This is a genomic window from Actinacidiphila rubida, from assembly GCF_900110255.1.
Classification (GTDB): domain Bacteria; phylum Actinomycetota; class Actinomycetes; order Streptomycetales; family Streptomycetaceae; genus Actinacidiphila; species Actinacidiphila rubida.
In genome coordinates this window covers 171,598-219,256 of sequence record NZ_FODD01000011.1, presented here as the reverse complement: position 1 = coordinate 219,256, position 47,659 = coordinate 171,598, and the positions used below count along the sequence as shown (strand labels likewise).

Genomic DNA, 47,659 nt, shown 5'->3' with positions numbered 1-47,659 from the left:
CGCTGCTGTCCCGCTCGCTGCTGCTCACCCTGGAACCGCTCACCGACGACGACCTGCGCGGGGTGCTGCACCGCGCGCTGGCCGACGAGCGGGGGCTGGCCGGATCGGTCACGCTGCCCGGGGACGCCGAGGCGCACCTGCTGCGGATCGCCGGCGGCGACGCCCGCCGGGCGCTGACCGCGCTGGAGGCGGGCGCCGGCGCGGCCCTCGCCCAGAGCGAGGACACCATCACGCTGGCCACGCTCGAACAGGCCGTCGACCGCGCCGCGGTGAGCTACGACCGGGACGGGGACCAGCACTACGACGTGGCGAGCGCGCTCATCAAGTCCATCCGCGGCTCGGACGTGGACGCGGCGCTGCACTACCTCGCCCGGATGATCGTCGCGGGCGAGGACCCGCGGTTCATCGCGCGCCGCCTGATGATCTCCGCCAGCGAGGACATCGGCCTGGCCGATCCGACCGCGCTGCCGACGGCGGTGGCCGCCGCGCAGGCGGTGGCGATGATCGGCTTCCCCGAGGCGTCGCTGATCCTCAGCCACGCCACGATCGCCCTGGCGCTCGCCCCCAAGTCCAACGCGGCGACGACCGCGATCGGCGCCGCCCTGGAGGACGTGCGCGGGGGCAAGGCGGGCCCGGTGCCGGCGCACCTGCGCGACGGCCACTACAAGGGCGCCGCCAAGCTCGGCCACGCCCAGGGCTACGTCTACCCGCACGACGTCCCCGGTGCGATCGCCGCCCAGCAGTACGCGCCGGACGAGCTGCGCGGCCGCCGCTACTACGAGCCCACCCGCTACGGCGCGGAGGCCCGCTACGCCGACGTCGTGGAGCGGGTCAGGCAGCGGCTCTCCGGCGGCGCCGAGGCGCCCGCGCGCCCTGCCGCCGGGCCCGCGCGCCCCGTTGCCGAGCCCGCGCCGCAGGCGGATCCGACCCCGTAGGGAGCGCGGGGGAAGGGTGCCGCGCGGGCGGGGACGGAAGCTCCCGGAATGACTATGGCGCCGTCCGGGTTACCCTCGACAGATGTGCGCGCACCAGGCGGCCTCCGGCCGCCTGGTCGCATGTTCCACGCCGGGACGCGGCTGACCATCCCTGATCGCTCAGGTGTGGGGTTCCCGAGTCGGACCGTGCGCACCTTCAGAAATCCATCGGGTAAGGTAAGCCTTACCTAAGTCCACGGAGGTCGACGTACGTGAATCAGTCGCGTCCCAAGGTCAAGAAGTCCCGGGCACTGGGCATCGCGCTCACCCCGAAGGCGGTCAAGTACTTCGAGGCCCGTCCCTACCCGCCGGGTGAGCACGGCCGCGGTCGCAAGCAGAACAGCGACTACAAGACCCGCCTGCTGGAGAAGCAGCGGCTGCGCGCGCAGTACGACGTGAGCGAGCGCCAGATGCAGCGCGCCTACGACCGCGCGAAGAAGGTCTCGGGCAAGACCGGCGAGGCGCTCATCATCGAGCTGGAGCGCCGGCTGGACGCGCTGGTGCTGCGCTCCGGCCTGGCCCGCACCATCTACCAGGCCCGCCAGATGGTCGTGCACGGCCACATCGAGGTCAACGGCCGCAAGGTCGACAAGCCGTCGTACCGGCTGCGCCCCGAGGACGTCGTCCAGGTCCGCGAGCGGTCCCGCGAGAAGACCCCGTTCGTGGTGGCCCGCGAGGGCGGCTGGTCCGGCGACGGCGAGACCCCGCGCTACCTCCAGGTCAACCTGCAGGCGCTGGCGTTCCGTCTGGACCGCGACCCCAACCGCGGCGAGATCCCGGTGATCTGCGACGAGCAGCTCGTCGTCGAGTACTACGCCCGCTGACCCGGCGGCCGGCCCGGCCGGGCCGGCCCCGCGCGGTCACCGCGCACCCCGCGCCCGCCGTTGCGGCGGACCCGCTCAGCCCGTCGCCTCCCCGGAGGCGGCGGGCCGTTGCGTTCGCGCCGCCGGACCGCCCTCGCCCGACCCGCCGCGCGTCCGGCCGCGGGCCCGGGGCCGGTTCAGCGCCCGCCCCACGGCCTCGTCGAAGCCCAGCCGCCCGCCCTCCAGCAGCGCGGCCGCGTACGGGCCGTCGCCCAGGGTCGCCCGCACCCGCTTCTCGCACACCGTGTGCGGCGCGTTGAAGTGCCGCGAGCCGAACAGCCGCAGGCCCACCGACTCCCACAGCCGGGCCGCCGCGCCCTGCAGCACCGCCGCCTCGTGCGGCGCGCCCTCCGCCTCGGTGACCAGGGCCAGCAGTTCCAGCGCGAGCACCGAGCCCACCAGGTCGTGGAAGGCGTGGTCGATCGCCAGCGACTCCTCCGCGAGCCGCCGGGCCCGCTCCGGCTCGCCCGCCAGCCAGGCCGCGTACGCCAGCACGTACAGCGCGTAGGCCAGCGCCCACCGCTCCCCGTGGTCGCGGCAGATCTCCCGCACGTCCTCGGCCAGCCGCACCGCGTGGTCCAGGTTCCCCTGGAAGGCCACCGCCATCGCCAGCTCGACCTGGCCCATCAGCACGTTGCTGTTCAGCTCGCCGATGCCGCGGTAGCGCAGCAGCGCGTCGCCGATGAACCGCTCGGCGCGTGCCATGTCGTCGGAGACCAGCGCCAGGCAGCCCAGCCGGTGCACCGCGTACGCCTCGGCGGTCGCGTTCCCGGTGGCCTGCGCCTCCTGGCGGCACTCCTGGAGCACTTCGAACGCCGCCGAGGAGTCGCCCTGCAGCAGCGCCACGTACCCGTACACCCACATCGCCTTGGCCCGGGCCTCGCTCGCGGTCTCGCAGGCGTCCAGCGCGCGCTCCAGCCAGTGCCGCCCCTCGGCGAGGCGGCCGCAGCCCACCCAGCAGAACCACAGCGTGGCGGCCAGGTACTGGCCGACCGCCGGATCGTCGGGCGGCTCGCCCTCCGTGCCGTCCAGGCTGAAGTCCAGGGCCAGCCGCAGGTTCGGCAGGTCGGCGGCCACCCGCGCGGCCACCTCCGCCTGCCGCGGACTGAACCAGTCCAGCTCGCACCACGTCGCCAGACCCAGGTACCAGTCCCGGTGGCGGCGCCTGACCCGCAACTCGTCGCCGATCGCCGCCAGCCACACCGCGCCGTACTCCCGGACGCTCTCCAGCATCCGGTAGCGGACCTGCCCGTCCGCACCCCGCTCACGGATCAGCACCGACTGGGCCACCAGGGCCTCGACGGTCTCCACGACCCCCTCCTCGGCCAGGTCCGCGCCGGTGCACACGTACTCCACCGCGTCCAGGTCGAAGGGGCCGGCGAAGACCGAGAGCCGGGCCCACAGCAGGCGCTCGGGCGGGGTGCACAGCTCGTGGCTCCAGCCGATCGCGGTCCGCAGCGTCCGGTGCCGCTCGGGCGCGGTGGGATCGCCGCCGGTCAGCAGCCGGAAGCGGTCGTCCAGCCGCTCCAGCACCTGTTCCACCGACAGCGCCCGCAGCCGCACCGCCGCCAGCTCCAGGGCCAACGGCAGGCCGTCCAGCCGCGCACACAGCTCGCTGACCAGGCCCTCCTCGTCCGCCGCGACCGCGAAGCCGGGCAGCACCCCGGCCGCCCGGTCGGTGAACAGCCGTACCGCGTCCGCCGACGGCAGGGGCGACAGCGGCAGCAGCCGCTCGCCGGTGATGCCCAGCGGCCGGCGGCCCGCCGCCAGCACCCGCAGCCCCGGCGCCCGCCGCAGCAGTTCGCCGACCAGCTCCGCGCATGCCTCGTGCAGGCGGTCGAAGCCGTCCAGGACCAGCAGCATCTCCCGGTCGGCGAGATGCCCGGCCAGCGCACGCCGCTGGTCGCGGGTGGTGTGGTCGGGCAGCCGCAGCGCGTCCGCGACCGTCTGGTCCAGCAACTCCGCGTCACGCAGGCCCGACAGCTCGACCGACCACACTCCGTGGGCGAAACGGTCCTGCACGCGCCCCGCGGCACGCAGCGCCAACCGGCTCTTGCCCACACCGCCGGGCCCGGTCACCGTGGCCAGCCGGGAGTGCGCCAACAGGCGGGAGAGTTCGATCAGTTCGTCCCCCCGGCCGACGAAGCCGGTCAGGTCGGACGGAAGATTGCCCGCGGTACCCATGATGTACGGAGCGTACTGGGGGATGTGCGGACCGTACAATCCGACCGCGCCCGGGCCGGGAGCCCCGCAGCGTTCCCACCCTGCGGCGGGCGCACGTCTGATAGGTGTGCGCCCGCGCGCGTCGCGGCGCCGCAGCCCCGCCGCACGCCGCAGCCCCGCCGCACTCCGCTGCACCCCTCCGAACACCGCCGCACCCCCGCCGAACACCGTCGTGGCACGCGGTAATGCGGTACGGAGGTGTCGGTCCGGCGCGATAAGGTCGGAGTTCACGATCGACGGTTCACGACCGGGCCCCCTGCGTCCGGCGTGCGGGTGGCGAGGGGAGTGCGCGGCGTGTCCGGAGGAGAGGTGGCCGGCCTGATCGTGGCGGTGTTCTGGGCGATCCTGGTGTCGTTCCTCGCCGTCGCGCTCGTCCGTCTCGCCCAGACGCTCCGGAAGACCACCGAACTGGTGGCCGGCATCACCGAGCAGGCCGTTCCGCTGCTCGGCGAGGCGTCCGACGCGTTGCGCACCGCCCACACCCAGCTCGACCGGGTCGACTCCATCACCACCGACGTCGCCGAGGTCACCGCCAACGCCTCGGCGCTGTCCTCCACCGTGGCCACCGCGTTCGGCGGGCCGCTGGTGAAGGTCGCGGCGTTCGGCTACGGAGTGCGGCGCGCGGTCGGACTGCAGACCGGTGAAGCGGGCCGGACCCGCGCCAGGACCCTCACGGGCAAGGTGCTGCCGCCCGCCAGGCGCGGCGGCCGTCGCAACCGATCCAAGGACTGAGGCCACCCAATGTTCCGCCGCATGTTCTGGTTCCTGACCGGCGCCGCGACCGGCGTCTGGGCCACCGTCAAGGTCAACCGGGCGGTGCGCAGGCTCAGCCCCGAGAGTCTCGCCGCGAAATCGGCCGACCGGGCGCTGGAGACCGGCGCGCGGCTGCGGCTGTTCGCGCGGGACGTGCGGGCCGGCATGGCCCAGCGCGAGGGCGAACTGCAGGACGCACTGGGCCTGACCGGCCGCGACCAGCCCAAGGTGCTGCCCGCCGGCGGCGACCGGACCACCGCGCTGCCCGCGGGCGACGACACCGCGGGCCGTCCGGGCCGCACCTCAGACCTCCCGGCGGCACGCCGGGGCATCACGTACAACGCGCACGACCGGAAGGACGATCACTGATGGAGTCGGCAGAAATCCGCCGCCGCTGGCTGCGCTTCTTCGAGGAGCGCGGGCACACCGTCGTGCCGTCGGCGTCCCTCATCGCCGACGACCCGACCCTGCTGCTCGTGCCCGCGGGCATGGTCCCTTTCAAGCCGTACTTCCTCGGCGAGGTCAAGCCGCCCTTCGCCCGCGCCACCAGCGTGCAGAAGTGCGTGCGCACCCCGGACATCGAAGAGGTCGGCAAGACCACCCGGCACGGCACGTTCTTCCAGATGTGCGGCAACTTCTCCTTCGGCGACTACTTCAAGGAAGGAGCCATCACGTACGCCTGGGAGCTGCTCACCTCGCCCCAGGACCAGGGTGGCTTCGGCCTGGAGCCGGAGAAGCTCTGGATCACCGTCTACGAGCAGGACGACGAGGCCGAGGCCATCTGGCGGGACGTGATCGGCGTGCCCGCCGAGCGCATCCAGCGCCTGGGCATGGGCCCCAACTTCTGGTCCATGGGCGTCCCCGGACCCTGCGGCCCCTGCTCCGAGATCAACTACGACCGCGGCCCGGAGTTCGGCCCCGAGGGCGGCCCGGCGGTCAACGACGAGCGCTACGTGGAGATCTGGAACCTGGTCTTCATGCAGTACGAGCGCGGCGCCGGCGAGGGCAAGGAGGACTTCCCGATCCTCGGCGACCTGCCCGCCAAGAACATCGACACCGGCCTCGGCCTGGAACGCCTCGCGATGATCCTGCAGGGCGTGCAGAACATGTACGAGACGGACACCCTGCGCGCCGTCATCGAGACCGGCACCGCCCTGACCGGCGTGCACTACGGCGCCGACCACGAGTCCGACGTCTCGCTGCGTGTCGTCGCCGACCACATGCGCACCGCCGTCATGCTCATCGGTGACGGCGTCACCCCGGGCAACGAGGGCCGCGGCTACGTGCTGCGCCGGATCATGCGCCGCGCGATCCGCAACATGCGGATGCTGGGCGCCGACCGCCCGGTGGTCTCCGAGCTGGTCGACGTCGTCATCGGCATGATGGGCCAGCAGTACCCCGAGCTGATCAACGACCGCAAGCGCATCGAGTCCGTCGCGCTCGCCGAGGAGTCCCGCTTCCTCAAGACCCTCTCGGCCGGCACCAACATCCTCGACTCCGCGGTCACCGACACCAAGGCCAAGGGCGGCCGCGTGCTGGCCGGCGAGCAGGCCTTCCTGCTCCACGACACGTGGGGCTTCCCGATCGACCTCACCCTGGAGATGGCCGCCGAGCAGGGGCTGTCGGTCGACGAGGACGGTTTCCGCCGCCTCATGAAGGAGCAGCGCGACCGCGCCAAGGCCGACGCCCGTGCCAAGAAGACCGGGCACGCCGATCTGTCCGCGTACCGCGAGGTCGCCGACCGCTCCGGCGCCACCGTCTTCAGCGGCTACACCCAGGACAGCAACGAGGCCACCGTCGTCGGCCTGCTGGTCGACGGCGTGCCGTCGCCGGCCGCCAGCGAGGGCGACGAGGTCGAGGTGGTCCTCGACCGCACGCCGTTCTACGCCGAGGGCGGCGGCCAGCTCGCCGACTCCGGCCGGATCAAGGTCGAGGGCGGCGCGATCATCGAGATCCGCGACGTCCAGCAGCCGGTGCCCGGCGTCAGCGTGCACAAGGGCGTCGTCCAGGTCGGCGAGGTCACCCTCGGCGCCGCGGTGGAGGCCCGGATCGACGTGGTGCGCCGCCGCGCCATCGCCCGCGCCCACAGCGCCACCCACCTCACCCACCAGGCGCTGCGCGACGCCCTCGGCCCGACCGCCGCCCAGGCCGGCTCGGAGAACTCCCCCGGCCGCTTCCGCTTCGACTTCGGTGCGCCGGCCGCCGTCCCCGGCACCGTGCTCACCGACGTCGAGCAGAAGATCAACGAGGTGCTGGCCCGCGAACTCGACGTCACCGCCGAGGTGATGCCGATCGGCGAGGCCAAGCGGCAGGGCGCCATCGCCGAGTTCGGCGAGAAGTACGGCGAGCACGTCCGCGTCGTGACCATCGGCGACTTCTCCAAGGAACTGTGCGGCGGCACCCACGTGGGCAACACCGCCCAGCTCGGCCTGGTCAAGCTGCTCGGCGAGTCCTCGATCGGTTCCGGCGTGCGCCGCGTCGAGGCCCTGGTCGGCGTGGACGCCTACCACTTCCTGGCCCGCGAGCACACGGTCGTCGCCCAGCTCACCGACCTGGTGAAGGGCCGTCCCGAGGAGCTGCCCGACAAGGTCGCCGGCATGCTCGCCAAGCTCAAGGACGCCGAGAAGGAGATCGAGAAGTTCCGCGCCGAGAAGGTGCTGCAGGCGGCCGCGGGCCTCGCCGAGGGCGCCGAGGACGTCAAGGGCGTCGCCCTGGTCACCGGCGCGGTGCCGGACGGCACCGGCGCCGACGACCTGCGCCGCCTGGTGCTGGACGTCCGCCAGCGGATCTCCGGCGGCCGCCCCGCCGTCGTCGCGCTGTTCACCGTCTCCGGCGGCCGCCCGCTGACCGTGGTGGCCACCAACGACGCGGCCCGCGACCGCGGCATCAAGGCGGGCGAGCTGGTCCGCACCGCCGCCAAGACCCTCGGCGGCGGAGGCGGCGGCAAGGACGACGTCGCCCAGGGCGGTGGCCAGAACCCGGCCGCGGTGCCCGAGGCCGTCGAGGCCGTCCGCCGTCTCGTCGCCGAGAAGGCCTGAGGACGCCATGAGAAGGGGCCGGCGGATCGCCCTCGACGTGGGGGAGGCCCGGATCGGGGTCGCGTCGTGCGACCCCGACGGGATCCTCGCCACTCCCGTGGAGACCGTGCCGGGGCGTGACGTCCCGGCCGCCCTGCGGCGCATCGCGGCGATCGTGGCCGAGTACGAGCCGATCGAGGTCGTCGTCGGGCTGCCCAGGTCCCTGAAGGGGACCGAGGGCCCGGCGGCGGCCAAGGCCCGCGGCTTCGCGCAGAGTGTGGCGAAAGTCATCGCCCCGGTCGGCGTCCGGCTGGTGGACGAGCGGATGACGACGGTCACCGCGGCCCAGGGACTCCGTGCGTCGGGAGTCAACGCGAAAAAGGGACGCTCCGTAGTCGATCAGGCAGCGGCCGTCATCATTCTGCAGAGCGCCCTGGAGACCGAACGGGTGTCGGGAAAAGCGCCCGGAGAGAGCGTCGAAACAGTCATCTGATCGCGGTACGGTAACGTTCCGCGCGGTACGGCGGCGCCTCCTTGGCGCCGCCCGTTTCGCAAGGTCGGCAGGCCCGTTGCCGGCCGCGTACCAAGGGGACCGATGACTGACTATGGCCGGGGCTCCGGCTCGGAAGCGTGGCATCCCGAGGACCCGCTCTTCGGCGATGTGTACGACCAGGGCCAGGGGTACCAGCAACAGCAGCACCACCCTCAGCAGGGCGGCTGGCAGGATCCCTATGCCACGGGGCAGCAGCAGGTGCAGTACCCCCAGCAGGGCTACCCCCAGGATCAGTACTCCCAGGACCAGTACTCCCAGCAGCAGCAGTACTCCCAGGACCAGTACTCCCAGCAGCAGTACCAGCAGCGGCCCGCGGCACCGCAGCAACCCCAGCAACCCCAGCAGTCGTACGGCCAGTCCGGCTACGACCCGTACGACACCGGGTCCTACTCCACCGGCGCGTACGGGCACCAGGATCCCTACGGCGGGCAGCAGTCACAGGACCCGTACGGCGGTGGCCGGCAGCAGCCCGACTTCTACGGTCAGAACGGCTACCCGCCGCCGCAGCAGCCGCAGTTCCGCGGCCAGCCCCAGCAGGGCATGCCCGGCATGGCTCCGGGTCAGCCGGGCCAGCCTGGCCAGGGCGGCATGCCCGGGGCGATGGGCCAGCCCGGCCAGGGCGGGCAGCCCGGTCAGGGCGGCGCCGGCCCGCAGGGCCTGCGGCAGCCCGGCGGCCCCGCGGAGCCCGGCACCCGTCCGCTGCGCACCGCGCCGGAGAAGACCGGCGAGTGGGGCGACGACGACGCCGACCCGCGCGAGCACGCGTTCTTCGCCGGCCGCGACGACGACGATGACGAGGACGACGACCTGCTGCCCTCGTCCGGCCGCAGGTCCGGGAAGACGGGCGGCAAGGAGGGCAGGAAGCGCCGCAGCGGCTGCGCCTGCCTGGTCGTGGCGACCCTGCTGGTCGGCGGCGTCGGCGGCGCGGGCTACTTCGGCTACAACTTCTACCAGTCGCACTTCGGGCCCGCCCCGGACTACTCCGGCCAGGGCACCGGGGACGTCCAGGTGACGATTCCCAACGGGTCGAGCCTGACCGCGATGGGCAACCTCCTCAAGGACGCCGGCGTGGTCAAGAGCGTCGGCGCGTTCACCGCCGCCGCCAACAAGAACCCCAAGGGCCGCACCATCCAGGCCGGCACCTACCTGCTGCACAAGCAGATGTCGGCGTCCTCCGCGGTCACGATGATGCTGGACCCCAAGGCGCAGAGCCTGATGATCGTCCCCGAGGGCATGCGCGACAAGCAGGTCTACGCGCTCATCGACCAGAAGCTCGGGCTGCCGGCCGGCAGCACCCAGAAGGCCGCCGCCGCCAAGTGGAAGACCCTCGGCCTGCCGTCGTGGGCGAACTCCGCGGCGCACATCAAGGACCCGCTGGAGGGCTTCCTCTTCCCGTCCCGCTACAGCGCGGCCAAGGGCATGCAGCCGGAGGCGGTGCTGCGGCAGATGGTCGGCCAGGCCAACACGCAGTACTCCAAGATCGACATGGTCGCCGAGGCGAAGAAGCAGGGACTGAAGAGCCCGCTGCAGCTGCTCACCGTCGCCAGCCTGGTGCAGGCCGAGGGCAAGACGGAGGACGACTTCCGCAAGATGGCCAGGGTCGTCTACAACCGGAAGGTGCTGGGGAACGCGGAGACCGCGGGCCTCCTGCAGTTCGACTCGACGTACAACTACATCAAGAACACCAGCGCCACGGACATCAGCACCAGCAAGGTCAACTCCCTCGACGACCCGTACAACACGTACAAGTACAAGGGCCTGCCGCCGGGACCGATCGGCAACCCGGGACTCGTCGCCCTCCAGGCGGCCATGAACCCGGACGACGGCAAGTGGTGGTACTTCATCTCGCTGGACAACAAGACGACCAAGTTCACCGAGACGAAGGCCGAGTTCGACAAGCTCTACGCCCAGTACAACAGGAACAAGAAGCAGTAGGAGCGGGACACCTCTCGTGAGCACTCCGGAAGGAGACCCGGGCACGCGCCGTGCCGCCGTGCTCGGGTCGCCCATCGCCCACTCGCTGTCGCCGGTGCTGCACCGCGCCGCCTACGCCGAGCTCGGTCTCGTGGACTGGCGCTACGACCGGTACGAGGTGGACGAGGCCGCGCTGCCGGGATTCGTGGACGGGCTGGACCCGGCGCGCTGGGCGGGACTGTCGCTGACCATGCCGCTCAAGCGGGCGATCCTGCCGCTGCTCGACGAGATCACGCCCACCGCCGCGTCGGTCGAGGCGGTCAACACCGTGGTGTTCACCACCGACGGGCGCCGGCACGGCGACAACACCGACATCCCCGGCATGCTCGCCGCGCTGCGCGAGCGCGGCGTCGAGGAGGTGCCGACGGCCGCCGTGCTCGGCGCCGGCGCGACCGCGTCCTCCGCGCTGGCCGCCCTCGCCCGGATCTGCCCCGGCGAGGTCACCGCGTACGTGCGCAGCCGGGAGCGGGGCGTCGAGATGCGGCAGTGGGGCGAGCGCCTGGGCGTGGCCGTGCGCATCGCCGACTGGGCGGACGCGGCCAAGGCGCTCGACGAGCCGCTGGTCGTCGCCACCACGCCGGCCGGCGCCGCCGACCACCTCGCCGATGCCGTCCCGGCCGCGCCGGGCGTGCTCTTCGACGTGCTCTACGACCCGTGGCCCACACCGCTCGCCGCGGCCTGGTCGGCCCGCCTCGGCGCCGTCGTCAGCGGCCTCGACCTGCTCGTCCACCAGGCCGTCCTCCAGGTCGAACAGCACACCGGCCGCACCCCGGCCCCCCTCGCGGCGATGCGCGCCGCCGGCGAGGCCGCGCTCGCCGGGCACTGACGGCAGCGGACGACGGCGCCCCGGTCCCACGGCACCGCCCGCGCCGCGTCCCGCCCGGTGCCGGCGCGTTCGCACGCCCGTACCGCCCTCGCTCACCCGTCCGCGTCCGGCACCGTCCGCACCGCGGACCGGGTCGGGTGCGCGGGGCGGATCGTGGGAGGATCGGAGGCGCAGCGCCGGGTCGCCACACGGGTCGCACCACCGGGCGCCGAATCGAGGGAGCACGCAGGTGAGCAGGTTGCGCTGGCTGACGGCGGGGGAGTCGCACGGCCCCGCACTCGTGGCGACGCTGGAGGGCCTGCCCTCCGGAGTGCCGGTGACCACCGAGATGGTCGCCGACGCCCTCGCACGCCGGCGCCTCGGCTACGGGCGCGGCGCCCGCATGAAGTTCGAGCGCGACGAGGTCACCTTCCTCGGCGGCGTGCGGCACGGCCTCAGCATGGGCAGCCCGGTGGCGGTCATGGTCGGCAACACCGAGTGGCCCAAGTGGGAGCAGGTGATGGCCGCCGACCCGGTCGACCCCGAGATCCTCGAGGGGCTGGCCCGCAACGCGCCGCTGACCCGCCCGCGCCCCGGCCACGCCGACCTCGCCGGCATGCAGAAGTACGGCCTGGACGAGGCCCGGCCGGTGCTGGAGCGGGCCAGCGCCCGCGAGACCGCCGCCCGGGTCGCGCTCGGCGCCGTCGCCCGCTCCTACCTCAAGGAGACCGCCGGCATCGAGATCGTCTCGCACGTCGTCGAACTCGCCGGCGCCAAGGCCCCGTACGGCGTCGTCCCGGTCCCCGGTGACGAGGCCCGGCTGGACGCCGACCCGGTGCGCTGCCTGGACGCCGACGCGAGCAAGGCGATGGTCGCCGAGATCGACCAGGCCCACAAGGACGGCGATACGCTCGGCGGCGTCGTCGAGGTGCTCGCCTACGGGGTGCCCGTCGGCCTCGGCTCGCACGTCCACTGGGACCGCCGGCTCGACGCCCGGCTCGCCGGCGCGCTGATGGGCATCCAGGCCATCAAGGGCGTCGAGGTCGGCGACGGCTTCGACCTCGCGCGGGTGCCCGGCTCGCAGGCGCACGACGAGATCGTGCCCACCGCCGAGGGCGTGCGCCGCAGGACCGGCCGCTCCGGAGGCACCGAGGGCGGCATGAGCACCGGCGAACTGCTGCGGGTGCGGGCCGCGATGAAGCCCATCGCGACCGTGCCGCGCGCGCTGGCCACCATCGACGTCACCACCGGCGAGGTCGCCCAGGCCCACCACCAGCGCTCCGACGTGTGCGCGGTGCCGGCCGCCGGCATCGTCGCCGAGGCCATGGTCGCCCTGGTGCTCGCGGACGCCGTGGCCGAGAAGTTCGGCGGCGACTCGGTCACCGAGACCCGGCGCAACGTGCGCGGCTTCCTCGACAACCTGGCCGTCCGGTGACCGGCACCGGGCCCGCCGGGCCCCCGCTCGTCGTCCTCGTCGGCCCGCCCGGCGCGGGCAAGACCACCGTCGGCCGCCTGCTGGCCGACCGCCTCGGCGTGGCCTACCGGGACACCGACGGCGACATCGAGACCACGGCGGGCAAGCCCATCCCGGAGATCTTCTTCGACGAGGGCGAGCCGCACTTCCGGGAGCTCGAGCGGGCCGCCGTGCGGGACGCGCTGGCCGGGCACCGCGGCGTGCTCGCGCTCGGCGGCGGCGCCGTGATGGACGACGGCACCCGCGCGCTGCTCGGCGGGCTGCCGGTGGTCTTCCTGGAGGTCGGCCTGCACGACGCGGTGCGCCGGGTCGGGCTCGACGCCCCCCGCCCGCTGCTGGCCGTCAACCCGCGGCAGAGCTGGCGCCAGCTGATGGACGCCCGCCGCCCGCTGTACACGGAGGTCGCGCGCGCGGTGGTGTCCACCGACGACCGCACTCCGGAGGACGTGGCCGACGCCGTCCTCGACGCACTCCAACTGAAGGACGCCTGAAGGACGATGAGCGACAACGCGCCCGCCGCGGGCCACCCGCAGGCCGCTGCCCCCCTCCGCATCCAGATCGCCGGCTCGGCGGGCACCGACCCGTACGAGGTGCTCGTCGGCCGCCAACTCCTGGGCGAACTGCCCGGGTTGATCGGCACGAAGGCCGTACGGGTCGCCGTGCTGCACCCCGAGGCGCTGGCCGGCACCGGCGAGGCGATCCGCGAGGACCTGGCGGAGCAGGGCTACCAGGCGATCGCCGTGCAGCTGCCGAACGCCGAGGAGGCCAAGACCGCCGAGGTCGCCGCCTACTGCTGGAAGGCGCTCGGCCAGACCGGCTTCACCCGCACCGACGTCATCGTCGGCGTGGGCGGCGGCGCCACCACCGACCTCGCCGGGTTCGTCGCGGCGACCTGGCTGCGCGGCGTGCGCTGGGTCGCGGTGCCCACCACCGTGCTGGGCATGGTCGACGCGGCGGTCGGCGGCAAGACCGGCATCAACACCGCCGAGGGCAAGAACCTGGTCGGCGCCTTCCACCCGCCGGCCGGCGTGCTGTGCGACCTGGCCGCGCTGGAGTCGCTGCCGCCGAACGACTACGTCAGCGGCCTCGCCGAGGTCATCAAGGCCGGCTTCATCGCCGACCCGGCCATCCTCGACCTGATCGAGTCCGACCCCGCCGCCGCGCGCACCCCGCAGGGCCCGCACACGGCCGAGCTGATCGAGCGCGCCATCCGGGTCAAGGCCGAGGTGGTCTCCAGCGACCTCAAGGAGTCCGGCCTGCGGGAGATCCTCAACTACGGCCACACGCTGGGCCATGCGATCGAGAAGAACGAGCGCTACAACTGGCGGCACGGCGCGGCGGTCTCCGTCGGCATGGTCTTCGCCGCCGAACTCGGCCGGCTGGCCGGGCGGCTGGACGACGCGACGGCCGACCGGCACCGCGCGGTGCTGGAGTCGGTGGGACTGCCGCTGACCTACCGCGGCGACCAGTGGCCGCGGCTGCTGGAGACGATGAAGGTCGACAAGAAGTCCCGCGGGAACGTGCTGCGGTTCATCGTCCTCGACGGCCTCGCCAAGCCCACCGTGCTGGAGGGCCCCGACCCGGCGGTGCTGCTCGCCGCGTACGGGGAGGTGTCCGCGTGACCCGCCGCGTCCTGGTCCTCAACGGCCCGAACCTGGGCCGTCTCGGCTCCCGCGAGCCCGACGTGTACGGCTCCACGTCGTACACCGGACTGGTCGAGGAGTGCACCAGGCTCGGCGCCGAACTCGGCTTCGACGTCGAGGTGCGGGAGACCAACGACGAGGGTGAGATGATCCGCTGGCTGCACGAGGCGGCCGACGGGCGGATCCCGGTGGTGCTCAACCCCGGGGCGTTCACGCACTACTCGTACGGCATGCGGGACGCCGCCGCCCAGCGCACGGCCCCGCTGATCGAGGTGCACATCTCCAACCCGTACGCGCGCGAGGAGTTCCGGCACACCTCCGTGATCGCCGCCGTCGCCAGCGGGACCGTGGCGGGCTTCGGCATCGGCTCCTACCGGCTGGCACTGCGCGCTCTCGCGGAGGACAGCGCGGGCTGATCGCGGGCCGGGCACGGACGGGAGGGTCGCCGGCCGACCGGAACGACGTCCCACGGGCACCAGCTGTACACCCCGGTCGTTCACACAACGGCCGTCCGGGACGGTACCGTTCGGTGTCGAACGGCACGCCCGGCCGGTCACGTCAGCAGCCGAGGGTTCCGGTACGGATGGAGTGGGCCGAGATGCAGCACGCTGTCGGGGCGCCGCAGCCCGGTCGGCCGACCGCCCCGCCCGGACACGGCAGCACCACCGGCCACTTCCCGCTGCCCGCGCCCACCCCCGTCCAGCCGCCCGTGCCGCAGGGCCCGATAGCCGTGCTGCTGATCGGCGCGGCGGGCGCCGGCAAGACGACGATCGCCCGCCACTGGGCGGAGCTCCGATCCGCGCCGACCGCGCACATCAGCCTGGACGACGTGCGGGAGTGGGTGCGCAGCGGCTTCGCCGACCCGCAGGCCGGGTGGAACGAGCACTCGGAGGCCCAGTACCGCCTGGCGCGCCGGACCTGCGGCTTCGCCGCCCGCAACTTCCTGGCCAACGGGGTGTCCTGCATCATCGACGACGCGGTGTTCCCCGACCGGCCCGCGGTCGGGCTCGGCGGCTGGAAGCGGCACGTCGGCCCCGGCCTGCTGCCGGTGGTGCTGCTGCCCGGCCTGGACGTCGTCCTGACCCGCAACGCCGAGCGCACCGGCAACCGCCGCCTGTCCGACGAGGAAGTGGCGCGCATCCACGGCAGGATGGCCGGCTGGTACGGCTCCGGGCTGCCGATCATCGACAACTCCCAGCTCGACGTCGCCTCGGCGGTGGCCGCACTCGACCGGGTCGTCACCCGCAGCCTGCAGGGCCCGCCGACCTGGTAGCGGCCGGCCCCCGGCGGTGCGCGGCGGCGCGCCCGCGACAGGGGTCCCGGACGCGGGCACAAAACGGGCGGGGCGGACAGCGCCGACCTAAACTCGCCGCATGGCGGAGGTGCATGGGACCCGCAGGAACAGGCTGCGCGAGAGATGTGCGGCGACGGGTGTCGACGCTGCCCTGGTGACGCGCCCCGCGAACGTCCGGTACCTGACCGGTGCGGCGCCGCCCGGTGCCGCGCTGCTCATCGGCCCCGGCCCCGAGGACACCCTGGTCCACCTGCGGCCGCCGCCGGACGACCCCGGCGACCCGGGTGACCGCGGTGACCGCGGCGCCGAGCGCCCCCCTGAGGACCTGCGCGCCACCTCGCTGCCGACGGCGGACGGCGACGCCGCCGTCGCGGCCGCCGACCTGGCCAGGGAGCAGCGCGCCGAGCGCCTCGCGGTCGAGGAGCACCATCTGACGGTCGCCCGCCACCGCGCGGTCCGCTCGGTCGCCCAGGACCTGCCGATCGCCGACCTCGGGAACGCGGTCGAGCAGCTGCGCCTGGTCAAGGACGAGCAGGAGATCGCGGCGCTGCGGATCGCCGCGGAGATCGCCGACCAGGCGCTCGGCGAGCTGCTGGAGTCGATCCTGGTCGGCCGCACCGAACGGCACCTGGCACTGGAGCTGGAGCGGCGGCTGGTCGACCACGGCGCCGACGGCCCGGCCTTCCCCACGTCGGTGGGCACCGGACCGCACTCGGGCACCGCCCGCCACGTGCCGACCGACCGGCGCGTCGAGGAGGGCGACTTCCTCACCGTCCGCCTCGGCGCCTGCTACCGCGGCTACCGCTGCGAGGTGGGCCGCACCTTCGTGATCGGCACGGCTCCCGCGGCCTGGCAGGTCGAGCTGTACGACCTGGTCTTCGACGCCCAGCGGGCCGGCCGCGAGGCCCTCGTACCGGGTGTGGCCTGCCGCGATGTGGACCGTGCGACACGCCGCCCGCTCACCGCGGCGGGCCATGCGGACGGCCTCGCTCCCTGGTCCGGCCACGGTGTGGGCCTGGAAATCGACGAGGACCCTCAGTTGTCGCCTGCGGCCATGGGTAAACTGGACGCTTGCGTGCCGGTCACCGTCGAGCCGGGGGTCCATCTACCGGGCCGCGGCGGGGTCCGGATCGACGACACCCTCGTCGTGCGCCCTGCGGCGGACGGCGGACCGGAGCTACTCACCATCACGACCAAGGAACTGCTCGCCCTCTGAGGGGCGCCGCGGATTTCCTGGTCCCGACGCTGCATTCTCAGGAGATTCCGCAACCGTGGCCACCACGAACGACCTCAAGAACGGCCTCGTGCTCAAGCTCGACGGCGACCAGCTCTGGACCGTCGTCGAGTTCCAGCACGTCAAGCCCGGCAAGGGCCCCGCCTTCGTGCGCACCAAGCTGAAGCACGTGCTCTCCGGGAAGGTCGTCGACAAGACCTTCAACGCCGGCGTGAAGGTCGAGACGGCCAACGTCGACAAGCGCGGCATGCAGTTCTCCTACAAGGACGGCACCGACTTCGTGTTCATGGACACGGAGACGTACGACCAGATCACCATCACCCCCGAGGTCGTCGGCGACGCCGCCAACTTCCTGCTGGAGGGCTTCGAGGCCGTCGTCGCGATGTACGAGGGCGCGCCCCTGTACATCGAGCTGCCCGCCTCCGTCGAGCTGGTCATCGAGTACACCGAGCCGGGTGTGCAGGGCGACCGCTCCACCGGTGGCTCCAAGCCGGCCCGCCTGGAGACCGGCCACGAGATCGGTGTGCCGCTGTTCATCACCACGGGTGAAAAGGTGAAGGTCGACACCCGCACGGGCGACTACCTCGGCCGGGTGAACAGCTAACCGTGGCTGCCCGCAACAAGGCCCGCAAGCGTGCCTTCCAGATCCTCTTCGAGGCGGAGCAGCGGGGCGCGTCCCCGACCACCGTCATGGCGGACTGGATCCGGCTCGCCCGGACCGACGAACGGCAGCCGCCGGTCACCGACTACACCCGCCAGCTGGTGGAGGGTTACACGGGGCACGCCGCCCGCATCGACGAGCTGCTGTCCGGCTACTCGGTCGGCTGGACGCTCGACCGGATGCCGGTCGTCGACCGCAACGTGCTGCGCCTGGGCACCTACGAACTCCTGTGGGAGGACGACGTCCCGGACGCGGTGGTGCTCGACGAGGCGGTGCAGCTGGCCAAGGAGTTCTCGACCGACGAGTCGCCGTCGTTCGTCAACGGCCTGCTGGGCCGGCTGATGGAGCTCAAGCCCACGCTCGAGCGCTAGGACTCCGGCCCGAGCGCCGGGCACCGGCCCGCACGGCGCACCGCGCAGCGGCGGTGACCACCCCTGTGACCAGGCCCGACAGCAGAAGGTGAACAATATTCTGCTTCGGGCCTGGTGTGTGTCCGTGTACCTGCCCTAGATTCCGCCGCATGGACCGCGACGCCCCGACCACCCTCGCCCGCGGCGCGGCCGACCCCAGCACGGGGCCCGGCGCCGACGACCTCCTCGCCGCGCTGGCCGCCCTGCGCGCCACCGACCTGCCGGTGCACGGCGGGCGCACGATGGCCTACGTGTACGACGCCGGGCTCGGCGGGCTGGACGAGCTGGCCGCCCGGGCCCAGGAGACCGTCGCCGGCGTCAACGGCCTGGACATGACGGCGTTCCCGAGCGTGGTCACGCTGGAGAACGCGGTCGTGGCCCGGGCCGCGGCCCTGCTCGGCGGCACACCGCGGACGGCCGGCACCTTCACCAGCGGCGGCACCGAGAGCTGCCTGCTGGCCGTCCTCACCGCACGCGAGCACGCCCGGCGCACCCGCGGGGTGACCGCCCCCGAGATCGTTCTGCCGGACACCGCGCACGCCGCCTTCCACAAGGCCGCCCACCTGTTCGGGCTGCGGGTCGTCAGCGTCCCCGCCGGCGCGGACTTCCGGGTGCGCGCCGCCGACATGGCCGCCGCGCTCACCCCGGACACCGCCCTGGTGGTGGCCTCGGCGCCGTCGTACGCCCACGGAGTGGTCGACCCGGTCGCCGGGATCGCCGCCGCGGCCGCCGCGCGTGGCGTGCTCTGCCACGTCGACGCGTGCATCGGCGGCTGGTACCTGGGACACCTGCGGCTGGCCGAGGACGTGCCGGCCCCGCCGCCCTTCGACCTGTCGGTGCCCGGCGTCACCTCACTCTCCGTCGATCTGCACAAGTACGGCTACACCCCCAAGGGCGCCTCCGTGCTGCTCTTCCGCGACGCGGAGCTGCGTCGCCACGGCTGGTTCGCGCACGCCTCCTGGCCCGGCTACCCGGTCGTCAACGCGACGCTCCAGGGCACCAAGCCGGCCGGCCCGCTGGCCGGGGCGTGGGCGGTGCTGGAGCGGATCGGCACCGGCGGCTACCTGGAGCTGTCCCGGCGGGTGCACCTGGCGGTCCGTCAACTCACCGACGGCATCGGCCGGATCGACGGCCTGGCGGTGCTGGGCGAGCCGGACGCCGCGCTCGTCGCGGTGGCCGGCGACGATCCGCGGGTCGACCCGTTCGTGGTCGCCGACGAGATGCGGCTGCGCGGCTGGTACCTGCAGCCGCAGCCCGCGCACGCCGGTTCCCCGGCGAACGTCCACCTGACCGTGACCGCGGCCGTCGCCGATCCGGCCCGGATCGCCGAGCTGCTGGAGGAACTGGCGGCCGCCACCGACCGCGCCCGCGAGCTGGGCCCGCCCACCGTGGACCCGGGGCTGCTGGAACTGGCCGCCGCGCTCGACCCGGACGCGCTCACCCCGGACGAGGCGGCCCTGGCCCTCCAGGCGGCCGGCGTCGGGCCGGACGGGGCGCTGCCGGCCCGCATGGCGCCCGTGCTGGCGGTGCTCCAGGCACTGCCCGCACCGCTCACCGAGCGCCTGCTGCCCGAGGTCGTCTCGCGCCTCTACTCCCGCTGACCGCACGGCGGTCGGGCCAGGCCCGGGAGAGCCCTCCGGCAACGACGGCCCGCCCGGAGGGCCGTGTCCGCCCGGGGCGCGAAACCGGCGGGCGGGCCGCGCGGCGCGGGCGGAAATCCCCGTGCGAGCGTCGCGGCGCCGCACCTACACTCCCGTCGTGACCGCGCGCCCGGCCGTCCCGGCGGCGCGCTACGACGAGACGACGGCGGAGAGGGAGGGCCCGGCCATGCGCGACCGCACCCCGGCTGCCGTCCCCTCGTCCCTGCACCGGGTGATCCTGGTGTCCCGGTCCGTCCGGCGCCGGCTGCGCGGCCGGCCCCGGACCCGCTGACGAGCAACAGCCTCCGCGGCGCACGCCCTTGAGCCCACCGGGCCGGTCCTCGCACCGACCGCAAGGCTCGAGCGCGGCCGTCCCGCGCCGGGCCGCGGGCCGCCGACGGCCCGCTCTCGTCCGGGAATCGCGCTGCCCGCAGTCCCGAGGATCCGCCGTGATCCGCACCGAAAGGCCACGGCCGTGCGCAGCACCCCGAACCGCCGTCCCGTCACCCCGATCGCCGACGTCCGCAACCTGGGCATCCTCGCCCACGTCGACGCCGGCAAGACCACCCTGACCGAGCGCGTGCTCTTCCTGTCCGGCGCGACCCACAAGCGCGGCGAGGTCCACGACGGCACGACCGTCACCGACTTCGACCCGCAGGAGCGCGACCGCGGCATCACCATCTTCGCCGCGGCCGTCAGCTGCGCGTGGGACGGCCACCGGATCAACCTGATCGACACGCCCGGCCACGTCGACTTCGCCGACGAGGTCGAGCGCTCGCTGCGCGTGCTGGACGGCGCGGTCGTGGTCTTCGACGCCGTCGCCGGGGTGGAGCCGCAGAGCGAGTCGGTGTGGCGGCAGGCCGACCGGCACGGCGTGCCGCGGATCGCGTTCGTCAACAAGCTCGACCGCGCGGGCGCGGACCTCGACGCGGCGGTGCACTCGATCCGCACCCGGCTGGGCGCTGTGCCGCTCGCGGTGCAGCTGCCCATCGGACGCGAGCACGCCTTCACCGGCGTCGTCGACCTGGTCCGGATGCGGGCGCTGGTGTGGGACGGCACGGCGCCGTCCGCCGGCGCGGCGCCCGTCGAGGGCCCGGTGCCCGAGGGCCTGCGCGAGGAGGCGGCGCGGCGCCGCCGGGCGCTGGAGGAGGCCGTCGCCGAGCTGCATCCCGCGGCGCTGGAGCAGTACTGCGCCGAGGGCGCGCTGTCCGCCTCCGCGCTGGGGGCGGCGCTGCGGGACCTGACCCGCGGCGGCGCGGCCGTCGTGGTGCTGTGCGGCTCCGCCTACCGCAACCGCGGGGTCGAGCCGCTGCTCGACGCGGTGGTGGCGTACCTGCCGTCGCCGCTGGACGTGCCCCCGGTACGGGGCACGGACGGCACGGCGGGTGCCCGTGTGCAGGAGCGGGCCGCCGACCCGGCGGCGCCGTTCGCCGGGCTGGTGTTCAAGGTCGCCACGACCGGCACCGGGCGGCTGACGTACGTGCGGGTGTACTCGGGGACGATCGGGAAGGGGGACACGGTGCTGGACGCCGGCACGGGCCGCGGCGAGCGCGTCGCGCGGATCCTCGAGGTCCAGGCCGACCGCCACTTCGAGCGCGAGCGCGCGGTGGCCGGGGACATCGTGGCGCTGGTCGGGCCCAAGGCGGCCCGCGCGGGTGCGACGCTGTGCGCGCCCGGGGCCCCGCTGGTCCTGGAACCGCCGGCCGTGGCCGCCCCCGTGGTGTCCGTCGCGGTCGAGGCCCGCGGGAACGGCGACGCGGAACGCCTCGTGCCGGCGCTGGCGCGCCTGGCCGAGGAGGATCCGTCGCTGACCGTCGGCACCGACGCCGAGACCGGCCAGACCGTCCTCGCGGGGATGGGCGAGCTGCACCTGGAGGTGGCGGTGGAGAAGATCCGCCGGGCGCAGGGCCTGGAGGTCGCCGTCGGACGGCCGCGGGTCGCCTACCGGGAGACGGTGCTCAGCGGCGTGACGGGGCTGGTGTACCGGCACGTCAAGCAGGACGGCGGCGCCGGGCAGTTCGCGCAGGTGGTGCTGGACGTGGCGCCGCTTCCTGCCGCGTCCGGTGAGGCGGGGCAGGGGTTCGGCGCGGGCGGCGGCACGGACCTGGTGTTCCGGTCGGCGGTCACCGGCGGGCGGGTGCCGCGCGAGTACGTCAGGGCGGTCGAGGACGGCTGCCGCGACGCGCTCGCCGAGGGTCCGCTCGGCGGCCACCCGGTGACCGGCGTGCTGGTGACGCTGACCGACGGCGCCGTGCACAGCCACGACTCCTCGGAGCCGGCGTTCCGCACGGCCGGCCGGCTCGCCCTGCGGCAGGCGCTGCGCGCCGCGCGCATGCAGCTGCTGGAGCCGGTCGCCGAGGTCGAGGTGACGGTGCCGGAGGAGGCCGTGGGCCTGGTGCTCGGCGACCTCGCGGCCCGGCGCGGCCGGGTGCACGGCTCCGCCGCCAGGGCAGGCTCCACCGTGGTGAGCGCCACGGTGCCGCTGGCGGAGCTGTTCGGCTACGCGACGCGGCTGCGGAACCGGACCCAGGGCCGGGGCACGTTCACCAGCCGGCCCGCCGGCTACGCCCCGGCGCCGGCCGGTGACCCCGCCCGGGCCCGGGCCCGGTAGGCGTCACCGCCGGAGACGGGACCGCCCGGGACGCCCCTGCGGGGGCGTCCCGGGCGGGACGTTTCTGCACAAGGGGGACGACGTGTGTCAGCCCTCTTCGTGCTGCACCGCGCGGCGCGCGTCGGCGTCGAGCACGCCCCAGGCGATGAGCTGCTCGGTCAGCACCGAGGGGGACTGGTCGTAGATGACGGCGAGGGTGCGCAGGTCGTCCTGGCGGATCGACAGCACCTTGCCGTTGTAGTCGCCGCGCTGGCTCTGGATCGTCGCGGCGTAGCGCTGCAGCGGACCGGCCTTCTCCGGCGGGACCTGGGACAGGCGCTCGAGGTCGAGGACCAGCTTCGGCGGCGGCTCGGCCGCGCCGCCGGGGGTCGTACCCGGCAGCAGCTCCTGCACCGGCACGCCGTAGAAGTCGGCGAGCTCGGCAAGGCGCTGCACGGTCACGGCACGGTCGCCGCGCTCGTACGAGCCCACGACCACTGCCTTCCAGCGGCCCTGGGACTTCTCCTCGACGCCGTGCAGGGACAGCCCCTGCTGCGTGCGGATGGCCCGGAGTTTGGCTCCGAGCTGCTTGGCGTAATCGCTGGACATATGGCTCCCCGGACGGAAACTCGGTGACTCACTGTGAGGTTACGCAGCGTAATCCGGCGTCGTCAAGCCGAAGAGGGCCGACCGGTCGGTGACCTGGGCCGTCCAGGGCCCTGACCTGGGCCGTCCGGAGACCCCGAGTGCCACCTGATATCGTCGAACCGTACCCCTGACGTCCTTTAATGCCCGTCCCGTGAGGCGGGGAAGGAGGTCCGACGACCCATGGTCGACGACCGCTCCACCACCGCGCAGACGGCACCCGCCCCGCCGGCGCCGTCCGCCCGTCCGGTGCTCGAAGCCCCGGACATCGCGCGGGTCCTCACCCGCATCGCCCACGAGATCGTCGAACGCGCCAAGGGCGCCGACGACGTGGTGCTCCTCGGCATCCCCACCCGCGGGGTCTTCCTGGCCCGCCGGCTGGCCGACAAGCTCGCCGAGATCACCGGCCGCGGCACCGCGGTCGGCTCGCTCGACATCACCATGTACCGCGACGACCTGCGCCTGCACCCGCCGCGTGCCCTCGCCCGCACCGAGATCCCCGGTGACGGCATCGACGGCCGCCTGGTGATCCTCGTCGACGACGTGCTCTTCTCCGGCCGCACCATCCGGGCCGCCCTCGACGCGCTGAACGACATCGGCCGCCCCCGCGCGGTCCAGCTCGCGGTGCTGGTCGACCGCGGCCACCGGGAGCTGCCCATCCGGGCGGACTACGTCGGCAAGAACCTGCCCACCTCGCTGCGCGAGACCGTCAAGGTGCTGCTCACCGAGGAGGACGGCCGCGACAGCGTGCTGCTCGGCCAGCGGCTCAAAGAGCGCTCGGAGGGTGCCGGCTCCGGCGCCGGCCCCGACGGTCCCGAGGGCCCCTCCGGCGCGGACACCGCGCCGGCCGCGGACCGCTAGCGCCGCCATGCCCGGACCCGGCACACGGGTCCGGTGCTCCCGCGCGCCCTCCTGCCCATCACCGCACCGCGCCGGCCCTCCACCCGGCCCGGCCAGCACCACGGAGTGACCTGTGAAGCGCCATCTGATCTCGGCCGCCGACCTCACCCGCGACGACGCCCTCCTCGTGCTCGACACCGCAGAGGAGATGGCGCGCGTCGCCGACCGGCCCATCAAGAAGCTGCCCACCCTGCGCGGCCGCACCGTCGTCAACCTGTTCTTCGAGGACTCGACGCGCACCCGCATCTCGTTCGAGGCGGCCGCCAAGCGGCTGTCCGCCGACGTCATCAACTTCTCCGCCAAGGGCTCCTCGGTCTCCAAGGGCGAGTCCCTCAAGGACACCGCCCTGACCCTGGAGGCGATGGGTGCCGACGCGGTCGTCGTGCGCCACCACTCGTCCGGCGCGCCGCAGCGCCTGGCCACGTCCGGCTGGATCAACTCCTCGGTGGTCAACGCCGGCGACGGCACCCACGAGCACCCCACGCAGGCCCTGCTGGACGCCTTCACGATGCGCCGCCACCTCTCGGGCGTCGGCCGCGACCTGGCCGGCCGCCGGATCACGATCGTCGGCGACGTCCTGCACAGCCGGGTGGCCCGCTCCAACGTCCTGCTGCTCACCACACTCGGCGCCGAGGTCACCCTGGTCGCGCCGCCCACCCTGCTGCCGATCGGCGTCGAGCAGTGGTCCTGCCAGGTCAGCTACGACCTGGACGCGGTGCTCGCCAAGTCCGACGCGGTGATGATGCTGCGCGTCCAGCGCGAGCGGATGAACGCCGCGTTCTTCCCCACCGAGCGCGAGTACTCCCGCCGCTACGGCCTCGACGGCCTCCGGATGGCCGCGCTGCCCGAGCACGCCATCGTGATGCACCCCGGCCCGATGAACCGGGGCATGGAGATCACCGCCGAGGTCGCCGACTCGCCGCGCTGCACGGCCGTCGAGCAGGTCGCCAACGGCGTCAGCACCCGGATGGCCGTCCTGTACCTGCTGCTCGGCGGCTCCGAACCGGCCATCGCCACCGCACGAACCGAAGACGCCCGCACCGAGGAGAGCAAGTAACCATGAGCACGATCCTGATCCGCGGCGCGAAGGTCCTCGGCGGCGAGCCCCGCGACGTGCTGGTCGACGGGGAGACCGTCGCCGCCGTCGGCGCCTCCCTGCCGGCGGACGGCGCGCAGGTCGTCGAGGCCGACGGCCTGATCCTGCTGCCCGGCCTGGTCGACCTGCACACCCATCTGCGCGAGCCCGGCCGCGAGGACTCCGAGACCGTGCTGACCGGCACCCGCGCCGCCGCCGCGGGCGGCTACACCGCCGTGCACGCCATGGCCAACACCTTCCCCGTCGCGGACACCGCCGGCGTCGTCGAGCAGGTGTGGCGGCTGGGCCGCGGGTACGGCTACTGCGACGTGCAGCCGGTCGGCGCGGTCACCGTCGGTCTGGAGGGCAGGAAGCTCGCCGAGCTGGGCGCCATGGCCGACTCCGCCGCGCAGGTCCGGGTCTTCTCCGACGACGGCAAGTGCGTGGACGACGCGGTGATCATGCGCCGCGCCCTGGAGTACGTGAAGGCGTTCGACGGTGTCGTCGCCCAGCACGCGCAGGAGCCGCGGCTCACCGAGGGCGCGCAGATGAACGAGGGCACGGTCTCCGGCGAGCTGGGCCTGACCGGCTGGCCGGCCGTCGCCGAGGAGTCGATCATCGCCCGGGACGTGCTGCTCGCCGCGCACGTCGGCTCCCGCGTGCACATCTGCCACCTGTCGACCGCCGGCTCGGTGGAGATCGTGCGCTGGGCCAAGTCCAAGGGCTGGGACGTCACCGCCGAGGTCACCCCGCACCACCTGCTGCTCACCGACGAGCTGGTCCGCTCCTACGACCCGGTCTACAAGGTCAACCCGCCGCTGCGCACCGAGGCGGACGTGCTCGCGCTGCGCGAGGCCCTCGCGGACGGCACCATCGACTGTGTGGCCACCGATCACGCGCCGCACCCGCACGAGGACAAGGACTGCGAGTGGGCAGCGGCCGCCATGGGCATGGTAGGCCTGGAGACGGCGCTGTCCGTCGTGCAGCACACCATGGTCGACACCGGCCTGCTCGACTGGGCCGGCGTCGCCGACCGGATGTCCGCCCGCCCCGCCGTCATCGGACGGCTCGCCGGGCACGGCCGGCCGATCGCCGAGGGCGAGCCGGCGAACCTGGTGCTGCTCGATCCCGCATACCGTGGTGTCGTCAATCCCGCGGGCTTCGCCTCCCGCAGCCGCAACACCCCGTACGAGGGGCGCGAGCTGCCGGGCCGGGTGATGGCGACCTTCCTGCGGGGCCACGCCACGGTCATGGACGGGAAGCTCACGTGACGACTCCTCTCAACCTGCTCGCGGTCGTGACCGCGCAGGGCGACCAGCACTCCGCCAAGGTCACCGACTGGACCGACCGGCTCGGCTGGGTCGTCGGCCTCGCGCTGTTCGTCGGGCTGGTCTACTGGCTGATGCGCCAGGGCTGGCAGTGGCGGCGCACCCTGCAGGGCGGGCTGCCCGCGCTCCCGCAGGCACCCGAGGCCACCGGTGAGCCGCTGCTGGAGGCCGAGGGCCGCTATCACGGCAGCACCACCGCCGGGCAGTGGCTGGACCGCATCGTCGCCCACGGCCTCGGTGTACGCAGCAGGGCCCGGCTGACCCTCACCGAGCAGGGCCTGGACGTCGACCGCACCGGAGCCCCCGGCTTCTTCGTGCCGGCCGCTGCCCTGCGCGGCGCCCGGCTCGACCAGGCCATCGCCGGCAAGGTGCTCCCCGAGGGCGGCCTGCTGGTCGTCACCTGGGAGCACGGCGGCACCCTCATCGACACCGGGTTCCGCTCCGAGCACGCCGCCGACCACCCGGAATGGGTGCGGCGGATCAACGACCTCAGCGGCGAGCGGGCCGACGCCACCGGGCCCCTCCCGGAGATGCGACAGCCCGCCGCCGTACCGCACGACCAGAAAGGCGCACAATGACGACCTCGACCCGGGCGGCCAAGGCGCCCGCCCTCCTCGTCCTGGAGGACGGCCGCATCTTCCGCGGCCGTGCCTACGGCGCGGTGGGGGAGACCTTCGGCGAGGCCGTCTTCTCCACCGGCATGACCGGCTACCAGGAGACGCTGACCGACCCCTCCTACCACCGCCAGGTGGTCGTCATGACCGCCCCGCACGTCGGCAACACCGGCGTCAACGACGACGACCCGGAGTCGGCCCGCATCTGGGTGTCCGGCTACGTCGTGCGCGACCCCGCCCGCGTCCCGTCCAGCTGGCGCTCGCAGCGCTCGCTGGACGACGAGCTGACCGCGCAGGGCGTCGTCGGCATCAGCGGCATCGACACCCGGGCGCTGACCCGGCACCTGCGGGAGCGGGGCGCGATGCGCGTCGGCATCTTCTCCGGCAACGCGCTCGCCGACGAGGGCGTCCTGCTGGCCCGGGTCCGCCAGGCCCCGGAGATGACCGGCGCCGACCTGTCCGCCGAGGTCGCCACCGAGCAGCCGTACGTGGTGCCGGCACTGGGCACCCGCCGCTTCACCGTGGCCGCCCTGGACCTGGGCATCAAGGGCATGACCCCGCACCGCATGGCCGAGCGCGGCATCGAGGTGCACGTGCTGCCGGCCAGCGCGACCGCCGAGGACGTGTACGCGGTGAACCCGGACGGCGTGTTCCTGTCCAACGGCCCCGGCGACCCGGCCACCGCCGACCTGAGCGTCATCCAGGCGGTGCTGGAGCGCGGCACCCCGCTGTTCGGGATCTGCTTCGGCAACCAGCTGCTCGGCCGGGCCCTGGGCTTCGGCACCTACAAGCTCAAGTACGGCCACCGCGGCATCAACCAGCCCGTGCAGGACCGCGCCACCGGCAAGGTCGAGGTGACCGCCCACAACCACGGCTTCGCCGTCGACGCACCGCTCGACGCGGTCAGCGAGACGCCCTACGGGCGCGCCGAGGTCAGCCACGTGTGCCTGAACGACAACGTGGTGGAGGGCCTGCGGCTGCTGGACCGCCCGGCCTTCAGCGTCCAGTACCACCCCGAGGCGGCCGCCGGCCCGCACGACGCCGCGTACCTCTTCGACCGCTTCGTCCAGCTCATGGCAGAACAGGGAGCCCAGCGTGCCTAAGCGCACCGATATCCAGTCCGTCCTGGTCATCGGCTCCGGCCCGATCGTCATCGGCCAGGCGGCCGAGTTCGACTACTCCGGAACCCAGGCCTGCCGGGTGCTCAAGGCCGAGGGCCTGCGGGTGATCCTGGTCAACTCCAACCCGGCCACGATCATGACCGACCCGGAGATCGCCGACGCCACCTACGTCGAGCCGATCACCCCCGAGTTCGTCGAGAAGATCATCGCCAAGGAGCGCCCCGACGCGCTGCTGCCGACGCTCGGCGGCCAGACCGCGCTCAACACCGCGATCGCCCTGCACGACAACGGCGTGCTCACCGAGTACGGCGTGGAGCTGATCGGCGCCAACGTCGCCGCCATCCACAAGGGCGAGGACCGCGAGCAGTTCAAGCAGGTCGTGGAGGCGGTGCGCCGCAGCATCGGCCACGGCGAGTCCGCGCGCTCGGTCATCTGCCACACGATGGACGACGTGCTGGCCGGCGTCACGACGCTCGGCGGCTACCCCGTGGTCGTCCGCCCCTCCTTCACCATGGGCGGCGCCGGCTCCGGCTTCGCCCACGACGAGGAGGAGCTGCGCCGCATCGCCGGCCAGGGCCTGACCCTCTCGCCGACCACCGAGGTGCTCCTGGAGGAGTCCATCCTCGGCTGGAAGGAGTACGAGCTGGAGCTGATGCGCGACAAGCACGACAACGTCGTGGTCGTCTGCTCCATCGAGAACTTCGACCCCATGGGCGTGCACACCGGTGACTCGATCACCGTCGCGCCGGCCATGACCCTCACCGACCGCGAGTACCAGATCCTGCGGGACATCGGCATCGCCGTGATCCGCGAGGTCGGCGTCGACACCGGCGGCTGCAACATCCAGTTCGCGGTGAACCCCGAGGACGGCCGGGTCATCGTCATCGAGATGAACCCCCGGGTGTCCCGGTCCTCCGCGCTGGCGTCCAAGGCCACCGGCTTCCCGATCGCCAAGATCGCCGCCCGCCTGGCCGTCGGCTACACCCTGGACGAGATCCCCAACGACATCACCGAGCAGACCCCGGCGTCCTTCGAGCCCACGCTCGACTACGTCGTCGTCAAGGTGCCGCGGTTCGCGTTCGAGAAGTTCCCGGCCGCCGACGCCACGCTGACCACCACCATGAAGTCGGTCGGCGAGGCGATGGCGATCGGCCGCAACTTCACCGAGGCGCTGAACAAGGCGCTGCGGTCGCTGGAGAAGAAGGGCTCGCAGTTCGACTTCGTCAGCGCGCCCGAGGCGTCCGGCACCAAGGACGAGCTGCTGGTCCGGGCCGCGGTGCCCACCGACGGCCGGATCAACACCGTGATGCTGGCCATCCGCGCCGGTGCCACGCCCGAGGAGGTCTTCCGGTTCACGCGGATCGACCCCTGGTTCGTCGACCAGCTGTTCCTCATCAAGGAGATCGCCGACGAACTGGCCGCGGCCGACAACCTGACGCCCGACCTGCTGGCCGAGGCCAAGCGGCACGGCTTCTCCGACGCGCAGATCGCCGGCATCCGCGGCCTGCGCGAGGAGGTCGTCCGCGAGGTCCGGCACGCCCTGGGCGTCCGGCCGGTCTACAAGACCGTCGACACCTGCGCGGCGGAGTTCGCGGCCCGCACGCCCTACTTCTACTCCTCCTACGACGAGGAGACCGAGGTCGCCCCGCGCACCAGGCCCGCGGTGATCATCCTGGGCTCCGGCCCCAACCGCATCGGCCAGGGCATCGAGTTCGACTACTCCTGCGTCCACGCGTCCTTCGCGCTGCACGACGCCGGGTACGAGACCGTGATGGTCAACTGCAACCCGGAGACCGTCTCCACCGACTACGACACCTCCGACCGGCTGTACTTCGAGCCGCTCACGCTGGAGGACGTGCTGGAGATCGTGCACGCCGAGACCCAGGCCGGTCCGGTCGCCGGTGTCATCGTGCAGCTCGGCGGCCAGACCCCGCTGGGCCTGGCGCAGGCGCTCAAGGACAACGGCGTGCCCGTCGTCGGCACCTCGCCCGAGTCCATCCACCTCGCCGAGGACCGCGGCGCCTTCGGCCGGGTGCTCGCCGAGGCCGGGCTGCCCGCGCCCAAGCACGGCACCGCGACGTCGTTCCCCGGCGCCAAGGCCATCGCCGACGAGATCGGCTACCCGGTCCTGGTCCGGCCGTCCTACGTGCTCGGCGGCCGCGGCATGGAGATCGTGTACGACGAGACCCGCCTCGCCTCGTACATCGCCGAGTCCACCGAGATCAGCCCGGACCGGCCGGTGCTCGTGGACCGCTTCCTCGACGACGCCATCGAGATCGACGTGGACGCCCTCTACGACGGCCACGAGCTGTACCTCGGCGGCGTCATGGAGCACATCGAGGAGGCCGGCATCCACTCCGGCGACTCGGCGTGCGCGCTGCCCCCGATCACCCTCGGCGGCCACGACATCAAGCGGCTGCGCGCCTCCACCGAGGCGATCGCCGCCGGCGTTGGGGTGCGCGGCCTGATCAACATCCAGTTCGCGCTGGCCGGGGACATCCTCTACGTGCTGGAGGCCAACCCGCGCGCCTCCCGGACCGTGCCGTTCACCTCCAAGGCCACGGCGGTGCCGCTGGCCAAGGCCGCCGCGCGGATCTCGCTCGGCGCGACCGTCGCCGAGCTGCGCGCCGAGGGCCTGCTGCCGGCGTCCGGGGACGGCGGCGAGCTGCCGCTGGACGCACCGATCTCCGTCAAGGAGGCCGTGCTGCCGTGGAGCCGGTTCCGCGACCCGCAGGGCCGCGGGGTGGACACCATCCTCGGCCCGGAGATGCGCTCCACCGGCGAGGTCATGGGCATCGACGCGGTGTTCGGCACCGCGTACGCCAAGTCGCAGGCCGGCGCGTACGGCGCGCTGCCCACCAAGGGCCGGGCGTTCGTCTCGGTCGCCAACCGGGACAAGCGCGCGCTGATCTTCCCGGCCCGCGCCCTGATCGAGCACGGCTTCGAACTGCTCGCCACCTCCGGCACCGCCGAGGTCCTCAAGCGCAACGGCATCGAGGCCCGCGTGGTGCGCAAGCAGAGCGAGGGCGTCGGCCCGAACGGCGAGCCGACCGTGGTCACCCTCATCCACGAGGGCGAGGTCGACCTGATCGTCAACACCCCGTTCGGCACCGGCGGCCGGCTCGACGGCTACGACATCCGGACCGCGGCGGTCGCCCGTGCCGTGCCGTGCCTGACCACCGTCCAGGCGCTGGCCGCCGCCGTCCAGGGCATCGACGCCCTGGTCCGCGGTGACATCGCGGTCCGCTCGCTGCAGGAGCACGCCGAGCACCTGACGGCGGCGCGGAAGGGCTGACACATCGTGTACGCACTCTTCTTCCGGCTGCTGTTCCGGCGGATGGACCCGGAGCGGGCGCACCACCTGGCGTTCGGCTGGATCCGGCTGGCCGCCGCCGTCCCCGGCGTGCGCGCCCTGGTCGCCGCGGTGCTCGCGCCGCGGCGGCCCGCCCTGCACACCGAGGCCTTCGGGCTGACGATGCCGGGGCCGTTCGGCCTGGCCGCCGGCTTCGACAAGAACGCCGTCGCGATCGACGGCCTGGCCATGCTCGGCTTCGACCACGTCGAGGTCGGCACGGTCACCGCGCAGGCCCAGCCGGGCAACCCGCGCAAGCGGCTGTTCCGGCTGGTCGCCGACCGCGCGCTGATCAACCGGATGGGCTTCAACAACGACGGCTCGGCCGCCGTCGCCGCCCGGCTGGCCGCGCGCGAGGCGGTGTTCCGCACCACCGTCGGCGTCAACATCGGCAAGACCAAGGTCGTCCCGGAGGACGAGGCGGTCGCCGACTACGTCCGCTCCGCCGAGCGGCTGGCCGTCCACGCCGACTACCTCGTCGTCAACGTGTCCTCGCCGAACACCCCCGGCCTGCGCAACCTGCAGGCGACCGCCGCGCTGCGCCCGCTGCTGAGCGCGGTCCGCGAGGCCGCCGACCGCACGGTCCCCGGCCGCCGGGTGCCGCTGCTGGTGAAGATCGCCCCCGACCTGGCCGACGAGGACGTCGACGCGGTCGCCGACCTCGCGGTCGAGCTGGGCCTGGACGGCATCATCGCCACCAACACCACCATCGCCCGCGAGGGGCTGGGCCTGCGCTCCTCGCCCGGCGAGGTGCAGGAGACCGGCGGCCTGTCCGGGGCGCCGCTGAAGGCGGGCTCGCTGGAGGTGCTGCGCCGCCTGTACGCGCGGGTCGGCGACCGCCTCACCCTGGTCGGCGTCGGCGGCATCGAGGACGCCGAGGACGCCTGGCAGCGGATCCTGGCCGGCGCCACCCTCGTGCAGGGCTACAGCGCCTTCGTCTACCAGGGCCCGTTCTGGATGCGCGCCGTCCACAAGGGCCTGGCCGCCCGGCTGGCCGCCAGCCCCTACGAGACCCTCGCCGACGCGGTCGGCGCCGACACCAGGAAGGGGACCGCACGATGAGCGAGCCCTTCGGCGCGCGCCTGCGCCGGGCCATGGACGACCGCGGACCGCTGTGCGTGGGCATCGACCCGCACGCCTCGCTGCTCACCGCCTGGGGCCTGAACGACGACGTGGCCGGCCTGGAGCGGTTCTCGCTGACCGTGGTGGAGGCGCTGGCCGGCGGCACGGCGGTGCTCAAGCCGCAGTCGGCGTTCTTCGAGCGCTTCGGGTCGCGCGGCATCGCGGTGCTGGAGCGGACCGTGGCCGAGGCCCGGGAGGCCGGCGCCCTGGTCCTGATGGACGCCAAGCGCGGCGACATCGGCTCCACCATGGCCGCCTACGCGTCGGCCTTCCTGGAGAAGGACTCCCCGCTGTTCTCCGACGCGGTGACGGTCAGCCCGTATCTGGGCTTCGGCTCGCTGCGCCCGGCGCTGGACGCGGCCGCCGCCTCCGGCGCGGGCGTCTTCGTGCTGGCCCTGACGTCGAACCCGGAGGGCGCCGAGGTGCAGCGGGCGCAGGCGGCCGGTGGCGGCTCGGTCGCGCAGGCGATGCTGGACCACATCGCGGCCGAGAACGCGGGGGCCGAGCCGCTGGGCTCGGTCGGCGCGGTGGTCGGCGCCACCCTCGGCGACGCGCGGGCCGACCTGGCGGTGAACGGGCCGCTGCTGGCGCCCGGCGTGGGCGCTCAGGGCGCGACGCCCGCCGACCTTCCCGGGGTCTTCGGCGAGGCGCTGCCCGACGTGCTGCCAAGCGTGAGCCGGGACGTGCTGCGGCACGGTCCCGACGTCGCGGCGCTGCGGAATGCCGCGCGGTCATATGCGGAAGCGGTGCGGTCGGTCGTCGGTCGCTGAATACCGCCGGATTCACGGGCGCGAATAGGACACAGAAAAGGGCCGGATTCAACAACCGGCCCTCTTGACCCCTCATCCTGTTCCGGTTTGCCCCATATATCCCGCTGGATCGAGTCTGACCAGGACTTTTCGACTGTTCTCGCTGACTTGGGCCGTCGGGACCGCTAGTCTCCGACGAGAGCGAGCCGTACAGATGCGGCGCTCATCGCCCTGCTCTGGCGGGCGAGTACGGTCCACACGGTCCATATCCGATAGCTCTACATCCGAGGTGACGTAGGCGTGGCTCTTCCGCCCCTTACCCCTGAACAGCGCGCTGCCGCGCTAGAAAAGGCCGCTGCGGCTCGCCGGGAGCGCGCCGAGGTCAAGAACCGGCTCAAGCACTCCGGCGCTTCCCTGCACGAGGTCATCAAGCAGGGCCAGGAGAACGATGTCATCGGCAAGATGAAGGTCTCCGCCCTGCTCGAGTCGCTTCCCGGCGTCGGCAAGGTGCGCGCCAAGCAGATCATGGAGCGGCTCGGCATCTCCGAGAGCCGCCGCGTCCGTGGTCTCGGCTCCAACCAGATCGCCTCCCTGGAGCGCGAGTTCGGCGGTACGGCCGCCTGAGGTCCCGACACCGTCGGGAAGCAGGGATAATCGCTTCATGAGCCCTGCAGTACATCCGCGGCTGACCGTGCTCTCCGGCCCCTCGGGGGTCGGCAAGAGCACGGTCGTCGCTCATATGCGCACGGAGCACCCCGAGATCTGGCTCTCGGTGTCCGCCACCACGCGCAGGCCCCGCCCCGGCGAGCAGCACGGAGTGCAGTACTACTTCGTCGACGACGACGAGTTCGACAAGCTCGTCGCCAACGGCGAGCTGCTGGAGTGGGCCGAGTTCGCCGGCCACCGGTACGGCACGCCGCGCAAGGCGGTGCTGGACCGGCTCGCCGCGGGCGAGCCGGTGCTGCTCGAGATCGACCTGCAGGGCGCGCGGCTGGTCCGCGAGTCCATGCCGGAGGCGCGCCTGGTCTTCCTCGCGCCACCGAGCTGGGACGAGCTGGTCCGCCGGCTCACCGGCCGCGGCACCGAGTCACCCGAGGTGATCGAGCGCCGGCTGGTCGCGGCACGGGTCGAGCTGGCCGCCGAATCCGAGTTCGACGAGACCCTTGTCAACACCTCCGTCGAGGCGGTAGCGCGCGAGCTGCTAGCCTTGATGCGGACTGCCTGATCAGCACGTGAGCACCAGCTGAACGCGAGCTGATCACCAGCCGTCCCACACCGCGGCCGGCACCTGTCGATGCCGCGGTCAACCGTCTACTAGTAGGGGTAGGTAGAGCGTGTCCTCTTCCATCACCACGCCCGAGGGCATCATCAACCCGCCGATCGACGAGCTGCTTGAGGCCACCGACTCCAAGTACAGCCTGGTGATCTACGCGGCCAAGCGCGCGCGCCAGATCAACGCGTACTACTCCCAGCTCGGCGAGGGCCTCCTGGAGTACGTCGGCCCGCTGGTGGACACCCACGTCCACGAGAAGCCGCTGTCGATCGCGCTGCGTGAGATCAACGCCGGGCTGCTGACGTCCGAGGCCGTCGAGGCGCCGCCGAACGCCTGACCGGGCGCGCAAGGACAGCACACGGAGCACCACCACGGGCCCGGCGGTACGACCGCCGGGCCCGTGGTGTGTCATGGGGACAGCGGAACCGGACACGGAGGCGGGAGTGACCATGGGCAAGCCACAGGTCGTGCTGGGCGTGAGCGGCGGCATCGCGGCCTACAAGGCGTGCGAGCTGCTGCGCCGGCTCACCGAGTCCGGGCACGACGTGCGCGTGGTCCCCACCGACTCCGCCCTGCACTTCGTCGGCGAGGCCACCTGGGCCGCGCTGTCCGGCCACCCCGTCGCCACCCGCGTCTGGGACGACGTCCACCAGGTCCCGCACGTGCGGATCGGGCAGCACGCCGACCTCGTCGTCGTCGCCCCCGCGACCGCCGACACCCTGGCCCGGGCCGCCCACGGACTCGCCGACGACCTGCTCACCAACACCCTGCTCACCGCCCGCTGCCCGGTGGTCTTCGCACCCGCCATGCACACCGAGATGTGGGAGCACGCCGCCACCCAGGAGAACGTCGCCACGCTGCGCCGCCGCGGCGCCGTGGTGATCGAGCCCGCCGTCGGCCGGCTGACCGGCGTGGACACCGGCAAGGGCCGGCTGCCGGACCCGGCCGAGATCTTCGAGGTGTGCCGCCGGGTGTTGGCCCGCGGCACCACCGTGGCCGACCTGGCCGGCCGCCACGTCGTGGTGAGCGCCGGCGGCACCCGCGAGCCGCTCGACCCGGTCCGCTTCCTCGGCAACCGCTCGTCGGGCAAGCAGGGCTACGCGCTGGCCCGTACGGCCGTGGCCCGCGGGGCCCGGGTCACCCTCGTGGCCGCCAACACCGGGCTGCCCGACCCGGCCGGCGCGGACGTGGTCACCGCCGGCACCGCCGAGCAGCTGCGCGAACAGGTGGTCAAGGCCGCCGCCGACGCCGACGTGGTGGTGATGGCCGCGGCCGTGGCCGACTTCCGCCCGGCCGCGTACGCCGCCGGCAAGATCAAGAAGAAGGACGGCGAGGAGCCGCCGCCGCTGGCCCTGGTCCGCAACCCCGACATCCTCGCGGAGATCTCCGCGCACCGCGCCCGCCCCGGACAGCTGGTCGTCGGCTTCGCCGCCGAGACCGACGACGTCCTGGCCAACGGCCGCGCCAAGCTCGCGCGCAAGGGCTGCGACCTGCTGGTCGTCAACGAGGTGGGCGAGCGCAAGGCGTTCGGCACCGAGGAGAACGAGGCGGTCGTGCTGGGCGCCGACGGCAGCGAGACGCCCGTCCCGTACGGCCCGAAGGAAGCGCTCGCCGACCGGATCTGGGACCTGGTCGCCGCCCGCCTGGTCTAACGCGGCCCAGGCGCCACCGGCCGCCTGGCCCGCCGCACCGGGCGGTGCCCCTGCGCCCCGCGCGAGGCGGGAAACGCCCGGGGCACGGGGGGTGGCCGAAAGGGGTCTCCGCGCGCCGGCGCCGGGCGCCGCGGCGCCCCGATCCATCCGAAGGGCGAGATCACACGCCCGAGCCGGGTGTGCGAACGTTAAACTGACGGCGAAGTGCCAGGCGCAGCCCCGTGCCCTTCGACCAGAATCAGCCAGCAGCCGCTGCAACCCCAGGGAGCGATGTGTCCCGCCGCCTGTTCACCTCGGAGTCCGTGACCGAGGGCCACCCCGACAAGATCGCTGACCAGATCAGCGACACGATCCTCGACGCTCTCCTCGATGTCGACCCCACGTCCCGGGTCGCCGTGGAGACGCTGATCACCACCGGCCAGGTGCACATCGCGGGCGAGGTGACCACCACCGCCTACGCCGACATCGCCACCCTGGTGCGCAACAAGATCCTCGACATCGGGTACGACTCGTCCAAGAAGGGCTTCGACGGCGCCTCCTGCGGCGTCTCGGTGTCCATCGGCTCGCAGTCCCCGGACATCGCGCAGGGCGTCGACACCGCCTACGAGAAGCGCGTCCAGGGCTCCGTGTCCGACGACGACGAGCTGAACCGGCAGGGCGCCGGCGACCAGGGCCTCATGTTCGGCTACGCCTCCGACGAGACGCCCGAGCTGATGCCGCTGCCGATCACCCTGGCGCACCGCCTCTCCCGGCGGCTGACGGAGGTCCGCAAGAACGGGACCATCCCGTACCTGCGCCCCGACGGCAAGACCCAGGTCACCATCGAGTACGACGGCGACAAGGCGGTCCGGCTGGACACCGTCGTGGTCTCCTCGCAGCACGCCTCGGACATCGACCTGGAGTCGCTGCTCGCGCCGGACATCCGCGAGTTCGTGGTCGAGGTCGAGCTCAAGGCGCTCCTGGAGGACGGCATCAAGCTGGACACCGAGGGCTACAAGCTGCTGGTCAACCCCACCGGCCGGTTCGAGATCGGCGGCCCGATGGGCGACGCGGGCCTGACCGGCCGCAAGATCATCATCGACACCTACGGCGGCATGGCCCGCCACGGCGGCGGCGCGTTCTCCGGCAAGGACCCGTCCAAGGTCGACCGCTCGGCCGCCTACGCGATGCGCTGGGTCGCCAAGAACGTCGTCGCGGCCGGCCTGGCGGCACGCTGCGAGGTCCAGGTCGCCTACGCGATCGGCAAGGCCGAGCCCGTCGGCCTGTTCGTGGAGACCTTCGGCACCGCCACCGTCGACGCGGAGCGCATCGAGCAGGCCATCGGCGAGGTCTTCGACCTGCGCCCGGCCGCGATCATCCGCGACCTCGACCTGCTGCGCCCGATCTACGCCCAGACCGCCGCGTACGGCCACTTCGGCCGCGACCTGCCGGACTTCACCTGGGAGCGGACCGACCGCGTGGACGCGCTCAAGGCGGCCGTCGGCCTCTAGGGCCCGAGCCCGCGGCGCCGTCCGCGCAGACGCAGGGACCGCACCCCCAGCGGGGGGTGCGGTCCCTGCGTCTGCGCCGTCCCGGCCTGTGCGCGCTCGCCGTGCCGCTGCCCGGCCTGTGCGCCGCCCCGGCCCCCGCGCCGGCCGGTCCCGGGCGCCGGGAGACCGCGGAGTGCGGCAGCGGCATTCCGGGGGTGTCGGCACCGTCTGGTAGGAAATGAAGGGTGAGCGGCGAGAACGGGCAGGACGAGCGGGACCCGGATGCCCCCGGAACAGGGGGGCAGGAGGGCGAGCAGCTCGCCCTCATCCGGGAGACCGTCCGCAAGACCCGGGCCAAGCCGCGCACCTGGCGCGGTGCCGCCCTGGCCGGCGAACTCCCCGTGGCCCGCGTCCTGGTGGACAAGGGCCTGGTCCACCTCGACCAGTACTTCGACTACGCGGTGCCCGCCGCCATGGACGCCGAGGCCCAGCCGGGCGTCCGGGTCCGGGTGCGGTTCGGGGCACGCGTGGTCAAGGGGCGCAGGGAGGGCGGCACCCTCCACGACGGCTTCATCGTCGAGCGCCGTGTCGACAGCGACTTCCACGGCCCGCTCGCCCCGCTCGCCCAGGTGCTGTCCGAGGAGCGGGTGCTCGGCCCCGCCCTGCTGGCCCTGTGCCGGCAGGTCGCCGACCGCTACGCCGGTTCGCTCGCCGACGTCGTCCAGCTCGCCGTGCCGCCCCGGATGGCCCGCGCCGAACGCGACCCCTCGCCCGCGCCCCTGCCCGACCCGCCGCCGCCCGCGCCCGGCAGCTGGGAGCGCTACGCCACCGGCCCCGCCTACCTGGCGGCGCTGGCCCGCGGTGACACCCCCCGCGCGGTGTGGCTGGCGCTGCCCGGGCCGCACTGGCCGCACGAACTGGCCGTGGCGATGGCCACCGCGCTCGCCGGCGGCCGCGGCGCGCTCGCGGTCCTGCCCGACGGGCGGGCCGCGGCCCGCGTCGACCAGGCCCTCACCGAGCTGCTCGGCGAGGGCCGCCATGTGCTGCTCACCGCCGACGCCGGCCCTGAGGAGCGCTACCGGCGGTGGCTGGCGGTCAGCCGCGGCGCGGTGAAGGCGGTCGTCGGCACCCGCGCGGCGATGTTCGCGCCCGTCGCGGACCTGGGCCTGGTCGCCCTGTGGGACGACGGCGACTCCAGCCATGCCGAGCAGCACGCGCCGCAGCCGCACGCCCGTGACGTCCTGCTCCTGCGGTCACGCGAGGAGCGCACCGCGTTCCTGCTCGGCGGCGTCACCAGCACGGTCGAGGGCGCGCAGCTGGTGGACAGCGGGTGGGCCCTGCCGCTGGCCGCGTCCCGCGCGGCGGTGCGCGAGGCGGCCCCGCTGATCCGCACCGTCTCGGACGCCGACCAGGCGCGGGACGAGGCGGCCCGCGCGGCCCGGCTGCCGTCGCTGGCCTGGCAGGTCACCCGCGAGGCGCTGACCCGCGGCCCGGTGCTGGTCCAGGTGCCGCGCCGCGGCTACCTGCCGAGGCTGGCCTGCGACCGCTGCCGGACGCCCGCGCGGTGCGCGGCGTGCGCGGGCCCGCTGGAACTCAAGGACCAGGCGGGCACGCCCGCGTGCGGCTGGTGCGGGCGGCCCGCCGCGGACTGGCACTGCGACGAGTGCGGCGGTGTCCGGCTGCGCGCCCGGGTGGTGGGCGCGCGGCGCACCGCGGAGGAACTGGGCCGGGTCTTCCCCAGCGTGCCGGTGCGCACGTCGGGCCGGGACACGGTGCTGGCGTCGGTCGGGGACGCGCCCGCGCTCGTCGTCGCCACCCCGGGCGCCGAGCCGGTCGCCGACGGGCCCGGTTACGCGGCCGCGCTGCTCCTCGACGGGTGGGCCCTGCTCAACCGCCCCGACCTGCGCGCGGGCGAGGAGGCGCTGCGGCGCTGGGCGCTCGCCGCGGCCCTCGTGCGGCCCGCCGGGCAGCACGGCACGGTGGTCGTGCTGGCCGAGCCGACGCTGCGCCCCGTGCAGGCGCTGGTGCGGTGGGATCCGGCCGGGCACGCGCTGCGGGAGCTGGCGGAGCGGGCCGAGCTGCGGTTTCCGCCGGTGGCACGGATGGCGTCGGTCACGGGGTCGCCGGCGGCGATCGCCGACGTGATGGACACGGTGCGGCTGCCGCCGGGGGCGGACCTGCTGGGGCCGGTGCCGGTCGCCGGCCATGACGCGGCGGGCGGCGGGCGGCGGGAGCGCGGTGACCGCGGCGAGCGCGGTGAGCCGTGGGAGCGGCTGTTGATCCGGGTGCCGCCCGGGGCGGGGGCGGCGCTGGCCGCGGCGCTCAAGCAGGTGCGGGTCGCGCGGGCCGCGCGGGGGGCGGCGGAGCCGGCGCTCATCCGGATGGATCCGCTGGACATCGGCTGACGCCGGGTTCGTGCGGGTGATCCGGCCGGGCACGGCGCGGCCGGACCGGTTCGCGGGGCGGGCCGGAGCGCCGTGGAATCGGGTCCGTCGCGTTGCCCGGGCCGTCGGGGCGCTGGGTGGCGGGTTCGTCGGGGCGCTGGGTGGCCGGGGGCACGTCCGTGCTCGGGTGCAGGCCCTGACGGCGCGTTGTCGTACCGACCCGCGCCACCGGCTTCTTGCCCGTGCTCGCCTGCGGATGGCCCCTGGTGAGGGTGGATCGCCGTCAGCGGCCGCGGGGAGTGGCGGGCGGTCAGGGGCTCGCGCACCTGTGGGGTGCGCGTGCGGGGGGAGGGGCCTCGGCGGCTGCGCGATGTCGGCAGACGGGCAGACGCCGAGGGCGGAGGTGGCGCGGGGGAGCGGGTCAGCCGTTGCGGGGGGCCGGGAACGAGGGGCCGGAGACGGCGTCCTCGCGCATCGGGCCATGCAACGGGCCATGCATCGGGCCGGGCATCGTGCGGGCCGCGGGGACGGACGGCTGTCGGACCAGCGCGGGCTCCTCGGCCGTCGCGGTCCCGGTTCCGGTCCCGGTTCCGGCCCCGGTCGCGGAACCCGAACCCGAGGTGGTGGCGGCCGCGGGGCGCCGGCCGCCGTAACGGCGGTGCACGGCCTGCTTGGTGACGCCCAGCGCGGAGCCCACCGCGTCCCACGAGAATCCCAGCGACCGGTCGAAGTCGACGGCCGCGGTGACGAGTGCTTCGACGCTGTCGCGCAGCTCCTGCGCCAGCCGGACCGTCGGCGCCGGCGCCCGCCCGTAGACGACGAATCCCGCGCTGGGGCCGCTGCGCCGCGGCCGGTAGACGTTGCCCAACTGGGCGGTCAGCGTACGCAGCGCGTCCACCTGGCGGCGGACCCTCTCGATATCCCGCACCAGAAGGTGCAGGGTGGCCCGTGCCTGGGCGTCAGGAGTTGCGTGGTCGGGCATCAACAAGCCTCTCCAACCGGCGGATTCTTGGAACGGGCCGTGCGTATTGTCGTGTGCATTGACCCGATTTCGGTCAAACTCTCTTGACCAACGCGCCAGCTCCCCCAGGGGTCACGCCCGTAGGGGCGCGGCACTCCTGCCGGGGGGCGCGCGGCGGCGCGTGCACCCCCCGGCCCCTGCCGCCCTAGAATTGACGCCTCGCCCATGCCCCCGCGCCCGGAGAGACCGCACGGACCGGCCACGCGACCACCGCGCCAACCGAGAGCCAACCGAGAGGCACACCCCGCACGATGAGGCTCGTCTTCGCCGGCACCCCCGAGGTCGCCGTTCCCGCCCTGGACGCCCTGCTCGCCTCGCCGCGGCACGAGGTCGTCGCCGTCGTCACCCGTCCCGACGCGACCGCGGGCCGCGGCCGCCGGCTCGTCGCCAGCCCGGTCGCACAGCGCGCCGAGGAGGCCGGGATCGAGGTGCTGAAGCCTCAGCGGCCGCGCGACGAGGACTTCCTGACCCGGCTGCGGGAGATCGCCCCGGACTGCTGTCCGGTGGTCGCCTACGGCGCGCTGCTGCCCAAGGTCGCCCTGGACGTCCCGGCCAGGGGCTGGGTCAACCTGCACTTCTCGCTGCTGCCCGCCTGGCGCGGCGCGGCGCCCGTGCAGCACGCGGTGATGGCCGGTGACGAGGTGACCGGCGCGTCCACCTTCCTGATCGAGCAGGGCCTGGACTCCGGCCCGGTCTACGGGGTGATCACCGAGGACATCCGTCCCGCCGACACCAGCGGCGACCTGCTCACCCGCCTCTCGCACAGCGGCGCCCGCCTGCTGGCCGCCACCATGGACGGCATCGAGAGCGGCGAGCTCGTCGCGCGACCGCAGCCGTCCGACGGCGTGACCGTCGCCCCCAAGATCACCGTCGAGGACGCGGAGGTGGACTGGACCGCTCCCGCGCTGCGCGTCGACCGCCTGATCCGGGGCTGCACTCCGGCGCCCGGCGCGTGGACCCTGATCGAGGGCGAGCGGCTCAAGCTCGGCCCCGTCCGTCCGGCCCCGGACCGCACCGACCTCGCGCCCGGCGAGATCGCCGTCGCCAAGAACGCCGTGCACGTCGGCACCGGCAGCCACGCCGTCGAACTCGGCGAGGTCCAGGCCGTCGGCAAGAAGCGGATGGCCGCCGCCGACTGGGCCCGCGGCACCCGCGCCGCCTCCGGCACCCGCCTCGGCGCCGCGTAGGGCCGCGGCCCGCGTCCGGGCGCCATGGGTTGTGGCTCGGGGGTATCGCGCCCTCCGGGCGCGCTCGGGGTGGGGGCTCGCGCCCCGGCGCATGGGTGGTCGCCCGGACCGGCGTCGCCAGACGCGGCCGCCCCGGGCTCGCGGCCCGCGGTCGGCGTCCGTCTTGCGCCCGCCCCGGCGTGCGGGCTTCCGCCGCGGGGGTGGGTGTCCTGCGGGTGTCCGGGCGCTGGGCTGAGGCTCGGGGGTGCCGCGGGCTCCGGGCTCGCGGTCCGGCGCGTGGGTGGCCGTCCAGGCCAGCCGTCGCCCGCTGCGGCGCCACCCCCGCGCTCGTGTGATGCCACGGCTGCGCACCCCGACCGTCGGCTTCGGTGCCTCGCCGTCATCGGCCGGCCGTCGCGAACCGCAGGGAGCCGGGGCCACTCCGGGAAGGTGCGTGGGCGGGGGCCGGTGGGGGACGTCGTACGCTGGACGGCGACCGCGGACGACACACATCCGGAGCACCTTTCACGTGAACCACCAGCCGCGCCGCCCGCAGGGCGGACAGCAGGGCAAGCCGTACCGCCGACCGCAGCGCGACCCCGTCAGGATCCTGGCGTTCGAGGCGCTGCGCGCGGTGGGGGAGCGGGACGCCTACGCCAACCTCGTCCTGCCCGCACTGCTGCGCGAGGCCGAGGCGGAGGCGGCGCGCAAGGGCCGCACGTTCGACCGCAGGGACGCCGCGCTGGCGACCGAGCTGGTCTACGGCACGCTCCGCCACCAGGGCACCTACGACGCGGTGATCGCCGCCTGCGTGGACCGGCCGCTGCGGGAGGTGGACCCGCCGGTCCTCGACGTCCTCGCGCTCGGCGCCCACCAGTTGCTCGCCACCCGCATTCCGCCGCACGCCGCGGTCTCCGCGACCGTCGAGCTGGCGCGCGTGGTGCTCGGCGACGGCCGGGCCCGGTTCGTCAACGCGGTGCTCCGCAAGATCAGCGCCCACGACCTGGACACGTGGCTGGAGAAGGTCGCGCCGCCGTACGACGAGGACCCCGAGGAGCACCTGTCCGTCGTGCACGCCCACCCCCGCTGGATCGTCGGCGCGCTGTGGGACGCGCTGGGCGGCGGGCGCGACGGCATCGAGGAGCTGCTGGCCGCCGACAACGCGCGGCCCGAGGTGACGCTGGTGGCCCGCCCCGGCCGGTCCACCGCGCAGGAGATCGCCGACGGGCTGCCGGAGGGCGCGGGCGAGCCCGGTCGCTGGTCCCCGTACGCGGTCCGGCTCGCCGAGGGCGGCGACCCGGCGTCGGTGCCGGCCGTCCGCGAGGGCCGGGCCGGCGTGCAGGACGAGGGCAGCCAGCTGGTGGCGACCGCGCTCGCCGCGGCACCGCTCGACGGCCCCGACACCCGCTGGCTGGACGGCTGCGCGGGCCCCGGCGGCAAGGCCGCGCTGCTGGCGGCGTTCGCGGCCGAGCGCGGCGCGCTGCTGGTCGCCGCGGAGAAGCAGCCGCACCGCGCCCGCCTGGTCTCCCGCACCCTGGCCGGCAACCCCGGCCCGTACCAGGTGGTGGTGGCCGACGGCACGCGCCCGGCGTGGGCGCCGGGCACGTTCGACCGGGTGCTGGTGGACGTGCCGTGCACCGGCCTCGGCGCGCTGCGCCGCCGTCCCGAGGCCCGCTGGCGCCGCCGCGCCGAGGACGTCGCCGGGTTCGGGCCGCTCCAACGCGGCCTGCTCACCGAGGCGTTGAACGCGGTGCGGGTCGGCGGCGTGGTCGGCTACGCCACCTGCTCGCCGCATCTGGCCGAGACCCGCGCCGTCGTCGACGACGTGCTGCGGTCCGAGCGCGCGCCCGCCGCCGAACTCCTCGACGCCCGGCCGCTGATGCCCGGCGTGCCCGACCTGGGCGACGGGCCGGACGTCCAGCTGTGGCCGCACCGGCACGGCACGGACGCGATGTACCTGGCACTGCTGCGCCGCACCGCCTGAGCCGCCCGCGGGGCGGCGCCGGTGCCGGTGCGGCGGAACGGTGCGGAACGGCCGGACGGCCGGCACCCGGCCCCGAGGGGGCGTGTGCCGGCCGTCCGCCGTGGGACTTCTCCGCCCCGGGCCGCCGCCGCTACGGCTGCTCGGCCGGCACGTCCTCCCGCGGGCTCACCCGCGGCGCCGGCGGGCGCGGGGTGGCCAGCCGGCCCGGCCACCAGACGCGGTCGCCGATGTCGAGGGTGATCGCCGACACCAGCACCGAGCGCACCACGAAGGTGTCGAGCAGCACGCCGAAGGCGACCGCGAAGCCGATCTCGGCGAAGCCGACCACCGGCAGCGTGCCCAGCACCGCGAACGTGCCGGCCAGCACCAGGCCGGCCGAGGTGATCACGCCGCCGGTCGCCGCCAGGCCGATCCGCACGCCGTCACGCGTGCCGTGCAGCGCGCTCTCCTCACGGATCCGGGTCATCAGGAAGATGTTGTAGTCGATGCCCAGGGCCACCAGGAACACGAAGACGAACAGCGGGAACGAGGTGTCCTCGCCCGCGAAGTCGAGCACGTGCCGGAAGGCCAGCGCGCTGACCCCGAGCGCCGCGGCGAACGACAGCACCACCGTGCCGATGAGCACCAGCGGCGCGATCACCGCCCGCAGCAGCACCGAGAGGATCACCAGGACCACCAGCAGGATCAGCGGGATCAGCAGGATGTCGTCGTGCGACGACGCCTCCGCGGTGTCCTTGATGACGGCCGCGCCCCCGCCCACCTTGGCGTCCGCGCCCGGGATCGCGTGGAGCGTGGTGCGGGCCCGGTCCACGGTGGTCTTGGCCGCGTCGCTGTCCGGCCGGTCGGTGAGGGTCGCCTCCAGGTAGACCCGGCCGTTCCTGACGGGGGTGACGCCCGGTGGCGTGCCGACCGATCCCGGCACCACGCCCTTGATGCCGCTGAGCGCGGACGTCACCTGTGAGGTCGCTCCGGACCTGGCGATGACGACGAGCGGCTGCCCGCCGCCGGCCGGGAAGTACTTCGCCTGGAGGTGCTGGCCGACCACCGAGTCCGGGGTGTTCGTGAAGCTGTCGGCCTGGGCGAGCCCCGAGGCGTTCAGCGAGAACAGGCCGAGGCCCAGCGCGCCCAGGATCACCACGGTCGTCGCCCACACGGCGCGCGGGCGGCGGCTGACCCGGTCGCCGATCCGCGCCCACAGCCCGGTCCGGGTCGGCTCCGGCGTCCCGACGTGCGGAACGACCGGCCAGAACACCCAGCGGCCGAAGATCACCAGCAGCGCGGGGAACAGCGTCACCATGGCGACCAGTGCGACCGCGACGCCGACGGCCGCGACCGGGCCGAGTCCGGAGGTGGAGTTCATCTCGGCGGCCAGCAGGCAGAGCATGCTGAGCGCCACGGTCGCCGCGCTGGCGATGATGGCCGGTCCCGCGCGGTGCAGGGCCTGGGCCATCGCCTCGTGGCGGTCGGCGTGGCGGCGCAGCTCCTCGCGGTAGCGGGCCACCAGCAGCAGCGCGTAGTCGGTTCCCGCGCCGAACACCAGCACCGTCAGGATGCCGGCGCTCTGCGCGTTGACGACCAGCCCGGCGTGTCGGGCCAGCAGGTAGATCACCGCCTCGGCGGTGAACAGCGCACCCACCACCGAGATCACCGGCAGCAGGAGCAGGCTCAGGCTGCGGTAGGTGATGAGCAGGATGACGATGACGACGCCCAGCGCCGAGAACAGCAGGGTCCCGTCGATCCCCTGGAAGGCGTCGTTGGAGTCGGCGGCGAAACCGCCGGGGCCGGTGATGTGCACCTGGAGCCCGCTGCTGCTCTCGCCGGTGGTGGCCCGGATCTCCTTCACCGCGTCCGACAGCGAGGTCCAGCCGCTCTCGCCCATCACGATCGGCACGATGAACTGCGCGGCCACCGGGTTCTGCGGCTGGTTGAACTGCGGCCCGACCAGCCGGCTGCCGATGATGCCGTGGGCGGTCATCGCCCTGACCGCGGCCACGTCCTTGTCGATGGCGGCCTTGTCCGCCGCGGTCAGCCCGCCGTCCCTGGCGTAGACCACGACCGCCGGAGCCGACTCCGGCACGAACTGCTTCTGCAGGTTGAGCACCTGCGTCGACTCGGCGTTGCCGGGCAGCCAGCTCGCCGCGTCGTTCTTCTGTGCGTCCGTCAGTTTCTGTGCCAGCGGCGACACCGCCACCAGCACGATGATCCACAGTGCCAGGACCACCCACTTGCTGCGCCGTCCGCAGACCAAGTGCGCGATTCCCCGGGGCACGGCCACTCGTGTGGCACCGTCGCCCCGGCCGTCTCTGCCGCCCGCCCTGTCCGTTCCGCCCGCCATTACCGCGATCCCCCTGCTTCGCTCGTGGTGTCCCCCGGCCCCGCCGTACAGCTGTACGGCGGGTGGCCAGGGACCAGCATGGCACCGCGGGACGCGTTTCGCCCGGAGGTTCCTGTGAACGCCGGACGGCCTTCGGGCGGCGTGCGGCGGGCCGCGCGCGGTGCCCGCCGGCCGCATGGGCGCGGTGACGCGCCGAACCGGCTGGACAGCCGGTCCCGCGGGGCTTGCCGATCTGCTTTGCTGGGCATATGAGCGTGCAGATCAGCCCCAGCATCCTTTCCGCCGATTTCGCCCGACTGGCCGAAGAGGCACAGGCGGTCGAAGGAGCCGACTGGCTCCATGTCGACGTGATGGACAACCACTTCGTGCCCAACCTCACGCTGGGGGTCCCCGTCGTCGAGTCGCTGCGGCGGGCCACCGGCATCCCGCTGGACTGCCATCTGATGATCGAGCAGCCCGACCGGTGGGCGCCGGCCTTCGTGGAGGCGGGCGCGGGCTCGGTGACCTTCCACGCCGAGGCCGCGGCGGCGCCGGTACGGCTGGCCCGGGAGATCCGTGCCAAGGGCGCGCGGGCGTCGATGGCGCTGAAGCCCGCGACGCCGATCGAGCCGTACGAGGACCTGCTGCCGGAACTGGACATGCTGCTCGTCATGACGGTGGAGCCGGGCTTCGGCGGGCAGGCGTTCCTCGACATCATGCTGCCGAAGATCCGCCGCACCCGGGCCCTGATCGACCGCTACGGGCTGCAGATGTGGCTGCAGGTCGACGGAGGGGTCTCGGCCGAGACCATCGAGCGCTGCGCGGAGGCCGGCGCGGACGTCTTCGTCGCCGGTTCCGCGGTGTACGGGGCGGACGATCCGGCCGCCGCGGTCAAGGCGCTGCGCGAGCAGGCGGCGTCGGCCCTCGCCCGGTGAGGGCGGCCGGCTGACGGGAGTACGGACGTCTTGGTGGTGCCCGGTGAATGTATGCGGACCAACGGAAGGCTACGCGCCCGTAACCCGGCGAGTCTGCGAGGATGAGCGCGAAGTGGATCAGATGGGCTACTGGGGAGTGGCGACGTGAGCACAGGCCGCACACAGGTGCGCATGGGCCCCGGCGAGATGGTCCAGGCGGCGGCGATGGCACGTCGCTTCTACCTGGAGGGCAAGTCGAAGATCCAGATCGCCGAGGAGTTCGGGGTCAGCCGGTTCAAGGTGGCGCGGGTCCTGGAGACCGCCCTCGAACGCGATCTGGTGCGGATCGAGATCAGGGTCCCGGCCGAACTGGACGCCGAGCGCTCGGACGCCCTGCGGGCCCACTACGGGCTGCGGCACGCGGTCGTCGTGGAGACCCCGGCGGACCAGGCGGACGCCCCGGACCCG

The 47,659-nt window shown here is 73.9% G+C and carries 41 protein-coding genes (1 of these 41 cut by a window edge); 37 read left to right on the top strand and 4 right to left on the bottom strand.

Annotation, left to right across the window (positions count from 1 at the left end; translation table 11 throughout):
- Together BMW99_RS13745 and rpsD are read left to right on the top strand one after the other, a co-directional pair.
- Positions 1–935: AAA family ATPase (locus BMW99_RS13745; RefSeq protein ID WP_456049147.1), on the top strand; the 935-nt coding region annotated here is incomplete at its 5' end.
- A gap of 251 nt (positions 936–1,186) precedes the next feature.
- Positions 1,187–1,798 (top strand): 30S ribosomal protein S4, encoded by a 612-nt coding sequence (gene rpsD / locus BMW99_RS13740; protein ID WP_069462233.1) that lies wholly within the window; start codon positions 1,187–1,189, stop codon positions 1,796–1,798.
- A 75-nt stretch (positions 1,799–1,873) separates the two neighbouring features.
- On the opposite strand, the gene BMW99_RS13735 is transcribed toward rpsD, so the two are convergent.
- The gene (locus BMW99_RS13735; RefSeq protein ID WP_069462244.1) at positions 1,874–4,021 is read right to left on the bottom strand and encodes an ATP-binding protein; all 2,148 of its coding nucleotides are present in this window, start codon (positions 4,019–4,021) and stop codon (positions 1,874–1,876) included.
- Positions 4,022–4,354: 333 nt separating this feature from the next.
- On the opposite strand from BMW99_RS13735, the gene BMW99_RS13730 reads away from it, so the two are divergent.
- From BMW99_RS13730 to fusA, 17 genes are all read left to right on the top strand, one after another.
- Positions 4,355–4,792: a DUF948 domain-containing protein gene (locus BMW99_RS13730; RefSeq protein ID WP_075016870.1), complete on the top strand. Its 438-nt coding sequence runs from the start codon at positions 4,355–4,357 to the stop codon at positions 4,790–4,792.
- A 9-nt stretch (positions 4,793–4,801) separates the two neighbouring features.
- Positions 4,802–5,182, top strand: a complete 381-nt coding sequence (locus tag BMW99_RS13725; RefSeq protein WP_069462235.1) for a DUF6167 family protein — start codon at positions 4,802–4,804, stop codon at positions 5,180–5,182.
- Entirely contained in the window at positions 5,182–7,851 is a 2,670-nt protein-coding gene (gene alaS / locus BMW99_RS13720) for an alanine--tRNA ligase (protein ID WP_069462236.1), read from the top strand. Before BMW99_RS13725 ends, alaS begins: the two co-directional genes overlap by 1 nt.
- A gap of 7 nt (positions 7,852–7,858) precedes the next feature.
- A complete protein-coding gene (gene ruvX / locus BMW99_RS13715) occupies positions 7,859–8,323 on the top strand; it encodes a Holliday junction resolvase RuvX (RefSeq protein ID WP_069462237.1) in 465 nt (154 codons plus the stop codon).
- Between the two features lie 102 nt (positions 8,324–8,425).
- Positions 8,426–10,318, top strand: coding sequence for an endolytic transglycosylase MltG (mltG, locus tag BMW99_RS13710; RefSeq protein ID WP_069462238.1), 1,893 nt, complete (start codon positions 8,426–8,428; stop codon positions 10,316–10,318).
- A gap of 16 nt (positions 10,319–10,334) precedes the next feature.
- Complete coding sequence (locus BMW99_RS13705; protein WP_069462239.1) at positions 10,335–11,183, top strand: shikimate dehydrogenase; 849 nt, start codon at positions 10,335–10,337, stop codon at positions 11,181–11,183.
- Positions 11,184–11,412: 229 nt separating this feature from the next.
- A complete protein-coding gene (gene aroC / locus BMW99_RS13700) occupies positions 11,413–12,597 on the top strand; it encodes a chorismate synthase (protein WP_069462240.1) in 1,185 nt (394 codons plus the stop codon).
- Positions 12,594–13,127, top strand: coding sequence for a shikimate kinase (locus BMW99_RS42050; protein ID WP_069462241.1), 534 nt, complete (start codon positions 12,594–12,596; stop codon positions 13,125–13,127). Before aroC ends, BMW99_RS42050 begins: the two co-directional genes overlap by 4 nt.
- Positions 13,128–13,133: 6 nt before the next feature.
- A complete protein-coding gene (gene aroB, locus BMW99_RS13695; protein ID WP_069462242.1) occupies positions 13,134–14,258 on the top strand; it encodes a 3-dehydroquinate synthase in 1,125 nt (374 codons plus the stop codon).
- Complete coding sequence (aroQ, locus tag BMW99_RS13690; protein ID WP_069462243.1) at positions 14,255–14,695, top strand: type II 3-dehydroquinate dehydratase; 441 nt, start codon at positions 14,255–14,257, stop codon at positions 14,693–14,695. Before aroB ends, aroQ begins: the two co-directional genes overlap by 4 nt.
- Complete coding sequence (locus BMW99_RS13685; protein ID WP_407640290.1) at positions 14,695–15,552, top strand: AAA family ATPase; 858 nt, start codon at positions 14,695–14,697, stop codon at positions 15,550–15,552. The genes aroQ and BMW99_RS13685 overlap by 1 nt, the downstream gene beginning before the upstream one ends.
- Before the next feature lie 100 nt (positions 15,553–15,652).
- Complete coding sequence (locus BMW99_RS13680; RefSeq protein ID WP_069462630.1) at positions 15,653–16,789, top strand: aminopeptidase P family protein; 1,137 nt, start codon at positions 15,653–15,655, stop codon at positions 16,787–16,789.
- Positions 16,790–16,844: 55 nt separating this feature from the next.
- Positions 16,845–17,411 carry an elongation factor P gene (efp, locus tag BMW99_RS13675; protein ID WP_069462629.1) on the top strand — a complete coding sequence of 189 codons (567 nt, stop codon included), beginning with the start codon at positions 16,845–16,847 and terminating at the stop codon, positions 17,409–17,411.
- A 2-nt stretch (positions 17,412–17,413) separates the two neighbouring features.
- Complete coding sequence (gene nusB, locus BMW99_RS13670; protein WP_069462628.1) at positions 17,414–17,839, top strand: transcription antitermination factor NusB; 426 nt, start codon at positions 17,414–17,416, stop codon at positions 17,837–17,839.
- Positions 17,840–17,988: 149 nt separating this feature from the next.
- Positions 17,989–19,479, top strand: a complete 1,491-nt coding sequence (locus BMW99_RS13665; protein ID WP_069462627.1) for a pyridoxal phosphate-dependent decarboxylase family protein — start codon at positions 17,989–17,991, stop codon at positions 19,477–19,479.
- A 157-nt stretch (positions 19,480–19,636) separates the two neighbouring features.
- Complete coding sequence (locus BMW99_RS41305) at positions 19,637–19,810, top strand: hypothetical protein (RefSeq protein ID WP_176735430.1); 174 nt, start codon at positions 19,637–19,639, stop codon at positions 19,808–19,810.
- A 183-nt stretch (positions 19,811–19,993) separates the two neighbouring features.
- Complete coding sequence (fusA, locus tag BMW99_RS13655) at positions 19,994–22,129, top strand: elongation factor G (RefSeq protein WP_069462625.1); 2,136 nt, start codon at positions 19,994–19,996, stop codon at positions 22,127–22,129.
- Between the two features lie 87 nt (positions 22,130–22,216).
- Here fusA and bldD read toward each other — a convergent pair whose 3' ends face one another.
- Positions 22,217–22,717 (bottom strand): transcriptional regulator BldD, encoded by a 501-nt coding sequence (bldD, locus tag BMW99_RS13650; RefSeq protein WP_069462624.1) that lies wholly within the window; start codon positions 22,715–22,717, stop codon positions 22,217–22,219.
- A gap of 219 nt (positions 22,718–22,936) precedes the next feature.
- Here bldD and pyrR point away from each other — a divergent pair, with 219 nt between their 5' ends.
- The 14 genes from pyrR (at position 22,937) to BMW99_RS13580 (ending at position 39,813) form a co-directional block, all read left to right on the top strand.
- On the top strand, positions 22,937–23,614 hold the full coding sequence (gene pyrR, locus BMW99_RS13645) for a bifunctional pyr operon transcriptional regulator/uracil phosphoribosyltransferase PyrR (protein ID WP_245791429.1): 678 nt from the start codon (positions 22,937–22,939) through the stop codon (positions 23,612–23,614).
- A gap of 112 nt (positions 23,615–23,726) precedes the next feature.
- A complete protein-coding gene (locus BMW99_RS13640; protein ID WP_069462623.1) occupies positions 23,727–24,710 on the top strand; it encodes an aspartate carbamoyltransferase catalytic subunit in 984 nt (327 codons plus the stop codon).
- Positions 24,711–24,712: 2 nt separating this feature from the next.
- Positions 24,713–25,999, top strand: coding sequence for a dihydroorotase (locus BMW99_RS13635; protein ID WP_069462622.1), 1,287 nt, complete (start codon positions 24,713–24,715; stop codon positions 25,997–25,999).
- Complete coding sequence (locus BMW99_RS13630) at positions 25,996–26,634, top strand: PH-like domain-containing protein (RefSeq protein ID WP_079138257.1); 639 nt, start codon at positions 25,996–25,998, stop codon at positions 26,632–26,634. The genes BMW99_RS13635 and BMW99_RS13630 overlap by 4 nt, the downstream gene beginning before the upstream one ends.
- Complete coding sequence (gene carA / locus BMW99_RS13625) at positions 26,631–27,773, top strand: glutamine-hydrolyzing carbamoyl-phosphate synthase small subunit (protein WP_069462621.1); 1,143 nt, start codon at positions 26,631–26,633, stop codon at positions 27,771–27,773. Before BMW99_RS13630 ends, carA begins: the two co-directional genes overlap by 4 nt.
- Positions 27,766–31,086, top strand: a complete 3,321-nt coding sequence (carB, locus tag BMW99_RS13620; RefSeq protein WP_069462620.1) for a carbamoyl-phosphate synthase large subunit — start codon at positions 27,766–27,768, stop codon at positions 31,084–31,086. Before carA ends, carB begins: the two co-directional genes overlap by 8 nt.
- 6 nt (positions 31,087–31,092) lie before the next feature.
- Positions 31,093–32,205 carry a quinone-dependent dihydroorotate dehydrogenase gene (locus tag BMW99_RS13615; RefSeq protein WP_069463974.1) on the top strand — a complete coding sequence of 371 codons (1,113 nt, stop codon included), beginning with the start codon at positions 31,093–31,095 and terminating at the stop codon, positions 32,203–32,205.
- Complete coding sequence (gene pyrF, locus BMW99_RS13610) at positions 32,202–33,035, top strand: orotidine-5'-phosphate decarboxylase (protein ID WP_069463973.1); 834 nt, start codon at positions 32,202–32,204, stop codon at positions 33,033–33,035. The genes BMW99_RS13615 and pyrF overlap by 4 nt, the downstream gene beginning before the upstream one ends.
- Positions 33,036–33,314: 279 nt before the next feature.
- Positions 33,315–33,638, top strand: coding sequence for an integration host factor (locus BMW99_RS13605; protein ID WP_031515413.1), 324 nt, complete (start codon positions 33,315–33,317; stop codon positions 33,636–33,638).
- A 37-nt stretch (positions 33,639–33,675) separates the two neighbouring features.
- Positions 33,676–34,239 (top strand): guanylate kinase, encoded by a 564-nt coding sequence (gene gmk, locus BMW99_RS13600; RefSeq protein WP_069463972.1) that lies wholly within the window; start codon positions 33,676–33,678, stop codon positions 34,237–34,239.
- A 109-nt stretch (positions 34,240–34,348) separates the two neighbouring features.
- Positions 34,349–34,624: a DNA-directed RNA polymerase subunit omega gene (gene rpoZ, locus BMW99_RS13595; protein WP_069463971.1), complete on the top strand. Its 276-nt coding sequence runs from the start codon at positions 34,349–34,351 to the stop codon at positions 34,622–34,624.
- 112 nt (positions 34,625–34,736) lie between these two features.
- Complete coding sequence (gene coaBC / locus BMW99_RS13590) at positions 34,737–35,939, top strand: bifunctional phosphopantothenoylcysteine decarboxylase/phosphopantothenate--cysteine ligase CoaBC (protein WP_069463975.1); 1,203 nt, start codon at positions 34,737–34,739, stop codon at positions 35,937–35,939.
- 272 nt (positions 35,940–36,211) lie between these two features.
- The gene (gene metK, locus BMW99_RS13585; protein WP_069463970.1) at positions 36,212–37,429 is read left to right on the top strand and encodes a methionine adenosyltransferase; all 1,218 of its coding nucleotides are present in this window, start codon (positions 36,212–36,214) and stop codon (positions 37,427–37,429) included.
- 224 nt (positions 37,430–37,653) lie between these two features.
- Positions 37,654–39,813, top strand: a complete 2,160-nt coding sequence (locus BMW99_RS13580) for a primosomal protein N' (protein WP_075016869.1) — start codon at positions 37,654–37,656, stop codon at positions 39,811–39,813.
- 400 nt (positions 39,814–40,213) lie between these two features.
- On the opposite strand, the gene BMW99_RS13575 is transcribed toward BMW99_RS13580, so the two are convergent.
- Entirely contained in the window at positions 40,214–40,774 is a 561-nt protein-coding gene (locus tag BMW99_RS13575) for a hypothetical protein (RefSeq protein ID WP_075016868.1), read from the bottom strand.
- Positions 40,775–41,064: 290 nt separating this feature from the next.
- On the opposite strand from BMW99_RS13575, the gene fmt reads away from it, so the two are divergent.
- Together fmt and BMW99_RS13565 are read left to right on the top strand one after the other, a co-directional pair.
- Positions 41,065–42,000 carry a methionyl-tRNA formyltransferase gene (fmt, locus tag BMW99_RS13570; RefSeq protein WP_069467596.1) on the top strand — a complete coding sequence of 312 codons (936 nt, stop codon included), beginning with the start codon at positions 41,065–41,067 and terminating at the stop codon, positions 41,998–42,000.
- Between the two features lie 508 nt (positions 42,001–42,508).
- Positions 42,509–43,963, top strand: a complete 1,455-nt coding sequence (locus tag BMW99_RS13565; RefSeq protein ID WP_075016867.1) for an RsmB/NOP family class I SAM-dependent RNA methyltransferase — start codon at positions 42,509–42,511, stop codon at positions 43,961–43,963.
- Between the two features lie 130 nt (positions 43,964–44,093).
- Here the strand turns inward: BMW99_RS13565 and BMW99_RS13560 are convergent, their stop codons facing one another.
- Positions 44,094–46,298 (bottom strand): MMPL family transporter, encoded by a 2,205-nt coding sequence (locus tag BMW99_RS13560; protein ID WP_079138855.1) that lies wholly within the window; start codon positions 46,296–46,298, stop codon positions 44,094–44,096.
- 248 nt (positions 46,299–46,546) lie between these two features.
- Here BMW99_RS13560 and rpe point away from each other — a divergent pair, with 248 nt between their 5' ends.
- Together rpe and BMW99_RS13550 are read left to right on the top strand one after the other, a co-directional pair.
- Complete coding sequence (gene rpe / locus BMW99_RS13555) at positions 46,547–47,212, top strand: ribulose-phosphate 3-epimerase (RefSeq protein ID WP_069466169.1); 666 nt, start codon at positions 46,547–46,549, stop codon at positions 47,210–47,212.
- Between the two features lie 171 nt (positions 47,213–47,383).
- Positions 47,384–47,659, top strand: partial view of a sugar-binding transcriptional regulator gene (locus BMW99_RS13550; RefSeq protein ID WP_245791448.1) — the beginning only. The gene runs 711 nt beyond the window's last position; the window shows 276 of its 987 coding nt (coding positions 1–276); it begins with the start codon at positions 47,384–47,386; its stop codon lies beyond the right edge, outside the window.

Coding starts and splice junctions, on each gene's coding strand:
- BMW99_RS13735 (WP_069462244.1), bottom strand. CDS start 4,021: ATGGGTACCGCGGGCAATCTTCCGTCCGACCTGACCGGCTTCGTCGGC.
- BMW99_RS13725 (WP_069462235.1), top strand. CDS start 4,802: ATGTTCCGCCGCATGTTCTGGTTCCTGACCGGCGCCGCGACCGGCGTC.
- alaS (WP_069462236.1), top strand. CDS start 5,182: ATGGAGTCGGCAGAAATCCGCCGCCGCTGGCTGCGCTTCTTCGAGGAG.
- ruvX (WP_069462237.1), top strand. CDS start 7,859: ATGAGAAGGGGCCGGCGGATCGCCCTCGACGTGGGGGAGGCCCGGATC.
- mltG (WP_069462238.1), top strand. CDS start 8,426: ATGACTGACTATGGCCGGGGCTCCGGCTCGGAAGCGTGGCATCCCGAG.
- aroB (WP_069462242.1), top strand. CDS start 13,134: ATGAGCGACAACGCGCCCGCCGCGGGCCACCCGCAGGCCGCTGCCCCC.
- BMW99_RS13680 (WP_069462630.1), top strand. CDS start 15,653: ATGGCGGAGGTGCATGGGACCCGCAGGAACAGGCTGCGCGAGAGATGT.
- BMW99_RS13665 (WP_069462627.1), top strand. CDS start 17,989: ATGGACCGCGACGCCCCGACCACCCTCGCCCGCGGCGCGGCCGACCCC.
- bldD (WP_069462624.1), bottom strand. CDS start 22,717: ATGTCCAGCGATTACGCCAAGCAGCTCGGAGCCAAACTCCGGGCCATC.
- pyrR (WP_245791429.1), top strand. CDS start 22,937: ATGGTCGACGACCGCTCCACCACCGCGCAGACGGCACCCGCCCCGCCG.
- BMW99_RS13635 (WP_069462622.1), top strand. CDS start 24,713: ATGAGCACGATCCTGATCCGCGGCGCGAAGGTCCTCGGCGGCGAGCCC.
- carA (WP_069462621.1), top strand. CDS start 26,631: ATGACGACCTCGACCCGGGCGGCCAAGGCGCCCGCCCTCCTCGTCCTG.
- pyrF (WP_069463973.1), top strand. CDS start 32,202: ATGAGCGAGCCCTTCGGCGCGCGCCTGCGCCGGGCCATGGACGACCGC.
- gmk (WP_069463972.1), top strand. CDS start 33,676: ATGAGCCCTGCAGTACATCCGCGGCTGACCGTGCTCTCCGGCCCCTCG.
- coaBC (WP_069463975.1), top strand. CDS start 34,737: ATGGGCAAGCCACAGGTCGTGCTGGGCGTGAGCGGCGGCATCGCGGCC.
- BMW99_RS13575 (WP_075016868.1), bottom strand. CDS start 40,774: ATGCCCGACCACGCAACTCCTGACGCCCAGGCACGGGCCACCCTGCAC.
- fmt (WP_069467596.1), top strand. CDS start 41,065: ATGAGGCTCGTCTTCGCCGGCACCCCCGAGGTCGCCGTTCCCGCCCTG.
- BMW99_RS13560 (WP_079138855.1), bottom strand. CDS start 46,298: ATGGCGGGCGGAACGGACAGGGCGGGCGGCAGAGACGGCCGGGGCGAC.
- rpe (WP_069466169.1), top strand. CDS start 46,547: ATGAGCGTGCAGATCAGCCCCAGCATCCTTTCCGCCGATTTCGCCCGA.